At 69.4% G+C, this 57,416-nt stretch carries 50 protein-coding genes, 5 tRNA genes and 2 pseudogenes (1 of these 57 cut by a window edge); 34 read left to right on the forward strand and 23 right to left on the reverse strand.

Going from position 1 to position 57,416, the window contains the following annotated elements; translation table 11 throughout:
• Positions 1–666: the 5' portion of a Sir2 family NAD-dependent protein deacetylase gene (locus tag QSU92_RS16465; protein ID WP_422880395.1), read on the reverse strand. The gene continues 189 nt to the left of window position 1, outside the view; the window shows 666 of its 855 coding nt (coding positions 1–666); its start codon is at positions 664–666; its stop codon lies beyond the left edge, outside the window.
• Positions 667–770: 104 nt separating this feature from the next.
• Between QSU92_RS16465 and QSU92_RS16470 the strand changes: the two genes are divergently transcribed.
• Complete coding sequence (locus QSU92_RS16470) at positions 771–1,583, forward strand: TrmH family RNA methyltransferase (RefSeq protein WP_289263553.1); 813 nt, start codon at positions 771–773, stop codon at positions 1,581–1,583.
• Positions 1,584–1,589: 6 nt separating this feature from the next.
• Here the strand turns inward: QSU92_RS16470 and QSU92_RS16475 are convergent, their stop codons facing one another.
• Positions 1,590–2,420, reverse strand: a complete 831-nt coding sequence (locus QSU92_RS16475; protein WP_289263555.1) for an SGNH/GDSL hydrolase family protein — start codon at positions 2,418–2,420, stop codon at positions 1,590–1,592.
• 131 nt (positions 2,421–2,551) lie between these two features.
• On the opposite strand from QSU92_RS16475, the gene QSU92_RS16480 reads away from it, so the two are divergent.
• A complete protein-coding gene (locus QSU92_RS16480; protein ID WP_289265946.1) occupies positions 2,552–4,360 on the forward strand; it encodes a DEAD/DEAH box helicase in 1,809 nt (602 codons plus the stop codon).
• A gap of 116 nt (positions 4,361–4,476) precedes the next feature.
• Positions 4,477–5,581 (forward strand): annotated as a pseudogene (locus QSU92_RS16485) (VIT1/CCC1 transporter family protein).
• Between the two features lie 47 nt (positions 5,582–5,628).
• On the opposite strand, the gene QSU92_RS16490 reads toward QSU92_RS16485, so the two are convergent.
• Positions 5,629–5,713 (reverse strand) — tRNA-Leu (locus QSU92_RS16490).
• Positions 5,714–5,857: 144 nt separating this feature from the next.
• On the opposite strand from QSU92_RS16490, the gene QSU92_RS16495 reads away from it, so the two are divergent.
• On the forward strand, positions 5,858–7,159 hold the full coding sequence (locus tag QSU92_RS16495; protein WP_289263557.1) for a M20/M25/M40 family metallo-hydrolase: 1,302 nt from the start codon (positions 5,858–5,860) through the stop codon (positions 7,157–7,159).
• A 40-nt stretch (positions 7,160–7,199) separates the two neighbouring features.
• Positions 7,200–8,030, forward strand: a complete 831-nt coding sequence (locus QSU92_RS16500; protein ID WP_289263558.1) for an undecaprenyl-diphosphate phosphatase — start codon at positions 7,200–7,202, stop codon at positions 8,028–8,030.
• Between the two features lie 19 nt (positions 8,031–8,049).
• On the opposite strand, the gene QSU92_RS16505 is transcribed toward QSU92_RS16500, so the two are convergent.
• Positions 8,050–8,916 carry a PAC2 family protein gene (locus QSU92_RS16505; RefSeq protein WP_289263559.1) on the reverse strand — a complete coding sequence of 289 codons (867 nt, stop codon included), beginning with the start codon at positions 8,914–8,916 and terminating at the stop codon, positions 8,050–8,052.
• 122 nt (positions 8,917–9,038) lie between these two features.
• Here QSU92_RS16505 and QSU92_RS16510 point away from each other — a divergent pair, with 122 nt between their 5' ends.
• The 9 genes from QSU92_RS16510 (at position 9,039) to lnt (ending at position 18,896) form a co-directional block, all read left to right on the forward strand.
• Positions 9,039–9,689 carry an HAD family hydrolase gene (locus tag QSU92_RS16510; RefSeq protein ID WP_422880447.1) on the forward strand — a complete coding sequence of 217 codons (651 nt, stop codon included), beginning with the start codon at positions 9,039–9,041 and terminating at the stop codon, positions 9,687–9,689.
• Positions 9,686–10,675 (forward strand): tRNA (adenine-N1)-methyltransferase, encoded by a 990-nt coding sequence (locus QSU92_RS16515; RefSeq protein ID WP_289263563.1) that lies wholly within the window; start codon positions 9,686–9,688, stop codon positions 10,673–10,675. The genes QSU92_RS16510 and QSU92_RS16515 overlap by 4 nt, the downstream gene beginning before the upstream one ends.
• Positions 10,676–10,950: 275 nt before the next feature.
• The gene (locus QSU92_RS16520) at positions 10,951–11,640 is read left to right on the forward strand and encodes an FKBP-type peptidyl-prolyl cis-trans isomerase (RefSeq protein ID WP_289263565.1); all 690 of its coding nucleotides are present in this window, start codon (positions 10,951–10,953) and stop codon (positions 11,638–11,640) included.
• Positions 11,641–11,687: 47 nt separating this feature from the next.
• On the forward strand, positions 11,688–12,695 hold the full coding sequence (locus QSU92_RS16525) for a helix-turn-helix transcriptional regulator (RefSeq protein ID WP_289263567.1): 1,008 nt from the start codon (positions 11,688–11,690) through the stop codon (positions 12,693–12,695).
• Positions 12,692–13,690: a helix-turn-helix transcriptional regulator gene (locus QSU92_RS16530; protein ID WP_289263569.1), complete on the forward strand. Its 999-nt coding sequence runs from the start codon at positions 12,692–12,694 to the stop codon at positions 13,688–13,690. Before QSU92_RS16525 ends, QSU92_RS16530 begins: the two co-directional genes overlap by 4 nt.
• 49 nt (positions 13,691–13,739) lie before the next feature.
• A complete protein-coding gene (tatA, locus tag QSU92_RS16535) occupies positions 13,740–13,988 on the forward strand; it encodes a twin-arginine translocase TatA/TatE family subunit (RefSeq protein WP_289263571.1) in 249 nt (82 codons plus the stop codon).
• 63 nt (positions 13,989–14,051) lie between these two features.
• Complete coding sequence (gene tatC / locus QSU92_RS16540; protein ID WP_289265948.1) at positions 14,052–14,810, forward strand: twin-arginine translocase subunit TatC; 759 nt, start codon at positions 14,052–14,054, stop codon at positions 14,808–14,810.
• Positions 14,811–14,832: 22 nt separating this feature from the next.
• On the forward strand, positions 14,833–17,307 hold the full coding sequence (locus tag QSU92_RS16545) for a DEAD/DEAH box helicase (RefSeq protein ID WP_289263574.1): 2,475 nt from the start codon (positions 14,833–14,835) through the stop codon (positions 17,305–17,307).
• The gene (lnt, locus tag QSU92_RS16550; RefSeq protein WP_289263576.1) at positions 17,304–18,896 is read left to right on the forward strand and encodes an apolipoprotein N-acyltransferase; all 1,593 of its coding nucleotides are present in this window, start codon (positions 17,304–17,306) and stop codon (positions 18,894–18,896) included. The genes QSU92_RS16545 and lnt overlap by 4 nt, the downstream gene beginning before the upstream one ends.
• On the opposite strand, the gene QSU92_RS16555 is transcribed toward lnt, so the two are convergent.
• The 4 genes from QSU92_RS16555 to QSU92_RS16570 form a co-directional block, all read right to left on the reverse strand.
• A complete protein-coding gene (locus QSU92_RS16555) occupies positions 18,897–19,280 on the reverse strand; it encodes an RNA polymerase-binding protein RbpA (protein ID WP_124293134.1) in 384 nt (127 codons plus the stop codon). It abuts the gene before it with no gap.
• 114 nt (positions 19,281–19,394) lie between these two features.
• Complete coding sequence (locus tag QSU92_RS16560; RefSeq protein ID WP_289263579.1) at positions 19,395–20,138, reverse strand: glycerophosphodiester phosphodiesterase family protein; 744 nt, start codon at positions 20,136–20,138, stop codon at positions 19,395–19,397.
• Between the two features lie 40 nt (positions 20,139–20,178).
• The gene (locus QSU92_RS16565; protein ID WP_333783429.1) at positions 20,179–21,315 is read right to left on the reverse strand and encodes an SPFH domain-containing protein; all 1,137 of its coding nucleotides are present in this window, start codon (positions 21,313–21,315) and stop codon (positions 20,179–20,181) included.
• Positions 21,312–21,806 (reverse strand): NfeD family protein, encoded by a 495-nt coding sequence (locus QSU92_RS16570; protein ID WP_289263581.1) that lies wholly within the window; start codon positions 21,804–21,806, stop codon positions 21,312–21,314. Before QSU92_RS16570 ends, QSU92_RS16565 begins: the two co-directional genes overlap by 4 nt.
• Positions 21,807–21,934: 128 nt before the next feature.
• Between QSU92_RS16570 and QSU92_RS16575 the strand changes: the two genes are divergently transcribed.
• Together QSU92_RS16575 and QSU92_RS16580 are read left to right on the forward strand one after the other, a co-directional pair.
• The gene (locus QSU92_RS16575; protein WP_289263583.1) at positions 21,935–22,699 is read left to right on the forward strand and encodes an SDR family oxidoreductase; all 765 of its coding nucleotides are present in this window, start codon (positions 21,935–21,937) and stop codon (positions 22,697–22,699) included.
• 3 nt (positions 22,700–22,702) lie between these two features.
• Positions 22,703–24,682, forward strand: a complete 1,980-nt coding sequence (locus tag QSU92_RS16580; protein ID WP_289263585.1) for a prolyl oligopeptidase family serine peptidase — start codon at positions 22,703–22,705, stop codon at positions 24,680–24,682.
• 27 nt (positions 24,683–24,709) lie between these two features.
• On the opposite strand, the gene QSU92_RS16585 is transcribed toward QSU92_RS16580, so the two are convergent.
• Both QSU92_RS16585 and QSU92_RS16590 read right to left on the reverse strand, forming a co-directional pair.
• Positions 24,710–25,261 (reverse strand): HdeD family acid-resistance protein, encoded by a 552-nt coding sequence (locus QSU92_RS16585; RefSeq protein ID WP_289263587.1) that lies wholly within the window; start codon positions 25,259–25,261, stop codon positions 24,710–24,712.
• Positions 25,262–25,370: 109 nt separating this feature from the next.
• Positions 25,371–26,396: a sugar-transfer associated ATP-grasp domain-containing protein gene (locus QSU92_RS16590; RefSeq protein ID WP_289263589.1), complete on the reverse strand. Its 1,026-nt coding sequence runs from the start codon at positions 26,394–26,396 to the stop codon at positions 25,371–25,373.
• 48 nt (positions 26,397–26,444) lie between these two features.
• Here QSU92_RS16590 and QSU92_RS16595 point away from each other — a divergent pair, with 48 nt between their 5' ends.
• The gene (locus QSU92_RS16595) at positions 26,445–27,146 is read left to right on the forward strand and encodes an alanine racemase C-terminal domain-containing protein (RefSeq protein ID WP_289263591.1); all 702 of its coding nucleotides are present in this window, start codon (positions 26,445–26,447) and stop codon (positions 27,144–27,146) included.
• The gene (locus QSU92_RS16600) at positions 27,143–28,195 is read left to right on the forward strand and encodes an alanine racemase (protein ID WP_289263593.1); all 1,053 of its coding nucleotides are present in this window, start codon (positions 27,143–27,145) and stop codon (positions 28,193–28,195) included. The genes QSU92_RS16595 and QSU92_RS16600 overlap by 4 nt, the downstream gene beginning before the upstream one ends.
• A gap of 3 nt (positions 28,196–28,198) precedes the next feature.
• On the opposite strand, the gene QSU92_RS16605 is transcribed toward QSU92_RS16600, so the two are convergent.
• Positions 28,199–28,417, reverse strand: a complete 219-nt coding sequence (locus tag QSU92_RS16605) for a DUF7455 domain-containing protein (protein WP_289263595.1) — start codon at positions 28,415–28,417, stop codon at positions 28,199–28,201.
• A 168-nt stretch (positions 28,418–28,585) separates the two neighbouring features.
• Between QSU92_RS16605 and QSU92_RS16610 the strand changes: the two genes are divergently transcribed.
• Positions 28,586–30,658: a DNA gyrase/topoisomerase IV subunit B gene (locus QSU92_RS16610; RefSeq protein ID WP_289263597.1), complete on the forward strand. Its 2,073-nt coding sequence runs from the start codon at positions 28,586–28,588 to the stop codon at positions 30,656–30,658.
• A 10-nt stretch (positions 30,659–30,668) separates the two neighbouring features.
• On the opposite strand, the gene QSU92_RS16615 is transcribed toward QSU92_RS16610, so the two are convergent.
• Positions 30,669–33,122, reverse strand: a complete 2,454-nt coding sequence (locus tag QSU92_RS16615) for a DNA gyrase/topoisomerase IV subunit A (RefSeq protein ID WP_289263599.1) — start codon at positions 33,120–33,122, stop codon at positions 30,669–30,671.
• Positions 33,123–33,183: 61 nt separating this feature from the next.
• Here QSU92_RS16615 and QSU92_RS16620 point away from each other — a divergent pair, with 61 nt between their 5' ends.
• Positions 33,184–34,305, forward strand: coding sequence for an alkaline phosphatase family protein (locus tag QSU92_RS16620; RefSeq protein WP_289263601.1), 1,122 nt, complete (start codon positions 33,184–33,186; stop codon positions 34,303–34,305).
• 8 nt (positions 34,306–34,313) lie between these two features.
• Here QSU92_RS16620 and sepH read toward each other — a convergent pair whose 3' ends face one another.
• A complete protein-coding gene (gene sepH, locus QSU92_RS16625; protein ID WP_289263603.1) occupies positions 34,314–35,357 on the reverse strand; it encodes a septation protein SepH in 1,044 nt (347 codons plus the stop codon).
• A gap of 276 nt (positions 35,358–35,633) precedes the next feature.
• On the opposite strand from sepH, the gene QSU92_RS16630 reads away from it, so the two are divergent.
• Positions 35,634–35,927: a DUF4193 domain-containing protein gene (locus QSU92_RS16630; protein WP_124293148.1), complete on the forward strand. Its 294-nt coding sequence runs from the start codon at positions 35,634–35,636 to the stop codon at positions 35,925–35,927.
• Here QSU92_RS16630 and QSU92_RS16635 read toward each other — a convergent pair.
• Positions 35,860–36,411 (reverse strand): DUF3093 domain-containing protein, encoded by a 552-nt coding sequence (locus tag QSU92_RS16635; RefSeq protein WP_333783430.1) that lies wholly within the window; start codon positions 36,409–36,411, stop codon positions 35,860–35,862. The genes QSU92_RS16630 and QSU92_RS16635 overlap by 68 nt on opposite strands.
• An 18-nt stretch (positions 36,412–36,429) precedes the next feature.
• Between QSU92_RS16635 and dut the strand changes: the two genes are divergently transcribed.
• From dut to dxs, 5 genes and pseudogenes are all read left to right on the forward strand, one after another.
• Positions 36,430–36,882 (forward strand): dUTP diphosphatase, encoded by a 453-nt coding sequence (dut, locus tag QSU92_RS16640; RefSeq protein WP_289263605.1) that lies wholly within the window; start codon positions 36,430–36,432, stop codon positions 36,880–36,882.
• On the forward strand, positions 36,879–37,475 hold the full coding sequence (locus QSU92_RS16645) for a DUF3710 domain-containing protein (RefSeq protein WP_289263607.1): 597 nt from the start codon (positions 36,879–36,881) through the stop codon (positions 37,473–37,475). Before dut ends, QSU92_RS16645 begins: the two co-directional genes overlap by 4 nt.
• The gene (locus tag QSU92_RS16650) at positions 37,472–38,251 is read left to right on the forward strand and encodes a DUF3159 domain-containing protein (RefSeq protein ID WP_289263608.1); all 780 of its coding nucleotides are present in this window, start codon (positions 37,472–37,474) and stop codon (positions 38,249–38,251) included. Before QSU92_RS16645 ends, QSU92_RS16650 begins: the two co-directional genes overlap by 4 nt.
• Positions 38,252–38,340: 89 nt before the next feature.
• Positions 38,341–41,209, forward strand: a pseudogene (locus QSU92_RS16655) (aconitate hydratase).
• Positions 41,210–41,352: 143 nt separating this feature from the next.
• Positions 41,353–43,311, forward strand: coding sequence for a 1-deoxy-D-xylulose-5-phosphate synthase (gene dxs / locus QSU92_RS16660; protein WP_289263611.1), 1,959 nt, complete (start codon positions 41,353–41,355; stop codon positions 43,309–43,311).
• 87 nt (positions 43,312–43,398) lie between these two features.
• Here the strand turns inward: dxs and QSU92_RS16665 are convergent, their stop codons facing one another.
• The 4 genes from QSU92_RS16665 to QSU92_RS16680 form a co-directional block, all read right to left on the reverse strand.
• A complete protein-coding gene (locus QSU92_RS16665) occupies positions 43,399–45,561 on the reverse strand; it encodes a 3-hydroxyacyl-CoA dehydrogenase NAD-binding domain-containing protein (RefSeq protein ID WP_289263613.1) in 2,163 nt (720 codons plus the stop codon).
• Positions 45,562–45,574: 13 nt separating this feature from the next.
• Positions 45,575–46,780 (reverse strand): thiolase family protein, encoded by a 1,206-nt coding sequence (locus tag QSU92_RS16670; protein ID WP_289263615.1) that lies wholly within the window; start codon positions 46,778–46,780, stop codon positions 45,575–45,577.
• Positions 46,781–46,856: 76 nt separating this feature from the next.
• The gene (locus QSU92_RS16675; RefSeq protein WP_422880396.1) at positions 46,857–48,056 is read right to left on the reverse strand and encodes a ribonuclease D; all 1,200 of its coding nucleotides are present in this window, start codon (positions 48,054–48,056) and stop codon (positions 46,857–46,859) included.
• Positions 48,049–48,636 carry a DUF3000 domain-containing protein gene (locus QSU92_RS16680; RefSeq protein WP_289263616.1) on the reverse strand — a complete coding sequence of 196 codons (588 nt, stop codon included), beginning with the start codon at positions 48,634–48,636 and terminating at the stop codon, positions 48,049–48,051. The genes QSU92_RS16675 and QSU92_RS16680 overlap by 8 nt, the downstream gene beginning before the upstream one ends.
• 25 nt (positions 48,637–48,661) lie before the next feature.
• Here QSU92_RS16680 and QSU92_RS16685 point away from each other — a divergent pair, with 25 nt between their 5' ends.
• The gene (locus QSU92_RS16685) at positions 48,662–49,948 is read left to right on the forward strand and encodes an alpha/beta hydrolase (RefSeq protein WP_289263618.1); all 1,287 of its coding nucleotides are present in this window, start codon (positions 48,662–48,664) and stop codon (positions 49,946–49,948) included.
• Here QSU92_RS16685 and QSU92_RS16690 read toward each other — a convergent pair.
• The 3 genes from QSU92_RS16690 to QSU92_RS16700 are packed head-to-tail and all read right to left on the reverse strand — an operon-like array spanning position 49,917 to position 52,102.
• Positions 49,917–50,678: a dihydrofolate reductase family protein gene (locus QSU92_RS16690; protein ID WP_289263621.1), complete on the reverse strand. Its 762-nt coding sequence runs from the start codon at positions 50,676–50,678 to the stop codon at positions 49,917–49,919. The genes QSU92_RS16685 and QSU92_RS16690 overlap by 32 nt on opposite strands.
• A 14-nt stretch (positions 50,679–50,692) precedes the next feature.
• A complete protein-coding gene (locus tag QSU92_RS16695) occupies positions 50,693–51,154 on the reverse strand; it encodes a SufE family protein (protein WP_289263623.1) in 462 nt (153 codons plus the stop codon).
• A gap of 42 nt (positions 51,155–51,196) precedes the next feature.
• A complete protein-coding gene (locus tag QSU92_RS16700) occupies positions 51,197–52,102 on the reverse strand; it encodes a sulfurtransferase (RefSeq protein ID WP_289263625.1) in 906 nt (301 codons plus the stop codon).
• Positions 52,103–52,236: 134 nt separating this feature from the next.
• Here QSU92_RS16700 and zapE point away from each other — a divergent pair, with 134 nt between their 5' ends.
• The 4 genes from zapE to QSU92_RS16720 all read left to right on the forward strand — a co-directional run bounded on the left by zapE (position 52,237) and on the right by QSU92_RS16720 (position 56,242).
• Positions 52,237–53,271 (forward strand): cell division protein ZapE, encoded by a 1,035-nt coding sequence (gene zapE / locus QSU92_RS16705; RefSeq protein ID WP_289263627.1) that lies wholly within the window; start codon positions 52,237–52,239, stop codon positions 53,269–53,271.
• A 235-nt stretch (positions 53,272–53,506) separates the two neighbouring features.
• Complete coding sequence (locus QSU92_RS16710; protein WP_289263630.1) at positions 53,507–54,730, forward strand: ammonium transporter; 1,224 nt, start codon at positions 53,507–53,509, stop codon at positions 54,728–54,730.
• 61 nt (positions 54,731–54,791) lie between these two features.
• Positions 54,792–55,313 (forward strand): type II toxin-antitoxin system PemK/MazF family toxin, encoded by a 522-nt coding sequence (locus QSU92_RS16715; protein WP_422880397.1) that lies wholly within the window; start codon positions 54,792–54,794, stop codon positions 55,311–55,313.
• A gap of 137 nt (positions 55,314–55,450) precedes the next feature.
• Entirely contained in the window at positions 55,451–56,242 is a 792-nt protein-coding gene (locus QSU92_RS16720; protein ID WP_289263632.1) for a hypothetical protein, read from the forward strand.
• A gap of 90 nt (positions 56,243–56,332) precedes the next feature.
• Here QSU92_RS16720 and QSU92_RS16725 read toward each other — a convergent pair.
• Positions 56,333–56,408 (reverse strand) — tRNA-Val (locus tag QSU92_RS16725).
• Between the two features lie 147 nt (positions 56,409–56,555).
• Between QSU92_RS16725 and QSU92_RS16730 the strand changes: the two genes are divergently transcribed.
• The 3 genes from QSU92_RS16730 (at position 56,556) to QSU92_RS16740 (ending at position 56,853) form a co-directional block, all read left to right on the forward strand.
• Positions 56,556–56,628: transfer RNA gene (locus QSU92_RS16730), tRNA-Gly, on the forward strand.
• A 55-nt stretch (positions 56,629–56,683) separates the two neighbouring features.
• Positions 56,684–56,757, forward strand: a tRNA-Cys gene (locus QSU92_RS16735).
• Between the two features lie 24 nt (positions 56,758–56,781).
• A tRNA-Val gene (locus tag QSU92_RS16740) sits at positions 56,782–56,853 on the forward strand.
• Between the two features lie 115 nt (positions 56,854–56,968).
• Here the strand turns inward: QSU92_RS16740 and QSU92_RS16745 are convergent.
• A complete protein-coding gene (locus QSU92_RS16745) occupies positions 56,969–57,373 on the reverse strand; it encodes a hypothetical protein (protein ID WP_289263633.1) in 405 nt (134 codons plus the stop codon).
• Positions 57,374–57,416: the final 43 nt, after the last annotated feature.

Here is a 57,416-nt window from a genome sequence, read left to right on the forward strand (position 1 = left end):
GGCGATCACGAGGGCATCGGCCGTGCGCACGATCTGCTCGGCCTCGCGGAACTTCTCTGCCGGGACGAACTCGCCGAAGAACACGACATCTGGTTTCAGCATGCCGCCGCACACCGTGCAGTCGGGAAGGATGAAACCGTCGGTGGCCGAGGGCACGACATCCCCGTCGGGCCCGAGGGGCACCGCGTCCGGGACGGTCAGCCACGGGTTGTCGCGCTCGACGCGGACAGCGAGGTCACGGCGGTCGAAGACCTGGCCGCAGTGCGTGCAGAAGACGCGACGCATCGTGCCGTGCAGCTCGACGACACGGCGGCTGCCCGCGCGCACATGCAGACCGTCGACGTTCTGAGTGATCACCCCCGCGGCGATGCCGCGGTGCTCGAGGTCGGCGATCGCCCCATGACCGGCATTCGGGCTCGCCGCGGCGAATGCCCGCCATCCGAGATGGGAACCCACCCAGTAACGGCGACGGGCGGCGGCGTCGCCGAGGAACTGCTGCGCCGTCATCGGTGTGCGCACGGGGGCGCCTTCGCCGCGGTAGTCGGGGATCCCCGAATCGGTCGACACGCCGGCGCCGGTGAGGATCGCCAGGCGCCGGCCCCGCAGCACCTCCAGCGCCTCGGAGACGGCCGGAGTCTGAGAGCTCACATCGGTCGTGACGGTCACAGCCACCTCCTTCGCCGGGTGTAGGTCGCCGGGCGCAGGTGACCGAGTCTAGGCCCGTCGCTTTTCAGTGATGTTACGAGACGCCCGGGTGCCAGAGTGGTCGGATGCAGCTGCACGAGATCGACGATCCGGACGACGATCGCCTGTCGGACTACCGAGACCTCACCGACGTAGCTCTCCGACGGGTCCGGGAACCCGATGAGGGGCTCTACATCGCGGAGTCGGCGAAGGTGATCGCCCGCGCGCTGGCGGCGGGGCATCGGCCGAGGTCGATCCTGGTGCAGCGCAAATGGGTCGACGACGTCACGCCGCTTGTGGCCCAGGCGCCCGGGGTCGACGTGTTCGTGGTCCCGCCGGCCGTCGCCGAGGCCCTCACCGGCTATGCCGTGCACCGAGGGGCTCTTGCGGCCATGCACCGCCCGGCCCTCCGCAGCGTGGCCGACACCGTTGCGGGGGCGCGGACCGTGGTGGTCCTCGAGGACATCGTCGACCACACCAATGTCGGCGCCGTCTTCCGCAATGCCGCCGGGCTCGGCGCCGACGCGGTCCTGGTCTCACCGCGATGCGCCGACCCGTTGTACCGCCGGAGCGTCCGGGTGTCGATGGGGACCGTCTTCCAGGTGCCGTGGACGCGACTGGCCGACCAGCGTTCCAGCGCCGCCGAGCTGGCATCGGCCGGCTTCCACGTCGCCGCCCTCGCCCTCGCCGGGGATGCGGTCCCCCTCGACGGCTTCGCCCGCGATCGGCCGGATCGGGTGGCCCTGCTCCTCGGCAGCGAGGGACACGGTCTGTCGGGCCGGAGTCTCGCCGACGCCGACTCGGTGGTCACCATCCCGATGGCCGGGGGCGTCGATTCGCTCAACGTCGCCGCCGCGAGCGCGGTGGCCCTGTGGGCACTCACGCGCGAGGGGCGGTGACGCCGGTCAGGAGTCGTCCGTCGACCGGATGATCGGAAGCGGCTCCGGGCGCTTGGGGGTCACTGCGTCACCGGAAGACTGCTGCCGGAGTCGCCGCAGCACCCACGGCACGAGGTACTCCCGCGCCCAGACCAGGTCGTTCGACCTGGCCTGACGCCAGGTGCGCACCGGCAGGGGGTCGGGTGCCATCGGGTGGAGGTCGTTGGGCACGGCGAGGGTGCGCAGCACCATCCTGGCCACCTCGTGATGACCGAGCGAGTTGTAGTGGAGCCTGTCGTCGTCGAAGAAGCGCATGTCCTGCACCTCCTTCAGGGCCCATTGGTCGGCGACGATGCAGTCGTACTGCTCCGCGATGGCGCGGATGTTCTCGTTGTAGATGGCGACTTTGCCGCGGATCCCGCGGAAGACCGGGGTGAAATTCGTGTCGATGCCGGTGAAGACCACGAGCGTCGCACCGGAGGCGGACAGGCGCACGACGGCGTCGTGGAAGATGTCGGCCACCACATCGGGGTCCGAGCCCGGACGGATCACGTCATTGCCGCCGGCGGAGAAGGTGACCAGATCAGGCTTGAGATCGAGGGCCGGTTCGACCTGCTCGTCGACGATCTGACGGATCAGTCGACCCCGGATCGCGAGGTTGGCGTACGAGAAATCGGGCACCTGACGCGAGAGCACCTCCGCCACTCGGTCGGCCCAGCCGCGGTGACCGCCCGGCGAATCGGGCTCGGGGTCGCCGATGCCCTCGGTGAATGAGTCGCCCAGAGCGACGAACCGCCGCCAGGGGTGCAGTTCGTGGTTCGCGGCGTACGGACTCGGGTGGTCGGGGGTGGTCGACATGGCGCTTCCTCGGCTCGTGGCTTGTGTCGAGGGTAGCGTCCGGGGCGTCGTCTATCGTGGTGACTCGTCGTGTTCGGGAAGGGGGGGATGTGGACGAGGCCGCTCTGACCGACACCGCCGGCGAGACCGACATCCATCTCGGCAGCTTCGCCGCCGAGCACCTGTCGCCGACCTGGCCGCAGCGGGCGCCGTGGGGCACCGCGCAGCGGCTGCGCGCCTGGCAGGCCGAGGCGCTGGACCTCTACTTCTCGCTCGACGGTCCCGACGGCCCGGGCTCCGGACCGCGCGACTTCCTCGCGGCTGCCACCCCGGGCGCCGGGAAGACGACCTTCGCGCTGCGACTGGCGACCGAGCTGCTCCGGCGGCACGTCGTCGACCGCGTGGTCGTGGTGGCCCCCACCGAGCACCTGAAGTCGCAGTGGGCCGACGCGGCGGCGCGCGTCTCGCTGCGCCTGGATCCTGCATTCAGCAATCGATTCGTCGCACCGTCCCGCCAGTACCACGGGGTCGCGGTGACGTACGCGCAGGTCGCGGTGAAACCCTCGGTGCATCAGCATCTGACCGACGCGGCGCGCACCCTCGTCATCCTCGACGAGGTCCACCACGGCGGCGACGCCCTCAGCTGGGGTGACGCGCTCAGGGAGGCCTACGGTCGGGCGACACGCAGGCTGCTGCTGTCGGGGACCCCTTTCCGCAGCGACACCGCACCCATTCCCTTCGTGGAGTACCACCCCGACGACAAGGGCATCAGGATCTCCCGGACCGACTACGCCTACGGCTATCGGCGGGCGCTGGAGGACGGGGTCGTGCGCCCTGTCATCTTCCTCGTCTACGCCGGGCAGATGCGGTGGCGGACCAAGACGGGCGATGAGATGGAGGCCCAGCTCGGTCAGGACAACACCAAGGACATCACCTCGCAGGCGTGGCGCACGGCGCTCGACCCCGAGGGCGACTGGATCCCCGCCGTGCTCCGGTCCGCCGATCGCCGCCTGAGCGAAGTGCGCGAGCAGGTGCCCGATGCCGGCGGTCTCGTGATCGCGACCGACCAGACCGCGGCGCGGGCGTACGCCGCGATCCTCGAGGGGATCAGCGGCGAGCGACCCACCGTGGTGCTCTCCGACGAGGCGGAGGCGTCGTCGCGGATCGAGTCGTTCTCGGCAGGGACGTCGCGATGGATGGTCGCGGTACGGATGGTGTCCGAAGGCGTCGACGTTCCTCGCCTGGCCGTGGGTGTCTACGCCACCTCGGCATCCACCCCGCTGTTCTTCGCCCAGGCGATCGGACGATTCGTGCGGGCTCGGCGTCGCGGCGAGACCGCGAGTGTGTTCCTCCCGAACGTCCCGCAGCTGCTGGCGCTCGCTCACGAGCTCGAGCGTCAGCGCGATCACGCCCTTGACCGAGACAGCGACGGCGATGACGAGTGGAACGCCGAAGAAGATCTGATGGACGCCGCGGAACGCCAGGAGAAGGCCTCCGACGCGCTGACGCAGGAGTTCACCTTCCAGGCGCTCGGATCGGCCGCTCATTTCGACCGGGTCATGTTCGACGGCCGGGAGTTCGGTCAGCTCGCCGTCCCCGGAACGCCGGAGGAGGAGGAGTTCCTCGGGCTCCCGGGTCTCCTCGAACCCGAGCACGTCCACGAGCTTCTGCTGCAGCGTCAGGCGCGCCAGAGCCGTCACCGCAAGGTTCGCGAAGCAGCCGCCACCACCGCATCCGAATCCCCGGCGCCCGCGCCGCCCGCGGCCCTTCACCGCACCCTGAAGGAACAGCGGCAGCTCCTCAACAGCCTGGTGGGGCTCTACGCCCGGCAGAGCGGCGAGCCGCACGGTGCCGTCCACGCCGAGCTCCGGCGCATCTGCGGCGGCCCTGCGGTCTCGCACGCCACGGTGGCGCAGCTGCAGGCGCGGATCGACGTACTGCGCGCCCGCGTCCGGTCCTGAGCGGGTGCCGGTTCGGTCGTCCGAAATGCTGGCAATCCGCGTCCCGGTGAGAGTTCGGGCGGCGCCGGTGGCTAGCGTGGAGATGCTTCCGCCCCCTGAAACGAGGTCGATTCCGCGTGCCCGTCGACGCCCCAGTCTCCCCGCCTCCGATCAACGCCCGCGACCGTCGCCGTTGGGCGCAGTACCTCGTCGACGAACGCGCCGAGGCGCGCGTCTACCGCGAGGCTCGCCGGCCGTCGTGAGGGGGAGGAGCGCGACATCCTCCTCGCTCTCGCCGAGGCGGAGGGGCGGCATGAGGCCCACTGGCTGGAGATGCTCGGCGGTGAGCCCGACCGGCTGCCACGCCCAGATCTGCGCACGCGCGTGCTCGCACTGCTGGCACGGCGCTTCGGCTCGATCTTCGTCCTCGCCCTCGCCCAGCGCGCCGAGGCACGATCGCCCTACGAGGCCGAACCCTTCGCCTCGCCCTCGATGGCGGCCGACGAACGCATCCATCAGGAGGTCGTGCGGGGTCTTGCAGCCCGGGGCCGTCGACGTCTGTCGGGATCGTTCCGCGCCGCCGTGTTCGGCGCCAACGATGGACTCGTCTCCAACATGGCCCTGGTCATGGGGATCGGCGCCACCGGTGTGGCGCCCTCGTTCGTCCTCTTCAGCGGGGTTGCAGGACTGCTGGCGGGTGCGCTGTCGATGGGCGCGGGGGAGTTCGTCTCGGTGCGCTCGCAGCGCGAGCTACTCGCGGCCACCGAGCCGAACAACGACGCTGACCACGTCCTCCCCGACCTCGAACTGGACGCCAACGAGCTGGCGCTGGTCTACCGCACTCGGGGGATGTCCGAGGCCGATGCCGCCACCAGAGCGCGATCGGTCGTCGGCGCAGCGCGCGAAGCCGATCGGAGTATCCCCTTCCGGCTGGCCGACGAGTACTCCGAAGCGCACGATGTCATCGGTCGCGACTGGGGTGCGGCGCTGTCGAGCTTCCTCTTCTTCGCCTCGGGTGCGGTCATCCCCCTCCTGCCGTGGATGCTCGGGCTGTCGGGGACGGTCGCCATGGTTGCGGCGCTGGTCCTCGTCGGCATCGCGCTCCTGGCCACGGGAGCGATGGTCGGACTGCTCTCGGGCGGTCCGCCGTTACGCCGCGCACTGCGACAGCTCGCGATCGGCTACGCGGCCGCGGCGGTCACATATGTGCTCGGACTCGCTTTCGGCGTCGCCGTGGCATGACGGGCGGAACAGAAAAACCCCCGGCCGGCCGGGGGTTTTTCTTCCTGTGCGCGAGGGGGGACTTGAACCCCCACGCCCTATACGGGCACTAGCACCTCAAGCTAGCGCGTCTACCTATTCCGCCACCCGCGCATGGGTGTTTCGGTCGTGCAACCGAGGATCGACACTATCACGTCCGCGGGGTCGCTCGTGCGCACGGGCGGCGGGGTGTCAACCGCGACGCGCGTCGGATCGGCCCGCGATTCGCCGACACCACGGACGGGTAGGTTAGTCCGCATGTCGACGCCCGGATCCGATCTCCCCGAAGCCGCCCGCATCGCTCAGGACCTCATCCGGTTCGACACCACCAACTTCGGAGGCGGTCGATCCCACGGCGAGCGCGAAGCTGCCGAGTACGTCGGTGCCTTCCTGCAGTCGCTGGGACTGGAGCCGGAGTACTACGAACCCATCGCTCGGCGCACCAACGTGATGGCCCGCGTGCCGGGCCGCAACCCCGATCGACCGGCCCTCGTCCTGCACGGCCACCTCGATGTCGTTCCCGCCGTGGCGGAGGATTGGAGCGTCGACCCGTTCGGCGGCGACGTGCGCGACGGCATGCTCTGGGGTCGCGGAGCGGTCGACATGAAGGACATGGATGCGATGATCCTCGCCTCCGTCGCCGACATGCTCCGGTCGGGGGAGAGGCCGGACCGCGACCTCGTCCTGGTGTTCTTCGCCGACGAGGAGAACGGCGGCATCGAAGGGTCCCAGCTCGTGGTCCGCGACCGTCCCGAGTGGTTCGCCGGCGCGACGGAGGCCATCAGCGAGGTCGGCGGCTACTCCATCAGCGTTGCGGACCGTCGCGCGTACCTGTTGCAGGTGGGGGAGAAGGCGCTCGTCTGGATCCGGCTCGTGGCGCGGGGGCGGGCCGCCCACGGCAGCAGCTTCCACCCCGACAACGCCGTCACCCGCCTCGCCGAAGCGGTGGCCGCCCTCGGTCGCACCGCGTGGCCGGTGACGCTGACCGACACGACGACGCAGCTCGTGGCCGCCCTGGGTGAGCTCTCCGGCCGCGCCGGCGACGACCCCGACGAACTCGCCGCCGAGGCCGGCCCCGCAGCGGGTTTTCTCCGCGCGACGCTGCGGACGACCACCAACCCGACCGGGTTGACCGCGGGATACAAGCACAACGTCATCCCCGATCGCGCGGAGGCGCTCATCGACGTCCGTGTCCTCCCGGGCACCGAAGATGCCGCTCTGAACGACATCCGCCGCATCATCGGCGACGACGTCGAGGTAGAGGTGGTGCACCGCGACATCGGACTCGAGGTGCCCTTCGCAGGCGACCTCGTCGATGCGATGGTGCGAGCGCTGGGTGTGCACGATCCGGGAACCCCCGTCATCCCGTACCTCATGGGCGGCGGTACCGACAACAAGGCCCTGGCGGAGCTCGGAATCGCGGGGTACGGATTCGCACCGCTGCGCCTCCCCGCCGATCTGGACTTCACCGGCATGTTCCACGGCGTCGACGAGCGGGTGCCGATCGCGGCGCTCGAGTTCGGTCAGCGAGTGCTCACCGACCTGCTGCGCACCTGCTGACGCGGCGTCGCCACTCCTCCCCGTTCACCGAAAGGCGCACATGCAGCTCATCGAGGCGATCTTCCTCGGCATCGTCCAGGGCCTCACCGAATTCCTCCCGGTCTCCTCCAGCGCGCACCTGCGCATCGTGGGGGAGTTCCTGCCGTCGGCGGAGGATCCCGGCGCGACCTTCACCGCGATCACCCAGATCGGCACCGAAGCGGCGGTCCTGCTGTACTTCTGGAAGACCATCGTCCGGATCATCTCGCGGTGGGCGCAGTCACTGGCGGGGCGGGTGCCCAGAAACGATCCCGATGCCCGCATGGGGTGGCTGATCATCATCGGCACCATCCCGATCGGCGTCCTCGGGTTCCTGCTGCAGGATGTCATCCGCGACACGTTCCGCAACCTCTGGCTCGTGGCGATCGTGCTCATCGTCTTCGGACTGCTCCTCGGCGCCGCAGACCGCTGGGGCGCGCGTCGGCGCGAGCTGAGCGACCTGACCTATCCGCACGGCCTCGCCCTCGGCTTCGCCCAGGCGCTCGCCCTCGTTCCCGGTGTGTCGCGCTCGGGTGCGACCACCACGCTCGGCCTCGCCCTCGGCTACACCCGCCCCGCCGCTGCCGAGTACGCCTTCCTGCTCGCCGTGCCCGCCGTGTTCGGCAGCGGGTTCTACGAGCTGCTGCAGAGCTTCGAAGAGCCCGGTGGGCCGTACAGCCAGCTCGACACGGCGGCGGCGACGGTCGTGGCCTTCGGTGTCGGCCTCGCGGTCATCGCGTTCCTGATGCGCTACCTCCAGCGCGGCAGCTTCCTGCCGTTCGTCATCTACCGATTGGCGCTGGGCGTGCTGCTCATCGTGCTGCTGTCGGTGGGGGTTCTCCAGCCCTACTGATCGAGAACGTCGGGGTCGGTCAGGACCGACGGGGGTCGTCCCGCCCGGGCTTGGTCGGACCGTCGCCGCGGCGACGCAGGTAACGCTCGAACTCCTGGGCGATGGCGTCGCCGGAGGCTTCGGGCGAATCCCACGTGTCGCGGGTCCGCTCGAGCTGGCGGATGTACTCGGTCATCTCCTCGTCGTCCGCGGCAGCGGCGTCGATCGACGCCTCCCACGCCGCTGCCTCGGTGGACAGGTCGCCGCGCGGCACCTGCGCGCCGGTGAGGTCCTCGAGGCGATCCAGCAGCGCCAGTGTCGCCTTCGGCGATGGGGTGTGTCCCGCGACGTAGTGGGGCACGCTGGCCCAGAGGCTCGCCGTGGGGATGCCGGCGGCCTCGGCTGAGTGCGCGAGCACGCTGAGGATGCCGACCGGCCCCTCGTACGTGCTCTTCTCCAGGTCGAGGGACTGACGCAGCTGGTCGTTGTCGCTGCCGGCGAACACCGAGATCGGACGGGTGTGCGGGACATCCGACATCATCGAGCCGAGGGCGACGAAGCCGGTGATGTCCTCGCGGAGGGCCGCGTCGATGATCTCGGAGGCGAATGCCTGCCAGGCACGCGCCGGCTCGACGCCGGTGAGGAGCCACAGCTGCGTACCGCGGGTCTGGCGGATCGGTCGGAGCAGAGTCGTCTCCGGCCAGGAGAGGTTCCGCCGTCCTTCGCCGTCGATCGAGACCTGGGGCCGGGTGTACTGATAGTCGAAGTACAGCTCCGGGTCGACGGAGAAGACCGGTTCATAGCCGTCCGTCCCGCGGATCTGCGCCAGAGCCGACGACGCGGCCTCTCCCGCGTCGTTCCAGCCGTCGAACGCCGCGACGATCACCCTGCGTCCCAGACCCTCCACAGGACCTCCCTCGGCCCGCCGGCGCGGGCTGCTACCCAGGATAGGCGTCGCGCGGGTCGGACGGGGGCGCCGGGTAGCCTTGACCGGTGCAATCCCCCTCTCTCGCCGCCGTCCTGTGGGACATGGACGGCACACTTGTCGACACCGAGCCCTACTGGATGGCCGCAGAGACTCCGCTGGTCGAAGGCTTCGGCGGGACCTGGTCCCACGAGCAGGCGCTGAGCCTGGTGGGTCTGGGACTGGAGGATTCGGCGCGCATCTTCCAGAACGCCGGCGTGAGGATGGGGATCGGCGAGATCATCGACCACCTCACCGACGAGGTCATGCGACAGCTCGCCGTCACCGGCGTGCCGTTCCGCCCCGGCGCCAGGGAACTGCTGCGCGATCTGAGGGACAGCGGCGTCAAGACGGCGCTGGTGACGATGTCCATGCGCAGGATGGCGACCACCGTGGTCGACCTCATCGACTTCGAGGCGTTCGACGTCGTCATCGCCGGTGACGATGCGACCCGCCCCAAGCCGTTCCCCGATCCGTACCTGCAGGCCTGCGACCTCCTCGGCGTCGCACCGTCGGACACCGTCGCGATCGAGGATTCGCCCAACGGACTGCGCTCCGCCGTCGCATCGGGAGCGTCCGTGATCGGAGTGCCGCTGATGGTCTCCCTCGCCGGGGCGGGCGCGCACGCGATCTGGGAGAGCCTGGAGGGGCGCACCACGGCGGACCTGCAGGCGTTCCACGCTGCCCGCATCGCCCGCGAGGGGGCCCGCGCGTGAGCGGCCGGTGGAGCGGACCGTTCCGCGTGGGCGAGAGGGTGCAGCTGACCGGGCCCAAGGGACGACTGCACACCGTCACCCTCCGCGAGGACGGAGAGCTGCACACGCACCACGGCGTCCTCGCCCATCGCGACATCATCGGCATCCCCGACGGATCCGTGGTCGTCGGCAGCGGCGGGCACGAATACCTCGCTCTGCGGCCGCTGCTGCGTGATTTCGTCATGTCCATGCCGCGCGGCGCGGCGATCGTCTACCCGAAGGACGCCGCGCAGATCGTCGCGGACGCCGACATCTTCCCCGGTGCCACCGTCGTCGAGGCCGGCGTCGGCTCGGGCGCGCTGGCGCTGTGGCTCCTGCGCGCGATCGGCCCGGAGGGACGGCTCGTCTCCTTCGAACGCCGGGAGGACTTCGCCGAGGTCGCGCGTGCGAACGTCGCGACCTTCCTCGGTGAGGAGCCGCCCGCGTGGCAGGTGGTCGTGGGCGATCTCATCGATGAGCTCCCGCAGACCCTGGAGGACGGCACGGTCGACCGTGTCGTCCTCGACATGCTCGCGCCATGGGACTGCATCGACGTGGTGGCCGATGCACTCGTCCCCGGCGGCGTCGTCATCTGCTACGTCGCCACCGCCACGCAGCTGAGCCGGGTGGCGGAGTACATCCGCGGCACCGGACTGTTCACCGACCCGGAGGCCAACGAGACGATGGTGCGCGGCTGGCACGTGGAGGGGCTCGCCGTGCGCCCCGATCACCGCATGGTCGCTCACACCGGCTTCCTGCTCACCGCCCGCCGCCTGGCGCCGGGTGCCGTGCTCCCTGAGCGCAAGCGTCGTGCGTCGAAGTCGAGCTACGGCGACGAAGACGTCGAGCTGTGGACCCCGGGCGCGGTCGGCGACCGCGAGATCACCGACAAGAATCTGCGCAAACGCGTCCGCGAGGCACAGCGTGCGGCTGATGCCCGCACAGGGGGCGCCCAGGGGTCCGCCTAAACTAGCCGGGTGCGAAAACTCCCCGCTCTGCTCGCCGTCGTCGGCCTGTCCGCGCTGACCCTGGTCGGATGCACCAGCGTCCCGGCTGCGGGATGCGACCGGCCCGCGTCATCCGGATCCTCTCTCGACTCCCTCGTCACTGTCGACGGTGACCGGGGAAGTGCCCCCGATGTGGGCTCTACACGCCCTTCCAGGTCCGCTCGACCTCCCACGCCGACCTCGAGGCCGGTGACGGAACGGCGCTGACCACCACGGAGCAGGCGGCGCTGCTCGATGTGACGATCGTCAGCGGCGAGACCGGCGAGGTGCTCATCCAGACCCCCTACGACGACGACATCGCCCGCGTGGCGCCGATGTCGCAGTGGTACACCCCGATCCCGGCTCTGGAGGGCGCGCTGGAATGCGCGACGGAGGGGTCGCGCGTGGTCGTCGGCCTCGCGCCCGGCGACATCCTGCCCGAAGCGGCGGCCAGCATCGGATTGGCCGAGGACGAGTCTGCCGTCGCCGTCGTCGACGTGCGCAAGGCGTACCTTCCCCGGGCTGCGGGGGCGATGCAGTTCAACGCCGGTTTCAACCTTCCCTCCGTCGTGCGCGCCGCCGACGGCACGCCCGGCGTGATCGTCCCGGATGCCGCTGCTCCCAGCGACCTCGTCGTGGAGACCCTCATCCGCGGTGACGGCCCCGAGGTGACCGGCGACGTCCCGGTGCGCGTCGCCTACACCGGCGTGCTGTGGGACGACAAGACGGTGTTCGATTCGTCGTGGGGGCAGGCGCCGGTGTCGTTCGAGCTCGGAGACGTCGTCCCCGGTTTCGCGGCGGGCCTGGAGGGCCAGACGGTCGGATCCCAGGTGATGATCGTCGTACCGCCGGATCAGGGGTACGGCGATGCGGGTCAGGGGAGCATCCCCGGTGGGGCGACCCTGGTGTTCGTCGTCGACATCCTCGGAGTCGACGAGATCTCCTGATCTCCGCGCCTTCCGGATCTTCGCCTTTCCCGGCCTAGGATGAGGGGGTGCCGGCGAACACCCCTACGAAGAATCCGCCGGAGGAGCGCCTGGTCAACCTCGTGGTCGCCCTGATGGCCACGGAGCAGGGACTGACCAAGGACACGATCCTCCGCTCGGTCTCGGGCTATCGCGAGCACACCGAATCCGGTGCGTCGAAGGATGCACTGGAGAAGATGTTCGAACGCGACAAGGAGAATCTGCGCGGCCTCGGCGTCCCCATCGAGACGATCGGCGATTTCGCGGACCCCGACGATCTGCGCGATGCGCGCTACCGGGTGCCGAAGTCGGAGTACTCGCTTCCCGAGCACATCGCCTTCACCCCCGCCGAACTGGCCCTGCTCAACCTCGCCGGCGAGGTGTGGAGCGAGGGGTCGCTGTCGGCTGAGGCCCGCAGCGGGCTGCGCAAGATCCGGGCTCTCGGCATCGACGTCGACGAGCCGATCATCGGATATTCACCGCGCATCAGCGTGCGGGAGCCGTCGTTCCCCGTGCTGCAGCGCGCCATCGAGCAGAGCCGCGCGGTGACCTTCCCCTACCTTCGCCCCGGAGACGAGAACGAACGACTGCGACGGGTCAGGCCTCTGGCGCTGATCGAGTACGAGGCCCGATGGCATGTCTTCGGACGCGACCTCAACCTCGACGCCGATCGCACGTTCCTTCTCAGCCGCATCGTCGGGGACGTCGCGGTGACCCGCGACACCTTCGATCCGGCGCTGCGCGACGGCGCGGGGGAGAGAGCGCTGGCAGAACTCGAAGAGCTCGCTGAACGCCAGCTCGCCCACCTCGAGGTCGACCCCGGAACCGAGGCGGCGCTGCGCCTCGCCCGCCGCGGACGCCCGGCCGGGCAGGGCATATACGTGCCGTTCGTCGACGTCCACGTCTTGGCCGATGAGCTGGCCTCGTACGGCCCCGAGGTGCGGGTGGTCGCTCCTGACGACCTGCGCGCGCTCGTCATCGCCCGCCTGCGGGCGGCGTTCGATCGCCATGACGCGGCGCCGGGAGGCTCCTCATGAGGGCGCGACGCCCCCTGGTCGCCACCGATCGGGCCGCGCTCATCCTCCAGCTGGTGCCCTACCTCATCAGCAAGGGCGAGGTGTCGATCGCGGAGGCGGCCGAAGAGTTCGACGTCACCCGTGACGAGATGCGCGGCATGGTGCAGAAGCTCACCGTCATCGGACTCCCCGGTGAACGAGGCTATTGGCAGATGTCGAACGATCTGTTCGACATCGACTGGGACCTCCTCGACACCCAGGACGTCATCGCCATCACTCACTCCGTCGGCCTCGAGCGGTCTCCCCGGCTGACCGCTCGGGAGGTGGCGGCGCTCGTTGCGGGACTCCAGCTCGCGCGCGCCATCCCGGGGGTCGGCGACACCGAGGTGTACAGCGGCCTCCTGGCCAAGCTCTCCCAGGGTGCGTCGGCCAAACCGGCCGATGTCATCGTCGCGCCGAGCCCGGTCGACGACGTGCGCGAAGCGGTCGCGATCGCCCTGCGCGAGCGAGTCGCCGTCACCTTCACCTACAAGGCGCCCGAGTCCGAGCCGACCGCCCGCACGGTGGACCCGGTCAAGGTGCACATCGCCGATGGCCAGTGGTACCTGCAGGGATGGTGTCACCTGCGTCAGGCGATGCGCACATTCCATCTGGACCGGGTCAGCGATCTGCGGGTCACCGACATCCCGAGCACGCACAGCGAGGACGCCGCACCGGGCTGGTTCGAACCGAGCGAAGGCGGGGGAGAGGTCATCGCCCACATCCGCTTCCGTGCGTCGCTGGCGCCGCTGCTCGGCGACTATCTCGACCGGGCGACGGTCACGAGGGACGGTGACGACGCGATCGCCACCCTGCGCGTCGCCGACGAGACGACGCTGCGCCGCCTGGCGGCACGGCGTGGTGGCGTCGTCGAGATCGTCTCGCCCGAGGGGGCCCGGCGCGCGGCTGCGGACTGGGCTCGCGCCGGGCTCGCGCAGTACACCGGACGCGCCGATCCGTCACCGGCCGGTTCATAGACGCCGCGGGTTAGACTGAAACTCCTGACCCCTAGCGACGGAGCCCATCGTGTTCCAAAACCTCACCGGCTGGCACTTCCTCGTCGTGCTCCTGGTCATCCTTCTGCTGTTCGGGGCGGCCAAGCTTCCGGCTCTCGCGAAGAGCGTCGGCCAGTCCGCCCGCGTCTTCAAGGGCGAGATGAAGGCGATGAAGGAGGAGGATGCTCCTTCCGGCGACACGACGTCGTCGACGGCCTCTCCCACCCCGCCCGCCGCGTCGCGCGACGCGTCTCCGGGCAGGTCCTCCGAAACGACCTGATCGGCCGTGGCCACGGCCGAACGCGCACGCACAGACGACAGCGAGCCACGGCGCGACCGACGCATGTCGCTGGGAGCGCACATCCTGGAGCTGCGCAAGCGACTGATGATCGCCGTCCTGGCGCTCATCGTCGGGATGGTGGTGGCTTTCTTCATCACCGACCCGGTGATCAGACTCATCACCCTGCCGATCCAGCAGGTGGCCGAAGTCAAGGGCGAACAGGCGGCCGTCGAGCTGATGTTCACCACGGTCACGTCGGCCTTCGATCTGCGCCTGCGGATGTCCTTCGCGATCGGCCTTCTTCTTTCGGCGCCGATCTGGCTGTGGCAGATCTGGGCGTTCATCATGCCCGGGCTCACCCGCAAAGAGGTTCGCTACACCATCGGCTTCGTCGCCGCGGCGGTCCCCCTGTTCTTCGCCGGGGCGTACGTGGGCCTGCTGATCATGCCGCACATCGTCGAGCTGATGTCGACCTTCGTCCCCGAGGGCGCCGCGTCGTTCTTCGACGCGACCTACTACTACGACTTCGTCTTCAAGCTGCTCATCGTCGTCGGGATCTCCTTCGTCCTCCCGGTCTTCCTCGTCGCCCTCAACATCGCCGGGGTCATGAGCGGCCGCGCGATCCTCAAAGGCTGGCGGGTGGCGGTCCTCGTGGCGACGATCTTCGCCGCTCTCGCCACCCCCGCGGCCGACGTGGTGAGCATGCTCATGCTGGCCGGCATCCTCGTCGTCCTCTTCTTCGCCGCGGCGGGGCTGTCGCTGCTGTTCGACCGCCGTCGGTCGCGCCGAGACGCCGCTCTGCTGCCGCCCGGGGCGAGCTGATGACACCGCCCGGGGCGGTCTGATGACCGAGTTGTCGCCGGCCGAGCGGTACGCCCGCGCGGCCGCAGCCTCTCGCGAGCAGCGCGGGCACCCCATCACCACGGCCTTCGCCGCGTCGCGGCCGTTCGAGCTCGATCCGTTCCAGATCGAGAGCTGCCGGGCGCTCGAAGAGGGCCGGAGCGTCCTCGTGGCCGCCCCCACGGGCGCGGGCAAGACGATCGTCGGCGAGTTCGCCATCCACCTCGCGATGCGCGAGTCTGACGACAAGGCGTTCTACACCACGCCGATGAAGGCCCTGTCCAACCAGAAGTACCGCGAGCTCGTCGACGAGTACGGTCCCGACGAGGTCGGTCTCCTCACCGGTGACACGAACATCAACGGCAACGCCCGTGTCGTCGTGATGACCACCGAGGTCCTCCGCAACATGCTCTACGCCGACTCCCCGGCACTCAGGAGCCTGCGCTACGTCGTCATGGACGAGGTCCACTACCTCGCCGATCGCTTCCGTGGCGCGGTCTGGGAGGAGGTCATCATCCATCTCCCCCGGAGTGTGCGACTGGTCTCCCTGTCTGCGACGGTCTCCAACGCCGAGGAGTTCGGCGACTGGCTCGACACCGTGCGCGGCGACACCGAGGTCATCGTCTCCGAGACCCGTCCGGTGCCTCTGGAGCAGCACGTCCTGGTTCGCGGCGACCTCCTGCCGCTCTTCGACGACAGGGCCGGAGTCGCCACCGCGCAGGTCAATCAGGAGCTGATGCGGCTGCGGTCGTTCAAAGCCACGAGCTTCGAGAACAACCGCCGCGCCCAGCAGATGCGAAGCGATCCGAGCCGGCGTCGGCCGCCGCGGGGCGGGGTGCGGCCGGTCCGGCCCTCGAACATCCGCAGCATCGAGCGGATCGATCGTCCCGACGTCGTGCGGCTTCTGGAGCGCAGCAGCCTGCTGCCCGCGATCTTCTTCATCTTCAGTCGGGCCGGCTGCGACGCGGCGGTGCAGCAGGTGCGCCGCGCGGGACTCCGATTGACCACCCGCGAGGAGCGCGACATCATCCGCGAGGTCGTCGAGGAGCGCACCCGCACCCTGGGCGATGAGGACCTGGCCGTCCTGGGGTTCTGGGAGTGGCGGGAGAACCTGGAGCGGGGCGTCGCTGCCCACCACGCCGGTCTCCTCCCCGCCTTCAAAGAGGTCGTCGAAGACCTGTTCCAGCGCAAGCTCGTCAAGGCGGTCTTCGCCACCGAGACGCTGGCTCTCGGAATCAACATGCCGGCCCGCACCGTCGTGCTCGAGAAGCTCGAGAAATTCAACGGCGAGGCGCGTGTCGCGATCACCGCAGGCGAGTACACGCAGCTGACCGGACGCGCGGGGCGGCGGGGCATCGACGTCGAGGGGCACGCGGTCATCCAGTGGACCGAGCAGATGGACCCGCAGCAGGTCGCCGCGCTGGCGTCTCGGCGGACGTATCCGCTGAACTCCAGCTTCCGTCCGACCTACAACATGGCGGTCAACCTCATCGACCAGTTCGGCCGGCCCCGGGCGCGCGAGGTGCTGGAATCCTCCTTCGCCCAATTCCAGGCGGACCGTTCCGTGGTGGGGATCGCCCGGCAGGTCAAGGAGGCCGAGGAGTCGCTGGCGGGCTATGCGACGGCGATGGCGTGCGACCGGGGGGACTTCGTGGAGTACGCGGGGATCCGACGTGAGCTGAGCGACCTCGAGAAGGTCAATCGGAGGGATGCCACGGCACCGCGCGCTCTCCGGGAGAGCCGACAGCGCCAACTCGGGTCTCTGCGCAAGCGCATGCAGCGCCATCCGTGTCACTCGTGTCCGGACCGGGAGAGTCATGCCCGGTGGGGCGAGAGATATCACCGCCTCGACCGCGACGTCCAGCGGATGCGCCGGCAGATCGACAGCCGCACCGGAACCGTCGCGCGGGTGTTCGACCGCGTCGTCGACGTGCTCACCGCGCTCCACTACGTCGATGTGGACGACGCCGGCGACACGCACCTCACCGCCGAAGGACGCCGCATGCGGCGCATCTACGGGGAGCGTGATCTGCTGGTCGCAGAATCGCTCCGCCTGCGCCTCTGGGATCGTCTGGATGCTGCATCGCTGGCGGCCCTCGCCTGCTGCCTCGTCTTCGAGCCACGCCGCGAGGACGGCCGTGAGAACGCCCTCCCGAGGGGTGCGTTCCGTCCGGTCTTCGCCGAGACGCTCACGCTCTGGCAGCGTCTGGACGACCTCGAGCGCGAGCATCACCTGCCGGGGTCGGAACCGCCCGCGGGTGGACTGGCGCTGGCCATGCACACCTGGGCGCGCGGCGGGATGCTCGACCGCGTGCTGGAGGAGGCCGACATGGCCGCGGGCGACTTCGTGCGCTGGGCGAAGCAGACCATCGACCTGCTGGACCAGCTCTCGATCGTCGCCGACACCGATGTGGGACGGACCGCGCGCGCGGCGCTGGATGCGGTCCGGCGCGGCATCGTCGCGCATTCGTCCGTATGAGCGCACTGTCCGCCGCGCGCGGAATGCCACGTCCGCTCCTCCCGCTCTGGGCGGCGGCGCTCACCGCCGCGGTGGCCGGACCGACCCTCGATCTGGCTTTCCCCGACGTGGGGTGGTGGCCGTTCGCGTTCGTCGGAGTGGCCTTCGCCCTGGTGTCGCTCATCGGCCGGAGCATCGGCGGTGCAGTCCTGGTCGGCTTCGTCTTCGGCGCCTCGTTCCACCTCATCCACATCCTCTGGATCACCCGTTACCTCGGGCCGATCCCCTGGCTGGCGCTTTCGGGCCTGCAGGCGATCCTCATGGGACTCGGCGCTGTCCCGATCGCGCTCGCCTACCGGTGGCTGCCGCGGGCCATGCCCGCGCGCGCGGCACAGCTGACCGCTCTGCCGCTCCTCGTCGGCGGACTGTGGACCGCCCGCGAGCTGTTCATGGGGTCGTGGCCCTACACCGGGTTCCCGTGGGCCAGGATCGGGATGAGCCAGTCCGAGAGCCCGCTGGCGGACATCGCCTCCTGGACGGGCGTCGCGGGGCTGACCTTCCTCATGGTGGTCGCCACCGCCGCGATCATCGAGTGGCTGCGTGCCGGTCGCCTGCGTGATCTGCGCACCGCACTTCCCACGGTCGCAGCCGTGGTGCTCCTCGTGGCGGTCCCTGCGTTCCCGACCACCCCGTCGGGTGACCTGCGTGTCGGCGCGGTGCAGGGCAACGGTCCCTCGGCGTACTTCGATGAACGCGCCCAGTACGCGATCCTGAACGCCCAGCTCGAAGCCACCGCGCCGCTCGCGGGGGAGGATCTCGATCTGCTCGTGTGGCCGGAGGGCGGGATCGACTACGACCCGCTGCAGGACGGCACGACCGCGGCGACCCTCGACGCCCTCGCCGAGCAGTTCGGCGCACCGCTGCTGATCAACGCCGCCACCGACCGTGGCGAGCTGACGTTCAACACCTCGATGCTCTGGGAGGCGGGCGCGGACAATCCCGTGGCGTTCCATGACAAGCGCAACCCGGTCCCGATGGGGGAGTACGTCCCGGACCGGTGGTTCTTCGAACGGATCGTGCCCGACCTCGTGGGTCTCATCCAGCGCGAGTACACGCCGGGTGACAACCCGCCTTTCGTCGACGTCGACGGCGTGGGAGTGGGGCTGGCGATCTGCTTCGACGTCATCTACGACGCCGTCATGTGGGAGGGTGCGCGCGAGGGCGCAGAGCTGTACGTCTTCCAGACGAACAATGCCGACTTCCGCGATACCGACGAGAACCTGCAGCAGCTCGCGTTCGCGCGGATGCGGGCGATCGAGACCGGCCGCTCCGTGGTGAACCTCTCCACGGTCGGGACGAGCCAGGTGATCGCTCCCGACGGCACGACCCTTGACAGTCTGCCGGCGGGAACCGCGGGGCAGATGCTCGCCGACGTGCCGCTGCGTACCGGTCTCACGCCTGCCGTGCTCATCGGCCCCGCGGTGCAGGTGCTCCTCGGCTGGGGGAGTCTCCTGGCCGTCGCCGTGATCGGCATCGCGCTGCGAGTTCGCGGGCGCACGAAGACGCCGGCCTCCGAAGAGACCGGCGTCGACAGGGACGTCAGAGCCTGATCAGGCGCTGAGCTTGCCCTTCGAGGTGTCGTCGGCTGCACCGCGGCGAGCACGGACGAAGGCGAGACGCTCCTCCAGCAGCTCTTCGAGCTCGGGGATCGTTCGCCTCTCCAGAAGCATGTCCCAGTGGGTGCGGGGCGCCTTCTCGTCGCTGTGATCGACCGTCGCCGTGCCCTCGCCGATGCGCAGGAGAGCCTCGGAGCCGCAGGTGCGGCATTCCCAGGCCTGGGGCACCTCGGCGTCGGCCGCGAATGTCAGTGTGGTGTCACGTCCGCAGGACGTGCAGGAATAGATGTGCTGTACGCGTTCATGGAACACGACGCCCTCTTCGCTCTGTAGGCTCTGGGCGCCGAGTCGGATGCCGCGAAGACTGCGGTCTGCCATTGTGTGGTCCTTCCGTCGCTGATCAGGTATAACGCCCCCGCCTGGGCGGATCATCCGAAGCACGGGTGCGGGAGCGGCTTTCACAGCCGATGCTCAGGCCCTCGCGCCTTCGGATCAGGACGCGTGGCGGGCCGCGAGAGGGAGCGCGACGTCGGCGCGATCCGTGACGAGTCCATCCACGCCGGCAAGGAGGAGCCGCTCCATGTCGGAGGGATCGTTCACCGTCCAGACGTGGACCTCGACGCCGTGCCGATGGGCGTTCTCGATGAGGCGCGGAGTGACGATCGGTACGCGACCGCGTCGCTCGGGCACCTGAAGGGCATCGACGTCGGAGAGGAGTCGCGAGACGGCCCGGCGGACCCGAAACCCTGACGCGAGCAGGAGACGGGTGATGGTCTGTGTGCCGGCCGAGGTCGCCGGTCGGATCGGGGCGCCGGCATCCGCGGCCGCTGCAAGGGCGGCGCGGCGACGTTCGTCCGAGAAGCTCGTCAGAAGCACACGATCGGCGTACGGTGCGACGGCGCGACCGACCGCTTCCGCGGCTGCGGGCGCCTTGACGTCGAGGTTGAATCGCACCGTGGGGAACGACTCCAGGGCCTGATCGAGGGTGAGCAGACCCCCCAGCCCGGCCATGAGCTCTGACAGCTCAGCAAGCGTCACGGCGGCGATCGCGCGTGGATCACCCGCAATGCGCTGCAGATCGTCGTCGTGGAAGAGCACCACTTCGCCGTCGAGCGTCACGTGACAATCGGACTCGACATAGGTTGCTCCCGCGGCGTGCGCGGCCGCGACGGCGGCGAAGGAATTCTCGACGAGATCCGTGGATCCCTCGGGCACGAGTCCGCGGTGGGCGAGCACGCGAGGCGCATCCGACGCCTGGAACCACGGATGCTGCGGGTCAGGCAGGGTCGCCCTCGCCCTCGGTCGGGGTCGGGCTCGGGGCCGGGCGCGGGGCGGTGCCGTCGCCACGGACCGCACCCGGTGTGGTGGACCGGGCCTCGTTGGCGATGGCATCCGCGTCCGATGCCGCCTCGCGCGCAGCCGCCACGGCGGCATCCGACGCGGCCGAGTACTCGGCACGGCGTGCCGCCGTCGCGGGGCGCCGCGCACTGCCGGGCGTCGTCGTCGGTCCGCCTTCGTCGCGCCCGCCGAGCGCGTTGCCGATGCCCTTGAGCGCCTCGGTCAGTTCGCTCGGGATGATCCAGAGCTTGTTCGACGGGCTCTCGCTGATCTTGGGCAGGGTCTGCAGGTACTGGTAGGCCAGCAGCTTGTCGTCCGGCTCACCCGCGTGGATGGCGCCGAAGACCATCTCAATGGCTTCCGCCTCGCCCTGCGCGCGCAGCACCGCCGCCTGCTTGTCTCCCTCGGCGCGGAGGATCTCGGCCTGGCGCCGACCCTCGGCCTCGAGGATCTGAGACTGCTTCGTGCCCTCCGCGGTCAGGATCGCGGCGCGCCGGTCGCGCTCGGCGCGCATCTGCTTCTCCATCGAGTCCTGGATCGAGGTCGGCGGGTCGATGGCCTTCAGCTCGACGCGCGACACCCGCAGGCCCCACTTGCCGGTGGCCTCGTCGAGCACCACGCGGAGCTGGCCGTTGATGTTGTCACGGCTCGTGAGCGCCTCTTCGAGGTTGAGCCCACCGACCACGTTGCGAAGCGTCGTGGTCGTCAACTGCTCCACCGCGCTGAGGTAGTTGGCGATCTCGTAGGTCGCCGCGCGGGCGTCGTTCACCTGGAAGTACACGACGGTGTCGATCGACACCACCAGGTTGTCCTCGGTGATGACCGGCTGCGGCGGAAAGGACACCACCTGTTCGCGCATGTCGACCAGCGGGCGGAGCCGATCGACGAACGGGACGAGGATGTTCAGCCCGGGCGAAAGCGTCCGCTGATATCGCCCGAGTCGCTCGACGATCCCGGCGTAAGCCTGCGGGATGATCCGGATCGAACGGAACAGCACCACCACCACGAAGATCGCCAGGACGACGAGCAGGACGATGACGAAGATCTGGCCGATGAAGGCGCCGGGGTCGATCACGGGGTGCTTCCTTCCGTTGAGGCGGGAGTGGCGGGCGCGGCGGGGCTGACCTCGACGGTGGCACCCAGAACGCGGTCGACGGTGACGCGCACGCCGACACCGGCGTTCACGGCACCGGCGGCCAGGCGAGCAGTCCAGGTCTCACCGTTGTCCAGGCGCACGGAGCCCCCCTCGCCGTCGACGAATGCGGCGACGACCCGTCCGCCCATGCCGTAGAGGGCATCGACGTTGGTCCTCGCCGGTTCGCCGCGATGGAGGAGCTTCAGCAGCAACGGCCGGATGGTGAACAGCAGAAGGGCCGAGATCGCTGCGGCCGCGGCGATCTGCAGCCACCACGGGCCACCGAGAAGGTTCACGCCGAGGCCGCCGATGAGGCTCCCGGCGCCGATCATGAGGAAGGTGAACTCGAGCGTGAGCAGCTCGATGATGATGAAGACCCCCGCGAGCACCAACCACACGATCCAGAGGTATTGCGTGAGATCCGGCAGCATCGCGGCTCCTCCTCGGCCTTGACCGCCACCCTAACACCGCAGTCGGAGGGGTCGGCGTTGATAGGGTTCAGGGGGCCGGACGGCCTTGCCGCGGCATCCGCGGTGCGTCATCACAGGAGTCGCCACATATGTCTCAGACCCTTGCTCCCGGATCGCTGGCAGGCAAGACCGCCCTCGTGACGGGATCCTCCCGTGGCATCGGGGCCGACACCGCCCGCTATCTCGCCGAAGCCGGAGCCGATGTCGTGATCAATTACCGCAACAAGGCGCCGCGGGCCGAGAAGCTCGCCGCGCAGCTGCGCGACCTCGGTGTGCGGGTGCTCGTGGTCGGAGCCGATCTCACCGACCCTGCCTCCGTGCAGGCGATGTTCGCCGAGGTCGAGCGCGAGTTCGGCCGGCTGGATGTCCTGGTGCTCAATGCCTCGGGCGGCATGGAGGCCGGCATGGCGGAAGACTATGCGCTCCGCCTCAACCGCGATGCCCAGGTGTCGGTCCTGGAGACCGCGATGCCCCTCCTCGGTGCGGGCGCCCGTGTCGTCTTCGTCACCAGCCATCAGGCGCACTTCATCCGCACGACGCCGACCATGCCCGAGTACGAGCCGGTCGCGCTGTCCAAGCGCGCGGGCGAGGACGCCCTGCGGGAGCGCATCCCGCTGCTCACGGAGCGCGGCGTGGAGTTCGTCGTCGTGTCCGGCGACATGATCGAGGGCACCATCACGGCCACGCTCCTCGAGCGGGCGAACCCCGGGGCGATCGCCTCGCGACGCGAGTCAGCGGGACGGCTCTACAACGTCTCGGAGTTCGCTGCAGAGGTGGCCCGGGCTGCCGTCGATCCGATCCCCGACGACAACACCCGGCTCGTCGGCGACACCGGGTCGTTCGCGGGGGAGTGAGTCGTGGGCCCCACCGACATCCAGAAGCTTCTCGGGGTCGGGCGGCCCGCGCTCTCGTCCCGCGGCGAGTTCGCGGTCTTCTCCGTCAGTCGCCCCGACCTTCCCGCCAACAGGATGGTGGGCCAGCTGTGGCGGATCGATCTGCCGGACGGTGCTCCTCGCCGGCTCACCCGCGGAGTCCTCGACACCGCCCCGGCGCTTTCGCCCGACGACACGCGTGTGGCGTTCCTGCGGCCCGATGCCCGCGGTCGCTCACAGGTGTTCGTGATCGCCGCACCCGGTGGTGAGCCGGTACAGGCCACCGACGCCCCGCTCGGGGTCGGCGAGGTCGTCTGGACGCAGGACGGGCGCTCGTTGGTCTATACCGCCCGGATGCCCGAGGTGGGGCGATACGGCACGGTGGAAGGACTGGGTGCCACGGCCGAAGCTCCCCGCCGGATCACCGGAGTCCGCTGGAACGCCAACGGTCTCGGCTACCTCGCCGACCGGCCCGCGCAGATCTTCGTGATCGCGGCGCCCGAGGTCGACAGCGAGCCGTTCTACGAGCCCGCACCCGCCGTGCGCGACGATGACGAGGCACCGCGCCGGACCGTGATCGGCGCGACCCCGCGTGCGCTCACGGAGGGTCAGCTCAGCTGGTCGACCCTCGCGGTGGCAGGCGAGGAGGTGCTGGCCGTTCCCGATCTGATCGAAGCCGACCGTCGGGACCTGCGCACCCCGATCGTTGCGCATCACCTCGACGGCTCCGGCCGCCGCGAGGCTCTCGGAACCGGTGCGAACCTGTCGGTGACGGGCCTCGCCGTCGCGGACGACGGCGCCGTGGCCGCCCTGGCCTCCGACGTGGGGACCTCGGGGACGGACTTCGTGGCCCCCGGCACGGCGCTGTACGTGATCGGCGAGGGGGAGGCCCGCGTCCTCACGGATCCCGAGACGATCGATCTCGGCGAGGTCGGAAGCCACGTCACCCCCATCGGCGACGACTTCCTCGTGCAGGATCGGCGCCGGGGACGCGTCCGGCTCCTTCGGGTCGCGCGCGACGGGTCGGCCGCCACGGTCATCGGCGGCGACCGCGAGGTGCTCGGTCACGCGGCATCCGGTTCGACCGTGGTCGCCGCGGTCGCCACGCCGGACTCGTTCGGCGAGATGGTCCTGGCCGGAGCCGGCGAACCTCGGATGCTGACCGCGTTCGGCGCGGCCGCTGCCGCGACGGGAATAGTGGAACCGCGCGAGCTCACCGTCCGCGGACGGGACGGCTACCCGGTGCACGGCTGGGTCGCCCGGCCCGCCGGGGACGGGCCGTTCCCCGTCATCCTGCAGATCCACGGCGGGCCGTACGCCAGCTACGGCATCCATCTCTTCGACGAGACCCAGGTCCTCGTCGACGCGGGCTACGCGGTGGTCTACTGCAACCCGCGGGGATCGGCCGGGTACGGCCGCGCGCACGGGCGCGCCATCCGGCAGGCGATGGGCACGCTCGACCATCACGACGTCATCGACTTCCTCGACGGCGCGCTGGAGTCCGACACCACCCTCGATCCGCGTCGGCTGGGCATCATGGGTGGCTCGTACGGCGGTTACCTCACCGCGTGGATCATCGCGCACGACCACAGATTCCGCGGAGCGATCGTCGAGCGCGGGTTCCTCGAGCCGACGTCATTCCAGGGGACGAGCGACATCGGCTCGTTCTTCGGCGACGAATACGTCGGGGTCGACCCCGAGCGCATCGCCGCGCAGAGTCCGATGGCGGTCGTCGGGCAGGTGCGCACGCCCACCCTCGTGATGCACGCCGAGGCCGACCACCGATGCCCGCTGGAGCAGGCGACGCGCTACTACTCGGCGCTCACCCGGGCGGGGGTCCCGAGTGAGATGCTGATCTTCCCCGGCGAGAACCACGAACTCACTCGGAGCGGCCAGCCCCGGCATCGCGTCGAACGCTTCGTCGCGGTGACGCAGTGGTGGGCGCGCCACCTGCCGATCGACTGAACGGGCCGGACCTCCGACGCGTCCGGCTCAGGCGCGGCCGAAGCGGAGGGCGCGGACGATCTGGATGATCCCGAGGATCACCAGGGAGATGCCGAAGAACAGCCAGACGATGAGGGCGCCCCAGATGGGCGCGAACATCACCACGACACCGGCGACGATGCTGATGATCGCGAAGAAGATGGTCCATCCCTTCGACGACGTGTCCGACAGGGTGGACAGCGACACGATCCCCTCGACCACCCAGGTGATGCCGATCATGAGGCCGACCAGAAGAAGCAGCCAGTCGGTGGCCGCACCGAAGTTGAGGAAAGCCACGACGCCGGCGATGACGAACAGCACGCCGAGCACGATGTAGCCGATCCGCGACCAGCCGCCACGCTCACGCGAGAACGCACCGAGGCCGATGTAGACCAGTCCGGCGATGATGGCGTAGATGGCGAGCAGGAAGGTGACGACGCCGAACGCCTTCTGCGGCCAGATGAGGATGAGCAGACCGAAGATCAGCGCGATCGCGCCGACCACGCCCAGGGCGACCCGGACGGTGTTGGTGAGGGACTTCTCCGCGCTGCCGGTGGACATGACCGAACCCTTTCTGAGCGTTACCTGAGAGACTGCGCTCTCACTGTAGACCCGAGAGGGGCTCAGGGGAACGCCGACAGGCCGTCGGGTACGGGGCTCGCGGTGGTGCTCAGGCCAGGCCGGTCGCGGCCAGATAGCGCGCCTTGTGGCCGGTGCGGATGCCGGTGACGCTCGGCTTGTTCTCGTAGACGCCGGCTCCCCAGTTGCCCTCGACCAGCACCGGACCGGTGGGGGTCACCACGATGTCCCATCCCACGTACTGCACCTGAGGGACGACGCGAGCGACACGGTCGACGAACGCGACCACCTCGGCCATCATCGGCAGCGAGAAATCCGCGATCCGGAATCCGGATTCGGGATGGGTGATGTGCACGTGACCGTGGGAGTCGTAGCCGGGACCGACGGCGCGACCGTCGTCGTCGAGCATCGTGTAGAAGCCGCCGAACGACATCTGGTCGCTGACGGCGCCGCGGCCGAACTTCTGCGCCACGGCCAGGATGTGGGTGCGCTCTCCGTCGAAGAACGCCGTCACACGCGTGGTGTTGACCGTCCCCGGGCAGACCGCGGCGAGGTCGGGATGCTGCACGATGACCTCCTCGATGAGGAGCTCGCCCCGGTCGCGAAGACCGCGGTGGAACGTCGTCCAATCGTCGATGTCTGCGGCGTGGTAGCGGTGCACGCCGGTCCCGGCCTGCCCGATCGGCTCCTTGGTCACGATGGTGCCGTGACGCTCGGTGAAGGCCTGGACCTCGTCGGCGTTGTCGGACTCCACGACCATCCACTCACGGTGCAGGTGCTCGGAGAAGGCGCGATCGAACTCGATCTTGTCCTGGAACAGGTGGCGATGGTCGGGATGGTCGAAGCGCTGCGACAGCTGATTGGAGAATGGGTGCGTCATGAACGTCGCCCGCTCACGACGGGTCAGGATCGCGAAGTCGTAGTCGATGTAGTCCTGGAAGCCCACCTGGCGGAACCCTGCGGAGTAGAGCATGTCCACGACGACCGCGGGCGTCCACTTGCCGTGCTGTGCGGCGGTCTCCTTCGCACGCTCCCACACCGAGCCCACGTTGACCCTGCGCGCACGGTAGGCGAGGTAGCGAAGGCGGGACGAGAGGCCGAGACCGGTCGATGGCATGGGGACTTCCGAGTCGGGGACGACGGACCCGGATAGTCTAGAGGGGTGATGTCGGTGGATCCTCTGCGTCCGTCTGCCGAGTCCTCCCGGGGTGCCGCCGCTCCCGTCGCGGCGCCGCTGGATCCTCGACCCGTCGCCCTCATCCGGCTCGCCGCTCTCGCGCAGAATCTCCGTGACGCCCGTGAAGCGGGTTTCGCCGTCGTCGATCGCGACGTCCTGAGTGCCGACGCCTGGGGTCACGGAGCCGGCATCGTCGAGCGTGCGGTGTCTTCGGCGGGCATGGCGTGGGCGGACAGCGGGAGAGCCGGGGCGCTCGGGGGCGCCCGGCTGTTCGGCCTTCCGGGGTCGTCCGGACGGCCTGTCATGACGCTCACGGGCCGGGTGATCATGACGAAGCTGCTGCGCCGTGGGGAGGGCGTGTCCTACGGATACACCTTCCGGGCCCCCTCCGACACGACGATCGCCCTGGTGCGCGGCGGTTACGGGCAGGGCATCGTGCGCCGACTGGGCAACCGGGTGGCCGTCCGCGTCGAGGGGCGCGACGCGCCCGTCGTCGGCCGGGTGGCGATGGATGTCTGCGTGGTCGATCTCGGGCCGCGGGGAACCGTCTCGCCGGGAGCTCCGGCGGTGTTCTTCGGCGATCCCGATCAGGGAGAGCCGGCGCTGGGGTCGTGGACGGCCGCGACGGGACTGAGCGCCGACGAGATCGTCGCGATCGTCGGTGTCGCGGCTCGTCGGGAGACGTCGTGAGCGGGTCGGTGCTCGAGGTCGACCTCGACCTCCTCGCGCGGAACCTCGCCCGCGTCCGAGCGGCCATCGCGCCCGCCGAGCTCATGCTGGTGGTCAAGAACGACGCGTACGGGCACGGCGTGGAGGCCGTTGTCGCGCGTGCGCGGCGCGAGGGCGTCCGCTGGTTCGGGGGCTTCGATGTGGCCACGGGCGCGCGGGTGCGAGAGGTCGCGGGAGAGGGCGCGCGCATCTTCGTGTGGATCGCCGATACGCCCGAACAGGTCTCCGCGGCCATCGAACTGGATCTCGACATCGGGGTGGGTGATCGCCGACTCCTCGATGACGTCGCCGCGCGGCGTGGGGGACCGCGCGCCGCGCGGGTGCATCTGAAGATCGACACGGGGCTGCGCCGCAACGGCGTCCGGCCCGAGGAGTGGCCCGAGTTCGTCGAGCTCGCCGCGGCGGCCGAACGGGCGGGGAGCCTCGTCGTCGAGGGGATCTGGAGCCACATCGCCGAAGCATCCGATGAGGACGACGACATCGCCCGCGCCCGGTTCGGACAGGCCGTGCGGACGGCGGAGACGGCAGGGCTTCGGCCGCGCTGGCGCCACCTCGCTGCAAGCGCCGCGGCATTCGCCCGACCGGAGTTCCGCTACGACATCGCCCGGGTCGGGGCGTTCTGCTTCGGCATCCGTCCCGCCGGCGGGCCCGGCGAAGCCGAGCTGGGGGTGCGGCCCATCGCCCGCTGGGAGGCACCCGTCCTCGAGGTGGCAGGCGACGTGGTGCGCATCGGTGTAGGTGCGCGCGACGGGCTGTTCAGCTCACTGGCGTCGCACGCTCGGATCGCAACGCCCGGAGGAGCGCGCAGACTCCTCGCCGTCGCCGGGGCGACGTCGGACGTCGCGGCGTGGCCCGGAGCCGGGGTAGGCGATCGCGTCATCGTCTACGGCGATGCCGCCCGCGACGAAGAAACCGCGACCTCGCTCGCCGAAATGATCGGATCGATCGGCGAAGAGGTCGCGGTCCGTGTCTCGCCGCTGGTGCCCCGGCGCTACCGGGGCCTGCGATGATGGTCAGTCTTCGCTGCTGAGGCGCGCGGTCTCGTCGTGCCACGACGTGGCGACGGCACGCAGCTTCTCTTCGTACTTGCGGCCGTGGTGAGCGCAGAACAGCAGCTCGCTGCCGTTGACCTCGGCTGCGATGTAGGCCTGAGCTCCGCAGGAATCGCAGCGGTCCACCGCGGTCAGGCGGTATTCGAGGACGGCCGTCTCAGAAGGTGTCGAAAGTGTCATCGCGGTGCCTCCTCGGGAATGTGACTCTCGGCGTGGTCTCCACATACAACCACGGCATTGTTACGGTCATGCCGCGATCCGATGACCGTTCGCTGAGCGCGTACGGCGGCGCCCGTCGGTCGTGTCTGTGCAAGGCGGGGTCGGGACCCCCGGTTAGCCTTGGAGATTGTGACCGCCGCTGAGTATTCCGCCCACCACCTCCAGGTGCTCGAAGGACTCGAGGCCGTCCGCAAACGTCCGGGCATGTACATAGGCTCGACCGATGCCCGGGGGCTGATGCACTGCCTCTGGGAGATCATCGACAATGCCGTCGACGAAGCGCTCGGCGGTCATGGAGATCACATCGACGTCGTGCTCCACAGTGACGGCAGCGTCGAGGTCCGCGACCGTGCCCGCGGCATCCCGGTGGATGTCGAGCCCCGCACAGGGCTCACCGGCGTCGAGGTCGTCTTCACCAAGCTCCATGCGGGCGGCAAGTTCGGCGGGGGGTCGTACGCGGCCTCCGGAGGTCTCCACGGCGTGGGTGCGTCCGTGGTCAACGCGCTGTCAGAACGCCTCGACGTCGAAGTCGACCGCGGCGGCAAGACCTATGCGATGTCGTTCCACCGCGGTGAGCCGGGAGTGTTCGCGGGCCCGGGTCCGGACTCTCCCTTCACCCCCTTCGAAGAGAGCAGCGAGCTGCGCGTGGTCGGGAAGGCGCCGCGTGGCGCGACGGGAACGCGCATCCGCTACTGGGCCGACCGGCAGATCTTCACCCGGGATGCCGCGTTCTCCGTCGAGGAGCTGGAACAGCGTGTCCGGCAGACGGCCTTCCTCGTCCCCGGTCTGCAGATCGTCGTGCGTGACGAACGCGCCGGCGATCCCGTCGAGACGGCCTACCGGTTCGACGGCGGCATCTCGGAGTTCGTAGAGTTCCTCGCCCCCGACGCCGGTGTCACCGACGTCTGGCGGCTGACGGGCACCGGGGTGTTCACCGAGACCGTCCCCGTGCTGCAGCCCACCGGCGCGATGATCCCCACCGAGGTCGAGCGCACCTGCGAAGTCGACATCGCGCTGCGGTGGGGGATCGGCTACGACACCGTCGCCCGCTCCTTCGTCAACATCATCGCCACGCCCAAAGGCGGCACCCATCAGCAGGGATTCGAGCAGGGGCTGATGAAGGTGCTGCGCGCACAGGTGGAGCAGAACGCCCGTCGGCTGAAGGTCGGCAACGACAAGATCGAGAAGGACGACATCCTCGCCGGCCTCACCACGGTGATGACGGTCAGGCTGCCCGAGCCCCAGTTCGAGGGCCAGACCAAGGAGGTGCTGGGCACCCCGGCGGTCCGCCAGATCGTGGCTCAGGTCGTTTCGAAGGAGCTCACCGCACGCTTCTCCTCCACCAAACGCGACGACAAGGCTCAGACATCGCTGGTGCTGGACAAGGTCGTCTCGGAGATGAAGGCGCGCATCTCGGCGCGCACGCACAAAGAGACGCAGCGTCGCAAGAACGCGCTCGAGTCGTCGTCGCTGCCGGCGAAGCTGGCCGACTGCCGCACGAACGATGTCGCCGAATCCGAGCTCTTCATCGTCGAGGGCGACTCGGCGCTCGGCACGGCCAAGCTCGCGCGCAACAGCGAATACCAGGCGCTGCTGCCGATCCGCGGCAAGATCCTCAACGTGCAGAAGGCCTCGATCAGCGACATGCTGTCCAACGCCGAGTGCGCGTCGATCATCCAGGTGATCGGCGCGGGTTCGGGGCGGTCCTTCGACCTCGAGGCCGCGCGGTACGGCAAAGTCATCCTGATGAGCGATGCCGACGTGGACGGTGCGCACATCCGTACGCTTTTGCTCACCCTGTTCTTCCGCTACATGCGCCCGCTCGTGGAGGCCGGACGGGTGTTCGCCGCCGTCCCGCCCCTTCACCGGGTGATCGTGATGCACCCCGGAACGAAACCCAACGAGACGATCTACACCTTCAGCGAACAGGAGCTGCACACTCTGCTCACCAAGCTCACGAAGGCGGGCAAGCGCTGGCAGGAGCCGGTGCAGCGGTACAAGGGGCTCGGCGAGATGGACGCCGACCAGCTCGCGACGACGACGATGGATCGGGGCGGGCGGATGCTCCGGAGGGTGCGTGTGCAGGACGCCGAGGCGGCTTCGAGCGTCTTCGAACTGCTGATGGGCACCGACGTCGCCCCCCGGCGCGAGTTCATCGTCGATTCCAGCGACCGGCTGTCGCGGGAGCGCATCGACGCCTGACCGGCGTCGCTCAGCGCACCACGGTGCCGAGGGCTCCGACGACCGCATCGAGCGGGGTTCCCGACGCATCGCGTCGTGCCCCCGCCGCCGGCAGCTGACGGACCGCGCCGTCGGTGCCGACCGCCCGCGGCTCGGAACCGACCCATGCCAGGCTCAGCGTGTCCTCCCCCCGGAGGAAGCGGTGCGCACGCACCCCGCCGGTGCCGCGCCCCTTCGCGGGGTACTCGGTGAACGCCGAGACCTTGGCGGATCCGGCGTCGGTGCCCGCGAGAGCCGCGGAGGCACCCGCGACGGTGACCACGACGGCGTCGAATGCCGAGCCGCCGACGACGAAGAATCCGATCGCCTCCACACCCGGGGAGAGCCTCATTCCGGCCATCCCCCCGGCGGCGCGGCCCTGGGGCCGGACGGAGGAGGCATCGAACCGCAGCAGCTGCGCATCCGCGGCGACGAACACCAGCTCCGCACCGTCGGGCGCGAGGGCGGCCCCCACGACGCGGTCGCCGTCCTTCAGCGAGATGATCGCGACGTCGTGTTTACCCGCGAGCTCGGATGCCGCGACGCGCTTGACCACGCCCTGCGCGGTTCCGAGCGCGATCGGCGGGTCGGACGCCAGAGGCACCAGGGCGATCACGTGCTCGTCGCCGCTGAGGCCGAGGTACTGGTCGGCGCGGGTGCCGGCCGACAGCTGGACCGAGTTCCCGGGAACGGAGGGCAGATCCACGGGCGAGAACCGGACGAGGCGACCTGCGGTGGTGACCGCGCCCACGTCTGCGCGGGTCGTGGTGTCGACAGCGGAACGCACAGCGTCGTGCTTCGATCGCCGCGACGGCGTGACGACGCCGCCGCCCGGCGCATCCGGCGCCCGCTCGGCGCGCACCATGCGCCCCGTCGATGAGAGGAACACCCGGCAGGGCACGTCGGCGATCTGTAGGTCGACGGGCCCTGCCGACTTCGACGACCGCGTGGCGACCGGACCGCCGTTGAGCAGGAGTGTCCGCCGCGGGGTGCCGAGCGCTTCGGCGGTGGCTTCGAGCTCTGCGGCCACCCGGGCCCGAAGCAGGGCGGGATCGCCCAACAGCTCCACGAGGGCGTCGATCTCGGCCTTCAACGCGTCGCGTTCGGCCTCCAGTTCGATGCGGGAGAACTTCGTCAAGCGCCGCAGACGCAGCTCCAGGATGTATTCGGCCTGCACCTGGGTGAGGTCGAACACGTCCATGAGGCGGCTCCGGGCCTGCTCGCCGTCGTCGGAAGTGCGGATGACCTGGATGACCTCGTCGATGTCGAGGATCGCGATGAGGAGACCTTCGACGAGGTGGAGCCGCTCGCGGCGGCGCGCGAGGCGGTACTCGCTGCGCCGGGTGATCACGCGGATGCGGTGGTCGAGGTAGACCCGGAGCATCTCCCTCAACCCGAGAGTCTTGGGCTGGCCGTCGACGAGGGCGACGTTGTTGATGCCGAAGGAGTCCTCCAGCGGCGTGAGACGGTACAGCTGCTCGAGCACGGCGTTCGGGTCGAACCCCGTCTTCACGCCGATGACCAGACGAAGACCCTTCGTCCGGTCACTGAGATCGGTGACGTCGGCGATGCCGGTGAGCTTCTTGCTCGTGACGGCGTCCTTGATCTTCTCGATCACGCGCTCCGGACCCACGAGGTACGGCAACTCTGTGACGACGAGTCCCGTCCGGCGCGGGCCCAGACTCTCGATCGACACTTTCGCCCGGGTGCGGAAGGACCCGCGCCCCGCGGCGTAGGCGTCGCGGATCCCGTCGAGTCCGACGATGATCCCCCCCGAAGGCAGGTCGGGGCCGGGGACGAACTCCATCAGCTCTTCGAGGCTCGCTTCGGGATTCTCCAGCAGATGCACGGCCGCGGCGACGACCTCGATGAGGTTGTGCGGGGCCATGTTGGTCGCCATTCCCACCGCGATGCCTGAGGCGCCGTTGACGAGCAGGTTGGGGAACGCTGCCGGGAGCACCTCCGGCTGCTGGAACTGGCCGTCGTAGTTGGGGATGAAGTCCACGACGTCTTCATCGAGGTCGGCGGTCATCGCCAGCGCCGGGGGAGCGAGCCGCGCCTCGGTGTAACGCGGGGCCGCGGGACCGTCGTCGAGCGAGCCGAAGTTGCCGTGTCCGTCGACCAGGGGCACCCGCAGGGAGAACGGCTGAGCCAGGCGCACGAGGGCGTCGTAGATGGGAGCATCACCGTGCGGGTGCAGCTTTCCCATCACCTCGCCGACGACGCGAGCGCTCTTGACGTGCCCGCGATCGGGCCGCAGCCCCATGTCGGCCATCTGGAAGAGGATGCGTCGCTGCACGGGCTTCAATCCGTCGCGGGCGTCGGGCAGGGCCCGGGAGTAGATGACCGAGTAGGCGTACTCCAGGAACGACCCCTGCATCTCGACGGAGACGTCGACGTCCTCGATGCGCTCGGCGGGCGTGGTGTCAGCAGGTGATGCGGGCATGGCGATGGGGTTCCAAAACGGAGCGGGGGAGCCGCCGGCGGGGTGTGCCAGACTGGCCCGGGTGACCGTCAGCCTACCGTCGGACCCGCCCGGTGCCCGGCGCCTCACCGCGGTCGTGCCGGAGTTGATCGCATCGCTCGCGGGTGGATCCGACTGGTTCGCTCCCGCGCGGAGCGCGATCGTCTGCGTGGTCGACGGCCTCGGTGCGCACAATCTGCGAGCACGCAGCGGTCACGCGCGGTACCTGACGGCGGCGATGTCGAAGAAGGATGTCGCGCGCACCGTGTTCCCCTCCACCACCGCCGCTGCGCTGACGAGTCTGCTGACGGGGACGGAGCCGGGTACGCACGGCATCGTCGGCTATCGGGCCTTCGTCCCCGACACCGGCGAGGTGCTCAATCAACTCCGCGGGTGGGATACCCACGGATTGCCGGTCAGCTGGCAGCGCGCTGCACCGCTCTTCGGCCGGGAGGCCGAATCCGGTCGGCCGACGTTCTTCGTCTCCAAGCCCGAGTACACCGGCACGGGATTCACCGAGGCCACGCTGCGCGGTGCAGCGGCGGTGCCGGCGGAGGACTTCTCCGACCGGGTCGACCTCGCCGTCGACCTCGCGACCCGTCATCGCGGCGCCCTCATCTATCTCTACACACCGGAACTGGACGGAATCGGGCATCGTCGCGGATGGGAGTCCGACGAATGGACGGTGGGCCTGGAGGGCGTCGACGCCGCCATCGCGCGGCTCGGCGGAGCGCTGCCGGGCGATGTGGGGGCGATCGTGACCGCCGACCACGGGATGGTCGACGTCCCCCGGCACCGGCATCGGCTGCTGGTGGAGGGAAGCCCCCTGATCGAGGGCGTGGCGCAGATCGGCGGTGAGCCTCGGATGCTTCACCTGTATGCCGATCCAGGGGCGTCCCATGCCGTCGCCGACGCGTGGCGGACGGAGTCCTCGCATGCGTGGGTCTTCACGAGGGACGAGGCCATCGCAGGCGGCCTCTTCGGCGAGGTCGATCCCGCGGTGCGACCGCGGATCGGCGACGTCCTCGTCGCTGCGCGCGGGGCCGCCGCGTACTACGACGACCGCGACGCCGAACGCACCGGACAGCAGATGATAGGGCAGCACGGCTCGCTGACCGATGCGGAGCGGATCGTTCCGCTCATCCGCCTCGGCGCGTTCGCCTGAGCGGCGGCTCAGTCGTCGCCGCGCGCGCCGAAGACGATCTCGTCCCAGGAGGGCATGGACGTACGGCCCTTCCGACGTCCCGCAGCCTCGGCGACCTGCGAGGCCGACGGGTTCCTGTCGGACGAGAGGTCTTCGTCGGACGGCTCGGAGGCATCGCCGTATCCGGGCTCGAGGGCGTCGAAGAGGGCGACGGGCTGCGGTGCTGCCGTGCGCTCGCGCGCCTCTTCCGCGCCGGGGAGGGGCTCACGCTGGCCGCGACGGCGGCGCAGGGCTTCGAGCAGGTCGGCCGTCTCTGCGGAGGTGACCGCCGGTTCGGTTGCGCGCTTGATCGCCGCCTCCTGGACCGCTGATGCGACCGGCGCGGGGATCTCGGGGTGCTCGAGGTCGGCCTCCGGCGGACGACGGGGCCCGAAGGCGCCGCTGTCGAAGCGCGAGTCGTCCTTCGTGGGAGCGGTGTCCAGGGCGCGCAGACGCGGGATCAGTCCTTCGGGGAGCGAGCCCTGACGTGACAGCTGGATCGCGTCGGCATTCAGGGGCGACAGCGTGCTGCGGCGGGGGTCGAAGCTCCACCGCGCGTCATGGTCGACGCTGTTGGCGGTGAACTCGACCTTGACGATCCAGCCCGAGGGCTCCTTCCAGCTCGTCCAGCGTTCGCCGACCGCGCCCGCTTCGTGCAGCTTGCCGCGCACCGCTGCTCCGAATGTGGGGTGCGCGTCGTGCTCGAGCTGACCGCCCAGCAGGACCGGCACGGCGAGAGCCTGACCGACGACGTGCTCGCGCTCGGCGAGCACCGGCCCTTCGAAGCGGGCGACGTCTTCCACGCGGCATCCCAGCAGCGTCGCCACCTCGGTGGTCGACAGCCCGGCACGGATGTGCGACTGGATCTCCCGGGGACTGGGGCGGACGGCCTGGCCGTCGTGGTCGCGATCACGCCGCGTGCGGCGCAGCTCGTTGCGCAGCACCTCATCGACGGGCAGCGAGAACCGGTCGCCCGATTCGGTCGCGAGGACGAGTCTGTCGTCCTCGGTTCCGATCACCTTGAGCTGTTCCATGCGAACGCCTCTCCGACTCAGCAGTGCGGCCATGGTGTCACAGGGACGCCTCGGCGCCGGGAATATCGTGCGCGTGGCGCATGTTCCGGTGGGTGATCGTCGCCCCCTCGCGCCTGGGGCGGCATCCGATCACCCGCAGGCGCGCTCGTGGGCGTCCGAACCGGTCGCTGCGGCGCCGGGTGCGGCATTTGCGAAATGCCCACCGGTCATGCAAACTATGGCCGCCTGTTCAGGCCAGGTGCACCCGAGAATCACCGGAAGTAGAGATCCCCCCACATGGCAACCGACTACGACGCCCCCCGCAAGACCGAAGACGACAGCGAGTCGATCGAGGCGCTCAAGGAGCGTGTCCCCGACAAGATGTCCGGTTCGGTGGACGTCGAGGACGCCGACAACCCCTCGGGCTTCGAGCTGCCCGGCGCCGACCTGTCCGACCTCGAGCTCGACGTGGTCGTGCTCCCTCCCCAGGAGGACGAGTTCACCTGCATGAACTGCTTCCTCGTCAAGCACCGCTCGCAGCTGGACCACGAGGGCGGCGACGGGCCGATCTGCCGGGAGTGCGCGGCGTAATCGGCTCCGCGTCCCCGCGCCGTGCCCGCTCGATCGCGGCGATCAGGCGGTCGGGGGTGCGGGTGGAGACCACCCAGGCGGGCACCGGGTCATCCGGGTCTTCGAGCGGGATGACCACAACCGGGTCGATCCCCCCACGGATGAGATGCCACGCCCGGGGGTGCAGCTCCACCCCGCGTTTGCGACGGGCCTCTTCGCCGGTGAACCCCTGGGCAGCGCCCAGGTGACCCACCTCGATGCGGGCACGCCCGGCCCGCAGCACCTCCCCGCGGACCTCCACCACCGGTGAGGCGGCGACCAGTGCGACGACGATGAGCGCCGCGACCGCCGCGCCGACGACGAGGGCGACCGTGGAATCGACGGGGGTGAACACCAGCGCAGCCATCGGTCCGCACAGGGCGGCAGCCACCAGCAGCCACAGGCTCGGACCCAGTCTTTCGCGGTAGAGCACCGCCTGCTCGCCGCTGCGGCGTGGCTCGGACATGTGCATTACCCTCGTTGCGTGACTGAAACCGTGGACGTCCTCATTATCGCCCCCGACGTTCCGGCCTACTCCCACCCCGGTGATGCCGGCGCCGATCTGGTGTCCTCCGAGGCCGTGCGGCTCGAACCCGGGCAGCGCGCCTTGGTCGGCACCGGCGTGCGGATCGCCCTCCCGGAGGGCTTCGCCGCCTTCGTCGTGCCCCGCAGCGGACTGGCCGCCAAGCACGGCATCACCATCGTCAACTCGCCGGGCACCGTCGACGCGGGCTACCGCGGCGAGATCAGGGTCGCCCTCTTGAACACCGACCGCGACACCGCGTTCGAGATCGCGCCGGGCGACCGGATCGCCCAGCTCATCGTGATGCCCGTCACCCGGGCGGCATTCGTGCCGGTCGACGAGCTCCCCGACAGCGTCCGCGGCGCCGGGGGGTTCGGTTCGACCGGATATCAGAAGGACGGAGCGACGGCATGACCGACGCCACACCGCAGAATTCGCCCAAGAGCGCACCCGTCGATCGGGCGACCGAGGGTCCGTTCGATGAGGCGGAGGCCAATCCGGTCCGCCCCTACATCGATCTCGGCGGTATCAAGGTCCTCCCGCGGGAGGGCCTGAACCTGCGCCTGGAAGTGGAGGAGCAGACCAAGCGCATCGTCGCCGTGGGTCTGGATTACGCCGACTCGACGCTGCAGATCCAGCCGTTCGCCGCGCCCCGCTCGGCGGGGCTGTGGGAGGAGACGCGTGAGCAGATCCGGCAGCAGATCCGGCAGCAGGGCGGCCGCGTCGAGGAGCGTGAGGGTCCGCTCGGGCCCGAGCTGCTCGCCGAGGTCCCCGTGGTCGCGGGACCGGACGGGGGAGCGGGCAAGCGCATCGCCCGCTTCGTCGGCGTCGACGGGCCGCGCTGGTTCCTGCGCGGGGTGATCGGCGGGGCGGCGGCGGCCGACGTCGACGCTGCGGCGAAGGTCGAAGATCTCTTCCGCTCCATCGTGGTGGTTCGCGGCACGTCGCCGATGCCACCGCGCGATCTCATCCCCCTCCGCATGCCCGCCACGCCGGGCACGGCGTGAACGACGCCCCGACCGGCGTTCCCGCCCCCGACCCGGATCCCGCCCCCGGAGCCGGGGATCAGCGCGCCTCCGACCTTCTCGGTGCCGCCCTCGGTGGGGCGGCCAAGCGCGCGGGCCTCGATCCGGCCCAGCAGGGGAGCACCGGTCGCGTCGTCTGGTCGGCGATGGGCGGCTGGCGCGGAGTGCTCGAATCGGTCCTGCCGAGCCTGACCTTCATCCTCACGTACACCCTCGTGCCTGGTGATACCAGGGAGAAGCTCATCCCCGCCCTCGCCGTCTCGGTCGGGATCGCGGCGGTGTTCACGATCGTGCGGCTCGTGCAGAAGTCGCCTCCCTCGGCGGCGATCGGCGGACTCGTCGCAGCGGGCGTGGCGGCGGGACTGGCGCTGATCACCGGGAACCCCTCGGACAACTTCATCCCCGGCTTCATCACCAACGCCGTCTACGGCTCGGCGCTGCTGGTCTCCGCACTCATCGGATGGCCGATCATCGGCCTCGCCGTGGGGTTCCTCGTCGGTGAGGGAACCCGGTGGCGGATGGACCGCCGCAAGCGGCGGGCGTTCTTCTGGCTGACCATCGCATGGGCTGCCCTGTTCGCCGCGCGACTGGCCGTTCAGTTCCCGATCTACCTCACCTCTCTGGACGAGAGTCAGCGCGACAGTGCCGTGGCGCTGCTGGGAACGCTCAAGCTCGTGATGGGCATCCCCCTCTTCGCTCCGCTGCTCGCCGTCACGTGGCTGGTGGTGCGAGCCCTCTATCCTCCTGCTCCCAGGTGATACATTTATCTTGACGTCGAGATAAATTGTGCGTTGCGGGCTAAGGCTCGCCTTGCTAGCCGCCACACCGACGGCCAGCGAAGATGGGGATGCGGGGACTGCTCGCGTCCTCGCGGCCGACGAAGGAGACAGACGTGTCCACAGTTGACAGCTTCGGTGCCAAGAGCACCCTGACGGTCGGCAGCACCGACTACGAGATCTTCCGCATCGACGCGGTCCCGGGATACGAGAAGCTGCCGTTCAGCCTCAAGGTGCTGCTGGAGAATCTGCTGCGCACCGAAGACGGCGCGAACGTCACGAAGCAGCAGATCGAAGCCCTGGGTTCGTGGGATCCCACCGCCGAACCCGACACCGAGATCCAGTTCACCCCCGCCCGCGTGGTCATGCAGGACTTCACCGGCGTCCCCTGCATCGTCGATCTCGCCACGATGCGCGAGGCCGTGGCGGACCTCGGCGGCGACCCCACCCGTATCAACCCGCTCGCCCCCGCAGAGCCTCGTGATCGACCACTCCGTCATCGCCGACCTCTTCGGCCGCCCCGACGCATTCGAGCGCAACGTCGAGATCGAGTACGAGCGCAACGGCGAGCGCTACCAGTTCCTCCGCTGGGGTCAGACGGCGTTCGACGACTTCAAGGTCGTGCCGCCCGGGACCGGCATCGTGCACCAGGTCAACATCGAGCACCTCGCGAAGGTGACTTACACCCGCACCGTCGGGGGCAGCCTGCGCGCCTACCCCGACACCTGCGTCGGAACCGACTCGCACACCACCATGGTCAACGGTCTGGGTGTCCTCGGCTGGGGCGTGGGCGGCATCGAGGCAGAGGCGGCCATGCTCGGCCAGCCCGTCTCGATGCTCATCCCGAAGGTGGTCGGATTCAAACTCACCGGCACCATCCCCGCCGGCGTCACCGCGACCGACGTCGTCCTGACCATCACCGACATGCTCCGCAAGCACGGTGTGGTGGGGAAGTTCGTCGAGTTCTACGGCGACGGCGTCGCCTCCGTGCCGCTGGCGAACCGCGCCACGATCGGCAACATGAGCCCCGAGTTCGGCTCCACCGCCGCCATCTTCCCGATCGACGAGGTGACGGTCGACTACCTGCGCCTCACCGGGCGCTCCGACGAGCAGCTCGCGCTGGTGGAGGAGTACTCCAAGGCCCAGACGCTCTGGCACGACCCATCGCGTGAACCCGTCTTCAGCGAGTACCTCGAGCTGGATCTCGGCACGGTCGTCCCCTCGATCGCCGGACCCAAGCGCCCGCAGGATCGCATCGAGCTGACCGCGGCGAAGACCCAGTTCGAGAAGGACCTGCTCGACTACGCCGAGACCGGACCCGAGACGCGGGTCGACGAAGCCGTCGAGGGTACCTTCCCGGCATCCGACCCGGTGGGCTTCACCCCCGACGACGAGAATCTCTCCGACCGCGTCGTGACCGCGGACCACCGCAGTCACGCCCCGGCGGCGGTGTCCAAGCCGACGTCGGTCACAACCGCCGACGGCACCTCCTACACCCTCGATCACGGTGCGGTCACGATCGCGGCCATCACCTCGTGCACGAACACCTCCAACCCGTCGGTGATGCTCGCCGCCGGCCTGCTGGCGCGCAACGCCGCGCAGAAGGGCCTCAAGGCCAAGCCGTGGGTGAAGACGACCCTGGCCCCGGGCTCGAAGGTCGTCACCGACTACTACGAGAAGGCCGGGCTGACCGACGACCTCGAGGCGCTGGGCTTCTACACGGTCGGCTACGGATGCACCACGTGCATCGGCAACTCCGGACCTCTCATCGAGGAGGTGTCGGCCGCGGTCAACGACAACGATCTCGCGGTGACGGCCGTGCTCTCGGGCAATCGCAACTTCGAGGGGCGCATCAACCCCGACGTGAAGATGAACTACCTCGCGAGCCCGCCGCTCGTGATCGCCTATGCGCTGGCCGGATCGATGAACTTCGATTTCGAGACAGACCCGCTGGGCACCGACAGTCAGGGCAACGACGTCTTCCTCAAGGACATCTGGCCGAGCCCGGCCGAAGTGCAGCAGACGATCGATTCATCGATCTCGACCGAGATGTTCGAGAAGCAGTACGGCGCCGTCTTCGAGGGTGACGAGCGGTGGCGCTCGCTTCCGACGCCGACCGGCGCGACCTTCGAGTGGGACGACGCCTCGACCTATGTGCGCAAGCCCCCGTACTTCGAGGGCATGGCGCTGCAGCCCGACCCGGTCAGCGACATCGCCGGGGCCCGCGTGCTCGCCAAGCTCGGCGACTCGGTCACCACCGACCACATCTCGCCGGCGGGATCGATCAAGGCCGACAGCCCCGCGGGTGAGTACCTGCAGTCGCACGGCGTCGACAAGAAGGACTTCAACTCCTACGGCTCGCGCCGCGGGAACCACGAGGTCATGATCCGCGGCACATTCGCGAACATCCGGCTGCGCAACCAGCTCCTGGACGGAGTCGAGGGCGGCTACACCCGCGACTTCACCCAGGACGGCGGGCCGCAGTCCTTCATCTACGACGCCTCGGAGCACTACCAGGAGGCCGGAGTGCCACTGGTGATCCTCGCCGGCAAGGAGTACGGCTCGGGCTCGTCGCGCGACTGGGCCGCGAAGGGCACGCGCCTGCTGGGCGTCCGCGCGGTCATCGCAGAGAGCTACGAGCGGATCCACCGCTCGAACCTCATCGGCATGGGCGTCATCCCGCTCCAGTTCCCCGCGGGGGAGTCGGCGTCCTCGCTGGGCCTCGACGGCACCGAGACGTTCACGATCACGGGCATCGAGGAGCTCAACAGCGGAGCAACCCCGAAGACCGTGCACGTCGTCGCCGAGCCCACCGACGCCTCCGCGGCCGGCAAGGCGCCGGTGGAATTCGACGCCGTGGTGCGCATCGACACCCCCGGCGAAGCCGACTACTACCGCAACGGCGGAATCCTGCAGTACGTGCTGCGTTCCCTGGTCTGAACACGGAGGACCACGCGCCCGGCCGGCGTCGAAACCGGCCGGGCGCTTCCGCGTCGCCCCCGACCCGGGCGGCGTTAGACTCGCACCACGCGCATCCGTCTCCTCGACTCGGGGGCGACGGGTCCCCCGGCGAAAGGAGACCTGTGGCGATCCTCGACACGATCTCGAACCCTCGTGACCTCGACGGGCTCAGCATCCAACAGCTCAACGAACTGGCGGCGGAGATCCGCGCTTTCCTCGTCGAGAACGTCTCCCGCACCGGCGGGCATCTCGGACCCAACCTGGGGGCGGTGGAGCTCACGATCGCGCTGCACCGGGTCTTCGACTCCCCACAGGATCCGGTGATCTTCGACACCGGACACCAGTCGTACGTGCACAAGCTCCTCACCGGCCGTCAGGACTTCTCGGCTCTGCGCTCGCGCGGCGGCCTGGCCGGATACCCGCAGCGCTCCGAGAGCGTCCACGACGTCGTGGAGTCTTCACACGCGTCGAGCTCACTGAGCTGGGCTGACGGCGTCTCGCGGGCGCTCAGCCGCACCGGTCGCCGGGATCGTCACGTGGTGGCCGTCGTCGGAGACGGCTCGCTCACGGGCGGGATGACGTGGGAGGCCCTGAACAACATCACGGACGACAACGACCGGAACCTGGTCATCATCGTCAATGACAACGGACGCTCCTATGCACCGACGATCGGCGGGATGGCGCGATTCCTCAACCGCGTCCGCACGACGGAGGGGTACGAAACGCTCGCGCGCGGCTCGGCCGACCTGTTCCGCCGCCTCGGGCCCGCCGCCCGTGCCCTCTATCGCGGCGTCCGCGGCGGAACCCATGGATTCCTCGCGCGCTTCATCAACAATGAGGCGCTGTATTCCAATCTCGACATAAAGTATCTCGGTCCCGTCGACGGCCACGACCTCGAGGCGATGATCGAGACGCTGGAACTGGCGAAGGCGCACGGCGCTCCGGTGATCGTGCACGCCATCACCGAGAAGGGTCGCGGCTACGAGCCGGCACGCAACGACGTGGCCGACCAGTTCCATGCCGTGGGACGCATCGACCCGGTGACCGGCGAACCGCTGGGGGGCGGCTCCGGCACGGCCTGGACCGATGTCTTCGCCGACGAGCTCGTCGCCGTGGGCGAGGAGCGTCCCGAGATCATCGGGATGACCGCGGCCATGCTGCGTCCCACCGGCATGCTGCCGTTCGCGCAGCGCTTCCCCGACCGGGTCTACGACGTCGGCATCGCCGAGCAGCACGCCGCGGCGTCCGCCGCTGGTCTCGCCTTCGGAGGTCTGCATCCGGTCGTGGCGATCTACGCGACATTCATGAACCGTGCCCTCGACCAGGTGATGATGGATGTCGCGCTGCACCGCGCGGGCGTCACCTTCGTCCTCGATCGTGCGGGTGTCACCGGTCCCGACGGCCCGAGTCACCACGGGATGTGGGACCTGGCGATGCTGCAGATCGTGCCGCACATCCGCATCGCCGCGCCCCGCGACGCCGAGCGACTCCGCGAGGAGTTCCGCGAGGCGGTGGCCGTGGAGGACGGCCCGACGGTGATCCGTTTCCCCAAGGGCAGCGTCAGCCCCGACCTGCCGGCGATCGAACGTCTGGCGGACGGCGTGGACATCCTCTCTCGCTCGGACGCGCAGGACGTTCTCATCATCGGCATCGGACCCATGGCGCACCTGGCGATGGACGTCGCGGATCGCCTGCGCGCCCAGGGGATCGGTGCCACCGTCATCGACCCCCGGTGGGTCGTGCCCGTGCAGCCCTCGATCGTGGATCTTGCGGCGTCCCACCGCCTGGTCATCACCATCGAAGACGGCATCCGCGTCGGCGGCATCGGAACGCGAGTGCGGCAGGTTCTGCGCGAGTCGGGCATCGACACGGCAGTGGACGAGCTGGGCCTGCCCGATGAGTTCATCGATCACGCCAGCCGGGAGCAGATTTTGGAGGACGCGGGCCTCACTGCGGCGAAGATCGCGCAGGACGTCGTCTCGCAGGTGCTGGGCACGCGCATCCCGGTCGCGCGTCCGAGCGGTGACGACGGGTCGCTCTGGCTCGCCGAGCCCGCAAGGCTCAGCGACGCGGAGAAGTGACGACCGCCGGGCGCTGAGAAGCCCGCCGCCTGTTCATGACGAAGGCCCCCAGCATCCGCGGGGGGCCTTCGTCATGACACCGGGCGGTCAGCTCCGTGATGCGACACCGCGGATCGGCGGGTGGTGGAAGGTGTCGCCGAACACGCGCTGCGATGCTCCCTCGCGGTCGAGGTACGGCGATGCACCCCCGTCGATGAACGGCCAGCCTGCACCGAGGATCAGGCAGAGGTCGATGTCCTCGACGGCCGGCACGACCTTGTCGTCGAGCATGAGGCGGATCTCCTGAGCGAGACCGTCCTGCACTCGGGCGAGGATGGTCTCGGCCGAGGCGGGGCTGTCGCCGACGTGGCCCTTCAGAACCTTCTCGGCAGCCTTGGTGAAGCCGGTGACCCGACCCGCCTTGTCCTTCTCCACGACCTCGGGAAGTTCGGCCAGCGCGTGGAAGTTCTCGTTGGCGTAGAAGCGATCGGGGAATGCGCGCACCATCGTGTCCTGCACGTGCGCCGCTACCTTCCACCCCACGAGGTCGATCAGCTGGAACGGACCCATGGGGAGCCCCAGCGGAGCGAAGGCCTTCTCGACCTCGGCAACGGGTGTTCCTTCGTACACGGCGCGTGCGGCCTCACCCATGACCTTGGCGAGGAGGCGGTTGACGACGAAACCGGGCGCATCCGCCGTGAGCACGGCGTTCTTCCCGAGGCCCCTGGCGACGACGAAGGCGGTGGACAGCGCCGCATCCGATGTCTTCGGGGTCGTGACGACCTCGATCAGCGGCATGACCGCCACCGGGTTGAAGAAGTGGAATCCGACGAGTCGCTCGGGGTGCGCGAGCTTCGCGCCGATCTCCTCGACCGACAGGGACGACGTGTTCGTGGCGAGGATGGCGTCCTCCGCGACGACCGCCTCGATTTCGGCGAAGACGGCCTGCTTGACCCCGACCTCTTCGAAGACGGCCTCGATGACGAAGTCGCAGTCGGCGTAGAGACTCTTGTCGGTGGTTCCGGTCACGAGGGCGCGCAGGCGGTTGGCGGTGTCGGCATCGACACGCCCCTTGGCCTCCAGCGTGCCGATCTCGTCGTGGATGTGGGCGACGCCCTTGTCGACACGTGCCTGATCCAGGTCTGTGATGAGGACGGGAACCTGGAGCTTCCGCACGAACAGGAGCGCGAATTGGCTGGCCATCAGCCCCGCGCCGATGATCCCGACCTTGGTGACCTTCTTCGCCAGGGCTTTGTCGGGGGCGCCGACGGGGCGCTTCGCGCGCTTCTGCACAAGGTCGAACGCGTACATCGACGCCGCGAACTGGTCGCCCACGACGAGGTCGGCGAGAGCTTCGTCCTCGCGGGCGAAGCCCTCGGCCTTGGTACCCGACTTGGCCTTCTCGAGCAGGTCGAGCGCGACATAGGGCGAGCGAGGCACGGTGCCGATCTTCGATTCGAGCATGGCGCGGGCCATCTTGATCGCGATCGGCCACTTGGTCAGGCGCTCGATCTTGCCCGGCTCGTTCTTTCGCTCGACCTTGCGACCGCCCAGAACCGCATCGGCCCAGCGCAGCGAATCCTCGAGGAAGTTCGCCGCCGGGAAGATCGCGTCGACGATGCCGTAGTCGTATGCCTGCTGGGGCTTCAGCATCCGATTCTGTTTGAGCGGATTGGAGATCACGACCTCGAGGGCGTTCTCGATGCCGATGAGGTTCGGCAGCAGGTACGCGCCGCCCCAACCGGGGATGATGCCGAGGAAGACCTCGGGGAGGGCGATCGCCGCCGCGGAGGCATCGACCGTGCGGTAGGTCGAGTTCAGGGCGATCTCGAGTCCGCCGCCGAGGGCGAGCCCGTTGACGAAGGCGAAGGAGGGGACGCCGAGCTCGGACAGCTGCCCGAGCACACGGTGACCGAGCTGTGCGACAAGACGAGCGGTGTCGCGCGAATCCACCTTGGTGATGTCGCTGAGGTCGGCGCCGGCGGCGAGGATGTACTGCTTGCCGGTGATCCCGACCGCGGCGATCTCACCGGCATCCGCTCTCTTCTTCAGCGAGTCGAGCGTCGCACCGAGCTCGGTGAGCGTCGCCGGACCGAGGGTGTTCGGGCGTGTGTGGTCCCGACCGTTGTCGAGGGTGATGAGAGCGAGCACCTTGCCCGAAGGCAAACGGATGTCGCTGACGGGGGAGTGGGTGACCACCTCGTCGTCGGTGAGGGCGGACAGGGGGGAGAAATCGATCGAGGCGTACTGCTCGGAAGATGTGCTGGTCATCGCTGCCATGCCCTTACTTGCGCTTCTTGCCGTCGTAGTGGGGGTTCTCCCAGATGACCGATCCGCCCTGTCCGAGCCCGACGCACATCGCGGTCAGGCCGTAGCGGACGTCGGGTCGCTCGGCGAACTGGGCGGCGAGCTGGATCATCAGGCGCACGCCGGACGCGGCCAGCGGGTGTCCGAAGGCGATCGCACCGCCCCAGGGGTTCACGCGGGAGTCGTCGTCGGCGATTCCGAAGTGGTCGAGGAAGGAGATGACCTGGATCGCAAAGGCCTCGTTCAACTCGAACAGGCCGATGTCATCGATTCTCAGCCCGGCGCGCTTCAGCGCCTTCTCCGTCGATGGGATCGGGCCGATGCCCATGATCTCGGGCTGGACGCCGGCGAATCCGAACGAGACCATCCGCATCCTCGGGCGCAGACCGAGTTCCTTGACGGCAGCGCCGCCGGCCAGCAGCGACATCGTCGCGCCGTCGGTGAGCGGCGAGGAGGTTCCGGCGGTCACCCGTCCGTGTGCGCGGAACGGGGTCTTCAGTCCCGCGAGGTCTTCCATCGTGGTCTGCGGGCGGCGACCCTCGTCTTCGGTGGCCAGCCCCCACGCGCCGTCGGCGCTCTTGATCGCCACCGGTACCAGGTCGGACTGGATCTTCCCGGCGTCGTAGGCAGCCTGCACCTTGTGCTGGCTGAGCATGCCGTACCGGTCGGAGCGCTCCTTGGTGAGGTGCGGGAAGCGGTCGAAGATCCGCTCCGCCGTGACACCCATGTTCAGAGCGCCCGGGTCGACCATCTTCTCCGCGACGAAGCGGGGGTTCGGGTCGGCGTTGGCGCCGATGGGGTGGTGTCCCATGTGCTCGACGCCGCCCGCGAGCGCGAGGTCGTACATCCCGACACCGATGGAGGCGCCCATCGTGGTGACGCTCGTCATCGCGCCGGCGCACATCCGGTCGATCGCGAGACCCGGGACGGTCTGCGGCAGCCCTGCGAGTAGGGCGACGCTGCGACCGAGGGTGAGCCCCTGGTCGCCGGTCTGGGATGTCGCCGCGATGGCGACGTCGTCGATGCGGTCCTTCGGCACCGAAGGGTTGCGTTCCATGAGCCCGATGGTCGCCTTCACGGCGAGATCATCAGCCCGGGTGTTCCAGTACATGCCCTTCTCGCCGGCGCGCCCGAAGGGGGTACGCATACCGTCGACGAAGAAGACGTCCGAAAGCTCGGCCACTTAAGCCTCCAAAGATCGGGGATGTCTGCGAGCGTAGGTCGGTCGCCGAAACCGCACGGAATCGGTTGGGCGCAACCTACGAAGTGCTCTCCGGGGCCGTCGAACCGCTTTGCACGGATTCGACAAAGGCATCGGCGATGATCTGTGCAGTCTGGTCAATCTGCCAGGGGCGGGCGCCGAGGGTTCGCAGGGATTCCCCTACTCCCGCCGCCGTGATCTCGGCAGGCGGCGACCACGCGACACGGCGCAGGAGTTCTGGGGTCAGAAGGTTCTCGGTAGGCATCGAGAGCTCGGCGGCGCGCTCCTCCACCACGGGACGGGCGGCCTTCAACCGCGCGTCGGCGGCGGGGTTGCGGTCGGGCCACACACGCGGCGGTGGGATGGTGTCGGTGCTCGGGAGACGGTCGGGCGGCAGGTCGGATGCGGCACGACCCTCCTGGATCGCGTTCCACCACCGGTCCAGCTGATTGCGGCTGGCGCGACCGGTGAACTCCTTCACGCTCGCCAGTTCGTGCTTTGAGGCTGGGTCGGCGCGGATCGCCGCGACGAGGGCACGGTCGGGGACGAGACGCCCGGGTGCGACATCCTGCTCACGCGCATACTCTTCCCGCGCCGTCCAGAGTGCGCGGGCGACGGCGAGCGCCCGGCGGCCCCGCACGGTGTGCAGGCCGCTGAGGCGTCGCCACGGGTCTTCGCGTACGGGCTTGGGCTCCCGGGCGAGCACCGCGGCGAATTCCTGACGCGCGAACTCGGTCTTGCCCTGCTCCGCCAACTCCGCCACGAGGACGTCGCGGACGTCGAGGAGGTGGGCGACGTCCAGCGCGGCGTACTCCAGCCACGAATCGGGCAGCGGTCGGGTCGACCAGTCCGCGGCCGAGTGCGCCTTGGCCAGGCTGATGCCGAGGGTGTCCTCGACGACCGCCCCGAGTCCGACCCGCTCATGACCGAGAAGACGAGCCGCCAGCTCGGTGTCGAACATCTCGGTGGGCTCGAGGCCCAGCTCGCGAAGGGAGGGCAGGTCTTGGCTGGCGGCATGCAGCACCCACTCGGCGTCGCCGATCGCCTCCTGGAGGGCGGAGAAGTCCGCAAGCATCGGCGGGTCGAACAGGTGCACGCCGGCGCCGCGACGATTGACCTGGATGAGGTATGCCCGCTGGGAGTAGCGGAAGCCGGAGGCGCGTTCGACGTCGACGGCGACGGGGCCCTCTGCGTCGCGGAGGGCCGAGACGGCGCGTGCGAACGATTCCGTGTCCGCGATCACGGTGTAGTCAGCCACGCATCGTCCTCCGGGGACCGAAGACCGCGATGCCCTCCGACCCCGGCGGGAGCCCGGCGAGCATGCAGACCAGCTCGCTCCAGGCTTCCACATGCAGGGTCATGTCGCCGTCCGGAGACCAGGACGCCCGCAGCTCGATCTGGGCGCCGTCCCCCTCCTCGGCGAGCGAACCGAAACCCTTCGAGAGGGTCTTGGTCGCGGTGCCCGACGCCGAATGGTAGGCGGCGTGGCGGGAGTCGAGGGCGTCGATGAGCCACGACCAGGCTACGTCGGCCAGCAGTGGGTCCACACCGATGTCGGCTTCGAGGGGGGCCTGGGCGAAGCAGACGATCCGCCACGGACCTCCCCACGCCGGCGGTTCGGACTCGTCGTGGAGAAGGATGAAGCGACCCGTACCGTACGGCGAGTCCACGCCATCGCCCTCCGGCCGCACGTCACCGGCGAGCGCGATCGCATCGGGCGCGAGGCCCGCGGGCGCGGGGATCTCGCGCACCGCGAAGTCATCTCGGAACGTCGTCGCCCGCACGGCCTCCGCGGCGAGGGCGAACGCCGTCGGCGCCGGGGATCCTTGGTCAGCCACGCGGACAGACTAGAGTGATCGCTCGATGGTCGACTCCAGGCGCGCCGCACCCTCCGGCGCCACTCCCGGCTTCGCGGGTGCAGTCCGGGCCGCGATCGCCATTCTGAGCGCCGCCGTCGCCGCCGCCGTCGGTGTGCTGGGCGTGGTGTCGGTCCGCGTCGCGCGACGGGTGGTGACGCCTGCCGTGCGCGTCGCCGACACCCGCATCCTCGCCGTCGATCCCGTCGCTCAGACCATCACGCTCTCCCGCACCGACGACACCGTCCTCCCGGGGCGCTACGGATTGTTCACCGCCGGCGACACCGGCTACGTCAAGCTCGGCTCGGTCCTGGACGAGGACGCCCTCGCCGTCAAGCGAAAGCTCCTCACGCATGTGGCCCCCGGAGCAGCGATCGCGCCTGATGCCGCCTTCAGCGGGTGGTATTTCGAACGACCCGAAGAACTGCATCTGCCCTTCTCCTCGGAACTCGTCGGATCCGGGGTCGGGCCGTGTCCTGCGTGGCTCTTCCCGGCTGCGACGTCGAACGAGACGGCCGAGACGTGGGTCATCCAGATCCACGGGCGTGGCACCACCCGCTCGGAGTGCCTCCGCGCGGTGCCGGTGTTCCATGCCCTCGGGATCACCTCCCTGGTCGTCTCCTACCGCAATGACGGTGAGGCCCCCCGCAGCCGGACCGGGACCTACGCCCTCGGCGCCACCGAATGGCGCGACGTCGACGCCGCTGTCGGATTCGCCCGCCGCCGCGGCGCCCAGCGCATCATCCTCATGGGGTGGTCGATGGGCGGGGCGATCGCGCTGCAGGTCTCGTTGAACTCTCCCCACCGTCAGGTGATCGCCGGCCTCATCCTCGAATCGCCCGTCGTCGACTGGCGGATCGTCCTGAGCTACCAGGCGAAGCTGATGGGGCTCCCGGCGCCCGTCACGGGTCTCGCCCTCGGCGCACTCGCCAGCGAGTGGACGACGCCGCTGACCCGCACCGGCGGGCCGATCCCGTTCGACCAGCTCGATGTGGTGGCACGCGCCGGCGAGCTGCGTCACCCCATCCTCATCCTGCACAGCGACGACGACGGGTTCGTGCCCTCCGACGCCTCTCACGATCTGGTGGTCGCCCGCCCCGACCTGGTCGAGCTCATCGTCTTCGACGTGGCGCGGCATACCAAGCTGTGGAACTACGACCAGGAGCGCTGGAGCACGGCGATCCGGACATGGCTCGGGCACCATGGGCTGAGCCTCGACGTCGACGGCACCCGACCCGGCGAGGGGGACGGGACCTCGCAGCTCACCGGCGGATCGCCAGACGCCGATAGCTGAAGCCGGCGTCATCCACCAGCATCCCCGCCACCTCGGACGCCACTGATGTGGCGAGGGAGAGGAAGGGGTGGTGCACGGGTGCCAGGAAGGGCGAGACGGTGACGCAGACCTCGTCGACCACTCCCGATTCCACGAACTGCGTCGCCAGGCCAGCGCCGCCCTCGCACACGATGCGTCTGAGACCGCGTGCGCGCAGCACACGCACGATGTCGGCGGGATGCAGCCGCGCGGCGTCCTCGCGGGGGGGATCCGACGACGGCACGGCGACGACCTCGGCCGGTGCGTCCCCGATCGCCGCGGTCACGCGGCCGGCATGCTCGGGGCGGCAGAGGACGAGGGCCGGGGCGGCTTCCCGGCCATCACGGCGCACGAGAGAGCCGTCGCCGAGGTCGCCGCTGGCGGTCACGATCGCCAGGCGGGCGGTCTTCGGCAGTACGGATCCCTCCGCGCGGACCGTCTCGGCCCCGACGACGACCGCATCGGCCTCGCGACGGATCGCGCCGAGGATCATCCGATCCACGCGCGAACTGATCGACGAGCTGGATCCGTCCTCGCCCGTGGATGATCCGGTGAGCGTGGTGACCATGTTCAGGCGCACGAACGCCGCCTGTGGGCGGCGGTAGCGCCGCGCCATCCACACTGCTGCGGTGTCGGCGGCCGTGTCGATCCGCTCGAGCGAGGTCGGAATGACCTCCGTCAGCCAGCGTCCCGCCGGCGCAGAGGCGGGCACCGAACCGTCCGCCGTCATCCCGCGGCGCCGACGTGTTTGGCGCGCACCTGCCGCTTCGCGCGTCCGAGCATGCCCGTCATCCCCGCGATGCGCAGAGGCGACACGGCGCGTGTCAGCCCGATGCTCTGGGGATAGTCGTCGGGGACGGCGAGGACCTCGTCGGCCGTGAGCCCGGTCAGCCCCTGCACCAGGATGCTGGCGAACCCCCGCGTGGTGGGGGCTTCGGCCGGCGCGGTCGCGTGCATCGCCACGACCCCGTGGGGGTCGACGTCGACGATGATGAACACCGGCGACTGGCACTCGGCCACGCGCTCGAGCAGCTCGGGGTGATCGGCGAGCTCATCCGGGATCGCCGGAAGCTCGTGCGAGAACTCCAGCAGAAGCTGCAGCCGCTCCTGCTCGGGAAGCTCGAGGAAGTCGTCGCGGATGGCCGCCAGGGCGGCGGGAACGTCCGAGGAAGCGTCGGGGGAAGTCATCCCCGCCATCCTCCCACGCCCTCGGCGAGCCCGCCCGGCCGCTCAGGCGTGGCGGGGGACCTCGCCCGGCTCGTCGCCGGCCACGATCGGCACGCGCACCGCCGACCCCCACTCGGTCCACGACCCGTCGTAGTTGCGCACGTCGGTGAAGCCGAGGAGGTGCCGGAGGACGAACCAGGTGTGGCTGGAGCGCTCGCCGATCCGGCAGTAGGCCACGATCGGCTGGGTGCCGGTGAGTCCGATCTCGTCGCGGTAGATCTGCTCGAGCTCCGCGCGCGGCTTAAACCCGCCGTCGTCGGCGACGGCCCTCGCCCACGGCACGTTCTTCGCACTCGGGATGTGACCGGCGCGCAGCGCCCCCTCTTCCGGGTAGGCGGGGGCGGTCGTGCGGGTGCCGTTGTACTCCTCAGGGGAGCGGACGTCGATCAGGGGGTTTCCGAGGTGAGCGAGCACGTCCTCCTTGTATGCGCGGAGGGCGGCGTCGTCCCGCACGACGACCGGGTAGTCGGTGGGGGCCGGCGTACTGGCCTCCGTCGTCAGGGGCCGTCCCTCGGCGATCCACCGATCGCGTCCGCCGTCGAGCAGCCGGACATCCTCGTGACCGAAGAGCGAGAACACCCACAGGGCGTAGGCGGCCCACCAGTTGTTCTTGTCTCCGTAGATCACGATCGTGTCGTCGCGAGAGATGCCCTTGCGACTGAGGAGCTCGGCGAAGCCCTCGCCGTCGACGTAGTCGCGGACCACCGGGTCGTTCAGCTCGGTGTGCCAGTCGACCTTCACGGCGCCCGGGATGTGGCCCGTTTCGTAGAGCAGCACATCCTCATCGGACTCGACCACGACCAGTCCCGGTGTGCCCAGTCGCTCCTCCAGCCAGGCGCCGGTCACCAGGCGGCCCGGGTCGGCGTATTCGGCGAACTTGGGCGATGACGTGTCGAACTCCACGGGCACGGGGCACACTCCTCGGGATGTCGGGGGAGACGGGTGGACGGCGTAGGGTGTAACCGTCCCCTCGAGCCTAGGATCCGCTGCGCCGTGCCGCACCCTCGGCCTCGACATCCGTAAGACGGCGACACAGGACGCTCATGACCGCTACCCGCACCGGAACCGGTGTCATCCACCTCACTTCTCGCGACCCGCAGATCTCCGGTGCCGACATGGTGGCCGCCCTGACTCCGCCGCCGCAGTTCGCCTCGGCGACCTTCGAGTCCTACCGGGCCGATCCGGAGTATCCGTCGCAGCAGGGGGCGAAGGACTACCTGATCTCGTTCGCGGGCGGCGGGCCCGCCCCCGAGCGTGGCGGCTTCTTCCGGCGTGCGAAGAAGCAGCCCGAGACGAAGCCGGGCGTCTACCTCGACGGCGGATTCGGGGTGGGGAAGACCCACCTGCTCGCCGCGGTCTATCACGCGATGCCGGCACGGAGGAAGTACTTCGGCTCCTTCATCGAGTACACCGCCTTGGTCGGAGCGCTCGGCTATCAGAAGACGGTGGAGCTGTTCCGGGGCACCGATCTCATGTGCATCGACGAGTTCGAGCTCGACGATCCGGGCGACACGATGGTGATGACCCGGCTCCTCGGCGAACTGGTCGCCGGCGGCACGAAGCTCGCGGCGACCTCCAACACTCCGCCCAACGCCCTCGGCGAGGGCCGGTTCGCGGCGCAGGACTTCCTCCGTGAGATCCATGCGATGGCGGCGAACTTCGAGACCATCCGCATCGACGGCACCGACTACCGGCATCGTTCGCTCGACGGCCACGCCGTCACCCTCGACGACGCCGACTACGCCGGCGCCATCGCCGACGCCGCGACGCGGACGGTGGTCTCCGACGACACGTTCGACGACCTCATCGCCCACCTCGCGCGTGTGCATCCGTCGCGCTACATCCGTCTCATCGACGGCGTCGGCATGATCGGTATGCGGGATGTCGGGGCTTTCCGCGACCAGTCGGCCGCCCTTCGCTTCGTCGCGTTCATCGACCGCGTCTACGACGCCCAGCTCCCGATCCGCGCGACGGGACTCTCCCTCGATCAGGTGTTCCCCGCCGAGATGCTCAGCGGGGGGTATCGCAAGAAGTACCTGCGCGCGACGTCGCGTCTGATCGCATCCACCCTCGCCTGAGCGCCGGGTCGCGTCGCTCCGCCACGCGTGCGAAGCAATTTCCGAGCGCCGTCGTGGCCGCTTCGCGGCATCCGGAAACCTGATGTTTACCTGCACGGCCCACGCGTAACCGACTCGAAACACGGTGCGCACGGCGGGCGAAACCGCGGATCGCGAAACTGTGATCGCCCGGAACGCCGCTACCCGACCTGCGGCTCCTCGGCATCCGAGTAACACGACATGGATGAGGATTCTCATGGATAGCGGAAATTTCGCGTGGTCGATCACGGCAACGGCGCTGGTTTTGTTCATGACCCCCGGCGTTGCCTTCTTCTACGGCGGACTGGTCAAGGCCAAGAGCGTCATCAGCATGATGATGATGAGCTTCGGCGCGCTCGGCCTGGTCAGCGTGCTGTGGATCCTCTACGGGTTCAACATGAGCCTCGGTGGGGGAACCTTCGCCTTCGCCGGCAACCCCTTCGCCGACTTCGGGCTCGCCTCGGCGGACAGCGCCACGCTCGTCGGCGCGACCTTCGGCGCCACCTTCGCGATCATCACGGTCGCGCTGATCTCGGGGTCGATCGCCGACCGCGCCAAGTTCGGTGCGTGGATGGTGTTCGCCGGCATCTGGGTGACGGTGGTCTACTTCCCCGTCGCCGCATGGGTCTGGGGCGACGGCTGGATCTTCAACTGGGGTGACAACACCGGCCTCCCGGCGGTCATCGACTACGCCGGTGGTACCGCCGTGCACATCAACGCCGGCGCGGCCGCCCTCGCGCTGGCTCTGGTCCTCGGCAAGCGCATCGGCTTCCAGAAGGGCATCCACAAGCCCCACAACGTGCCGCTGACGCTGCTGGGCGCCTCGATCCTGTGGTTCGGCTGGTTCGGCTTCAACGCCGGCGCCGAAGGCACCTTCGGCCTCCTCGGCGAAGAGAACACCGGCGCCGGTCTCATCGTCGTCAACACTCTCGGCGCCACGGCCGCGGCGATCCTCGCCTGGATGATCGTGGAGAAGCTGAAGGACGGGAAGGCCACCTCCGTCGGCGCCGCTTCGGGTGCCGTCGCGGGTCTGGTCGCCATCACCCCCGCCTGCGCGAACCTGACGCCCGGCTGGGCGCTCCTCCTCGGTGTCGTCTCCGGTGCGGTCTGCGCCCTCGCGGTGGAGCTGAAGTGGAAGCTCGGCTACGACGACTCGCTCGACGTCGTCGGCATCCACCTCGTCGGTGGACTCATCGGAACCCTGTACCTCGGCTTCTTCGCCACCGAGACGGGCCTGTTCCTCGGCGGCGGCGCCGGCCAGATCGTCTCGCAGGCCGTCGCGGCCTTCGCGGTGCTGATCTACTCCTTCGTCGCAGCTTGGGTCATTGGCTTCGCGATCGAGAAGACGATCGGCTTCCGCATCAAGAACGAGGACGAGCTCGCCGGCGTGGACACCACGGTGCACGGCGAGGAGGGCTACCTCCTCGACGCTCGGGCCTGAGCCCCGTTCGTCACGGAGGGCGTCGCGCGAAGCGCGGCGCCCTTCCGCGTATGGTGGCGGCATGGTGCGAATGCGCGGACTGCTCGGTGCCGTCTCGGCCCTCTTCGGCGCAGGACGGCGGGAACGTCGCACATCTCGATCCACCGGCGCAGCGCCTTCGACGTCGTCGACCGCGACGCAGCTCATCGTCCGCCCGCCGCGCGACCTCACGATCGAGTACCGGCCCGACCCCGACGGCACCGCTGATGCGGGGGAGATCGTCTGGACCTGGGTTCCCTACGTCGAGAACGACGGCCGCGGGAAAGATCGTCCGGTTCTTGTGATCGGCCGGGGATCGGCCGATCGCGTCTATGCGGTGCGCCTGACCAGTCGGGCCCACGACGGCGACCACGGCTACCTGCCCCTGGGCACGGGGGAGTGGGACAGCCGCGGTCGCGCCTCGTGGGTCGACATCGACCAGCTCTACAGCGTGCACGAGCGCGGGATGCGACGCGAGGCGGCCGCTCTGGACCTCCAGCGGTTCACCACGGTGGCTGAGGCGCTCCGCACGAGGTACGGGTGGCGGTTCTCCGCTCCGAAGTGACGACCGGATGTGGCGAGCGATACCACACTCGAACTGATGACCAGTCCGTGTGAAGCGGCGCAGGCCTTGTGTGGAGATCGGTCACGCGGTGGGCGAGTCGAATCGACTAACGGTCGCCTCTCTGACAACATGCTCGGATGAATCCGAACACCTCTTCAGCGCTGACGGATGCTCCGGATGGACGACATACGGATGACGTCCCGGCGGTGCGCGTCGCGTTCACGCCGATGGTCGTGGTCGCCGCCATCTTCGGAGCTGTCCTGGGTGCCGTCGGGGTGTCGCTCACCGTCCTGCTGCAACTCGTCCCCGAGATCGCGCAGGTTCCGGGTCTCGAATTCATCCGGCACCACTCGCACCCGAGCGGCGAAGCGACGGTGTACGCCTGGTACTCGACCCTCCTTCTCGCAGCGCTCGGATTGGCTTTCGCCGTCATCGCGTCAGTGAAGTGGCACATCCGCAACCTGCGCTGGCGCTACCTCGTACTCGCGTCCACCGCGCTGCTGCTCTCCGCGGACGAGGCCGGGATGCTCCATGAGGAGATGGCTCGATTGACCTATTTCCTGGGCTTCTCGTGGGGGTGGACCTACAACTGGCTGATCGCCGCCGTCCCCTTGGCATTGCTGGCGGGCGCCTTCATTCTGTGGCTGGCGCGGAGGATCGACCCGGTCCTTCGACGCAGGCTGATCCTCGCGGGAGCCATCTTCTTCCTCGGTGCCGTCGTCGTCGAATCCCTCGGTGGGATGCTGGAAACGAGGACGCTCGCGCTCGGGGAGACCGCCCACCTCCTCATCTTCCATCTGTCCTTCTTCGTCGAGGAGAGCCTCGAGGTAGCCGGTGTGCTGGTGGCGCTCTGGGCGGCGCTGTCCTACGTGAAGGTGATGCGTTCGCCCACCGGGCTCACCGTCACAGCCGACGACGTGAGCCGCTGACGTCATCGCCGAGGGATGTCCCGAGCACACGAGCCGGTTGGCGTCTGTCGACGCCGGACGCGACAGGATGCGTGATCGTGCGGGTTCTTGTGGTGGGCGATACCAGACTCGAACTGATGACCTCTTCCGTGTGAAGGAAGCGCGCTACCAACTGCGCCAATCGCCCGTCGGCCCGGGGGCCGGGTTCCGATGTTACCGGATGCGAAGGCCCGGTCTGAACCGGATGCCGCGCCGACACGCGGCGACGGCGCTGGTTTGGAACCGGGCGCGGGATCGGCTAAAGTCGGTGAAGCGCCCGGGAAGCCGGGAGAACGCGGATGTAGCGCAGTTGGTAGCGCATCACCTTGCCAAGGTGAGGGTCGCGAGTTCGAGTCTCGTCATCCGCTCGAGTGCGGGGTACACCCTTCGGGGTGGCCACGACGCGTGGGTCGAACCACACACGGTGGCGTGGCCGAGCGGCTAGGCACCGGCCTGCAAAGCCGTTTACACGGGTTCGAATCCCGTCGCCACCTCCACTCCACAACGAAACAGCCCCTTGGGCGCGATTGGCGCAGCGGTAGCGCGCTTCCCTGACACGGAAGAGGTCACTGGTTCGATCCCAGTATCGCGCACAACGAAAACCCCCGGTTCACCGGGGGTTTTCTTCGTCAGGGGAGCGGGGCGACCCCGCGCCCGTCAGCCGCGAGCCCGGGTCGGCGCGCGAAACGCACAGCGCCATGTCGGGTATCAGCGCACCGCAGGGATTTCGCTGAGAGACGGCGTCGGCGCACCTCGCGATTCGACGGCGCTCGCCCATACCCAGCACCGGTACTCACGGGTGCCGACGTGGAAACGGATCGCGACGGCGCGCGGCGTCCACATGCACGCTTCCGCCTCGACCCGCACCGGGGTCGCGCCGAAACGGACCCACGCGCGGACGGCCCTCGGGCGGGGATCGGTCGTGCACGGAAGCAGGTCCAGTTGCAGCTCCGCCCGGGTCAGGCTCTGCAACGGCCCCTGCGACGCCGTGCGTTGCAGGACCCGATCGCTCATCTGACGGTCGACGGTCTCCGCGTAGCGCCTGTTCGTGCCGATGGCGATCGTTCCCTCCTCCGGCCGAGCAGCGGCGAGTCTATCCGCGGGCGAGGACACCGGGGTCGCGGTGGGATGCGACTCCCCACGGAGGCCGCAAGGG

The sequence above is a fragment of the Microbacterium sp. ET2 genome (assembly GCF_030347395.1).
GTDB classification, from domain to species: Bacteria; Actinomycetota; Actinomycetes; order Actinomycetales; family Microbacteriaceae; genus Microbacterium; species Microbacterium albipurpureum.

Excerpts from the sequence above, each read along its gene's own strand:
- QSU92_RS16615 (WP_289263599.1), bottom strand. The coding sequence starts at position 33,122 with ATGCCCGCATCACCTGCTGACACCACGCCCGCCGAGCGCATCGAGGAC.
- QSU92_RS16555 (WP_124293134.1), bottom strand. The coding sequence starts at position 19,280 with ATGGCAGACCGCAGTCTTCGCGGCATCCGACTCGGCGCCCAGAGCCTA.
- QSU92_RS16645 (WP_289263607.1), top strand. The coding sequence starts at position 36,879 with ATGACCGACGCCACACCGCAGAATTCGCCCAAGAGCGCACCCGTCGAT.
- QSU92_RS16510 (WP_422880447.1), top strand. The coding sequence starts at position 9,039 with ATGGACGGCACACTTGTCGACACCGAGCCCTACTGGATGGCCGCAGAG.
- QSU92_RS16595 (WP_289263591.1), top strand. The coding sequence starts at position 26,445 with ATGTCGGTGGATCCTCTGCGTCCGTCTGCCGAGTCCTCCCGGGGTGCC.
- zapE (WP_289263627.1), top strand. The coding sequence starts at position 52,237 with ATGACCGCTACCCGCACCGGAACCGGTGTCATCCACCTCACTTCTCGC.
- QSU92_RS16720 (WP_289263632.1), top strand. The coding sequence starts at position 55,451 with ATGAATCCGAACACCTCTTCAGCGCTGACGGATGCTCCGGATGGACGA.
- QSU92_RS16715 (WP_422880397.1), top strand. The coding sequence starts at position 54,792 with ATGGTGCGAATGCGCGGACTGCTCGGTGCCGTCTCGGCCCTCTTCGGC.
- QSU92_RS16575 (WP_289263583.1), top strand. The coding sequence starts at position 21,935 with ATGTCTCAGACCCTTGCTCCCGGATCGCTGGCAGGCAAGACCGCCCTC.
- QSU92_RS16710 (WP_289263630.1), top strand. The coding sequence starts at position 53,507 with ATGGATAGCGGAAATTTCGCGTGGTCGATCACGGCAACGGCGCTGGTT.
- QSU92_RS16470 (WP_289263553.1), top strand. The coding sequence starts at position 771 with ATGCAGCTGCACGAGATCGACGATCCGGACGACGATCGCCTGTCGGAC.
- sepH (WP_289263603.1), bottom strand. The coding sequence starts at position 35,357 with ATGGAACAGCTCAAGGTGATCGGAACCGAGGACGACAGACTCGTCCTC.
- QSU92_RS16605 (WP_289263595.1), bottom strand. The coding sequence starts at position 28,417 with ATGACACTTTCGACACCTTCTGAGACGGCCGTCCTCGAATACCGCCTG.
- QSU92_RS16695 (WP_289263623.1), bottom strand. The coding sequence starts at position 51,154 with ATGACTTCCCCCGACGCTTCCTCGGACGTTCCCGCCGCCCTGGCGGCC.
- tatC (WP_289265948.1), top strand. The coding sequence starts at position 14,052 with ATGTCGCTGGGAGCGCACATCCTGGAGCTGCGCAAGCGACTGATGATC.
- QSU92_RS16665 (WP_289263613.1), bottom strand. The coding sequence starts at position 45,561 with ATGACCAGCACATCTTCCGAGCAGTACGCCTCGATCGATTTCTCCCCC.
- lnt (WP_289263576.1), top strand. The coding sequence starts at position 17,304 with ATGAGCGCACTGTCCGCCGCGCGCGGAATGCCACGTCCGCTCCTCCCG.
- QSU92_RS16585 (WP_289263587.1), bottom strand. The coding sequence starts at position 25,261 with ATGTCCACCGGCAGCGCGGAGAAGTCCCTCACCAACACCGTCCGGGTC.
- QSU92_RS16570 (WP_289263581.1), bottom strand. The coding sequence starts at position 21,806 with ATGCTGCCGGATCTCACGCAATACCTCTGGATCGTGTGGTTGGTGCTC.
- QSU92_RS16495 (WP_289263557.1), top strand. The coding sequence starts at position 5,858 with ATGTCGACGCCCGGATCCGATCTCCCCGAAGCCGCCCGCATCGCTCAG.
- QSU92_RS16630 (WP_124293148.1), top strand. The coding sequence starts at position 35,634 with ATGGCAACCGACTACGACGCCCCCCGCAAGACCGAAGACGACAGCGAG.
- QSU92_RS16475 (WP_289263555.1), bottom strand. The coding sequence starts at position 2,420 with ATGTCGACCACCCCCGACCACCCGAGTCCGTACGCCGCGAACCACGAA.
- QSU92_RS16685 (WP_289263618.1), top strand. The coding sequence starts at position 48,662 with ATGGTCGACTCCAGGCGCGCCGCACCCTCCGGCGCCACTCCCGGCTTC.
- QSU92_RS16545 (WP_289263574.1), top strand. The coding sequence starts at position 14,833 with ATGACCGAGTTGTCGCCGGCCGAGCGGTACGCCCGCGCGGCCGCAGCC.
- QSU92_RS16530 (WP_289263569.1), top strand. The coding sequence starts at position 12,692 with ATGAGGGCGCGACGCCCCCTGGTCGCCACCGATCGGGCCGCGCTCATC.
- QSU92_RS16500 (WP_289263558.1), top strand. The coding sequence starts at position 7,200 with ATGCAGCTCATCGAGGCGATCTTCCTCGGCATCGTCCAGGGCCTCACC.
- QSU92_RS16635 (WP_333783430.1), bottom strand. The coding sequence starts at position 36,411 with ATGTCCGAGCCACGCCGCAGCGGCGAGCAGGCGGTGCTCTACCGCGAA.
- QSU92_RS16590 (WP_289263589.1), bottom strand. The coding sequence starts at position 26,396 with ATGCCATCGACCGGTCTCGGCCTCTCGTCCCGCCTTCGCTACCTCGCC.